Origin of the sequence: Gordonia sp. ALPHA1B1, from assembly GCF_005502615.1 — a bacterium.
GTDB classification, from domain to species: domain Bacteria; phylum Actinomycetota; class Actinomycetes; order Mycobacteriales; family Mycobacteriaceae; genus Gordonia; species Gordonia hongkongensis.
Genome location: NZ_SCOC01000003.1, coordinates 172,701 through 230,371, shown reverse-complemented (window position 1 = coordinate 230,371; position 57,671 = coordinate 172,701). Strand labels below are relative to the sequence as shown.

53 protein-coding genes, 1 pseudogene and 1 riboswitch (2 of these 55 cut by a window edge) are annotated in these 57,671 nt (G+C 68.1%); of the genes and pseudogenes, 16 read left to right on the top strand and 38 right to left on the bottom strand.

Annotated elements, in window-relative coordinates; all coding sequences use genetic code 11:
- Nucleotides 1-924: the 3' portion of a lycopene cyclase family protein gene (locus tag FFS52_RS03405; RefSeq protein WP_137808825.1), read on the top strand. Its footprint begins 204 nt before the window's first position; 924 of the gene's 1,128 nt are visible here — the last part of the coding sequence; the start codon falls outside the window, past its left edge; it ends in the stop codon at nt 922-924.
- An 18-nt stretch (nt 925-942) separates the two neighbouring features.
- Here the strand turns inward: FFS52_RS03405 and FFS52_RS03400 are convergent, their stop codons facing one another.
- From FFS52_RS03400 to FFS52_RS03355, 10 genes are all read right to left on the bottom strand, one after another.
- Nucleotides 943-1,935: an SGNH hydrolase domain-containing protein gene (locus FFS52_RS03400; RefSeq protein WP_137808824.1), complete on the bottom strand. Its 993-nt coding sequence runs from the start codon at nt 1,933-1,935 to the stop codon at nt 943-945.
- A gap of 23 nt (nt 1,936-1,958) precedes the next feature.
- Nucleotides 1,959-3,128, bottom strand: coding sequence for an acyltransferase (locus FFS52_RS03395; protein WP_283205430.1), 1,170 nt, complete (start codon nt 3,126-3,128; stop codon nt 1,959-1,961).
- A 171-nt stretch (nt 3,129-3,299) separates the two neighbouring features.
- On the bottom strand, nt 3,300-3,698 hold the full coding sequence (locus FFS52_RS03390; RefSeq protein WP_137808822.1) for a DUF1992 domain-containing protein: 399 nt from the start codon (nt 3,696-3,698) through the stop codon (nt 3,300-3,302).
- 101 nt (nt 3,699-3,799) lie between these two features.
- Nucleotides 3,800-4,204, bottom strand: a complete 405-nt coding sequence (locus FFS52_RS03385) for a metal-sulfur cluster assembly factor (RefSeq protein ID WP_137808821.1) — start codon at nt 4,202-4,204, stop codon at nt 3,800-3,802.
- Nucleotides 4,201-4,668, bottom strand: coding sequence for a Fe-S cluster assembly sulfur transfer protein SufU (sufU, locus tag FFS52_RS03380; protein WP_137808820.1), 468 nt, complete (start codon nt 4,666-4,668; stop codon nt 4,201-4,203). Before sufU ends, FFS52_RS03385 begins: the two co-directional genes overlap by 4 nt.
- A 3-nt stretch (nt 4,669-4,671) precedes the next feature.
- Entirely contained in the window at nt 4,672-5,949 is a 1,278-nt protein-coding gene (locus FFS52_RS03375) for a cysteine desulfurase (RefSeq protein WP_137808819.1), read from the bottom strand.
- Between the two features lie 45 nt (nt 5,950-5,994).
- Complete coding sequence (gene sufC, locus FFS52_RS03370; RefSeq protein WP_058250381.1) at nt 5,995-6,768, bottom strand: Fe-S cluster assembly ATPase SufC; 774 nt, start codon at nt 6,766-6,768, stop codon at nt 5,995-5,997.
- 57 nt (nt 6,769-6,825) lie between these two features.
- Nucleotides 6,826-8,013 carry a Fe-S cluster assembly protein SufD gene (sufD, locus tag FFS52_RS03365; protein WP_137808818.1) on the bottom strand — a complete coding sequence of 396 codons (1,188 nt, stop codon included), beginning with the start codon at nt 8,011-8,013 and terminating at the stop codon, nt 6,826-6,828.
- Complete coding sequence (sufB, locus tag FFS52_RS03360; protein WP_058250379.1) at nt 8,013-9,461, bottom strand: Fe-S cluster assembly protein SufB; 1,449 nt, start codon at nt 9,459-9,461, stop codon at nt 8,013-8,015. The genes sufD and sufB overlap by 1 nt, the downstream gene beginning before the upstream one ends.
- Entirely contained in the window at nt 9,458-10,300 is an 843-nt protein-coding gene (locus tag FFS52_RS03355) for a metalloregulator ArsR/SmtB family transcription factor (protein WP_137808817.1), read from the bottom strand. The genes sufB and FFS52_RS03355 overlap by 4 nt, the downstream gene beginning before the upstream one ends.
- 133 nt (nt 10,301-10,433) lie before the next feature.
- Here FFS52_RS03355 and mptB point away from each other — a divergent pair, with 133 nt between their 5' ends.
- From mptB to FFS52_RS03335, 4 genes are all read left to right on the top strand, one after another.
- Complete coding sequence (gene mptB, locus FFS52_RS03350) at nt 10,434-12,254, top strand: polyprenol phosphomannose-dependent alpha 1,6 mannosyltransferase MptB (RefSeq protein ID WP_137808836.1); 1,821 nt, start codon at nt 10,434-10,436, stop codon at nt 12,252-12,254.
- Between the two features lie 66 nt (nt 12,255-12,320).
- Entirely contained in the window at nt 12,321-13,343 is a 1,023-nt protein-coding gene (locus FFS52_RS03345; protein ID WP_068971578.1) for an ABC transporter ATP-binding protein, read from the top strand.
- A 65-nt stretch (nt 13,344-13,408) separates the two neighbouring features.
- On the top strand, nt 13,409-14,170 hold the full coding sequence (locus FFS52_RS03340; RefSeq protein ID WP_137811340.1) for an ABC transporter permease: 762 nt from the start codon (nt 13,409-13,411) through the stop codon (nt 14,168-14,170).
- On the top strand, nt 14,167-15,216 hold the full coding sequence (locus FFS52_RS03335; RefSeq protein ID WP_137808816.1) for a COX15/CtaA family protein: 1,050 nt from the start codon (nt 14,167-14,169) through the stop codon (nt 15,214-15,216). The genes FFS52_RS03340 and FFS52_RS03335 overlap by 4 nt, the downstream gene beginning before the upstream one ends.
- Before the next feature lie 13 nt (nt 15,217-15,229).
- On the opposite strand, the gene FFS52_RS03330 is transcribed toward FFS52_RS03335, so the two are convergent.
- Nucleotides 15,230-15,616, bottom strand: a complete 387-nt coding sequence (locus tag FFS52_RS03330) for a hypothetical protein (protein WP_137808815.1) — start codon at nt 15,614-15,616, stop codon at nt 15,230-15,232.
- Between the two features lie 32 nt (nt 15,617-15,648).
- On the opposite strand from FFS52_RS03330, the gene FFS52_RS03325 reads away from it, so the two are divergent.
- Nucleotides 15,649-16,623 carry a quinone oxidoreductase gene (locus FFS52_RS03325; RefSeq protein WP_137808814.1) on the top strand — a complete coding sequence of 325 codons (975 nt, stop codon included), beginning with the start codon at nt 15,649-15,651 and terminating at the stop codon, nt 16,621-16,623.
- Between the two features lie 7 nt (nt 16,624-16,630).
- Here FFS52_RS03325 and FFS52_RS03320 read toward each other — a convergent pair whose 3' ends face one another.
- Nucleotides 16,631-17,626: a heme o synthase gene (locus tag FFS52_RS03320; RefSeq protein ID WP_065632157.1), complete on the bottom strand. Its 996-nt coding sequence runs from the start codon at nt 17,624-17,626 to the stop codon at nt 16,631-16,633.
- A gap of 371 nt (nt 17,627-17,997) precedes the next feature.
- On the opposite strand from FFS52_RS03320, the gene tkt reads away from it, so the two are divergent.
- The 5 genes from tkt to pgl are packed head-to-tail and all read left to right on the top strand — an operon-like array spanning nt 17,998 to nt 24,501.
- Complete coding sequence (tkt, locus tag FFS52_RS03315) at nt 17,998-20,076, top strand: transketolase (protein WP_137808835.1); 2,079 nt, start codon at nt 17,998-18,000, stop codon at nt 20,074-20,076.
- A 27-nt stretch (nt 20,077-20,103) separates the two neighbouring features.
- Complete coding sequence (gene tal, locus FFS52_RS03310) at nt 20,104-21,225, top strand: transaldolase (RefSeq protein WP_137808813.1); 1,122 nt, start codon at nt 20,104-20,106, stop codon at nt 21,223-21,225.
- 6 nt (nt 21,226-21,231) lie between these two features.
- The gene (zwf, locus tag FFS52_RS03305) at nt 21,232-22,785 is read left to right on the top strand and encodes a glucose-6-phosphate dehydrogenase (RefSeq protein WP_065632155.1); all 1,554 of its coding nucleotides are present in this window, start codon (nt 21,232-21,234) and stop codon (nt 22,783-22,785) included.
- A 49-nt stretch (nt 22,786-22,834) separates the two neighbouring features.
- Nucleotides 22,835-23,767 carry a glucose-6-phosphate dehydrogenase assembly protein OpcA gene (locus tag FFS52_RS03300; protein WP_137808812.1) on the top strand — a complete coding sequence of 311 codons (933 nt, stop codon included), beginning with the start codon at nt 22,835-22,837 and terminating at the stop codon, nt 23,765-23,767.
- Nucleotides 23,764-24,501 carry a 6-phosphogluconolactonase gene (gene pgl, locus FFS52_RS03295; RefSeq protein ID WP_137808811.1) on the top strand — a complete coding sequence of 246 codons (738 nt, stop codon included), beginning with the start codon at nt 23,764-23,766 and terminating at the stop codon, nt 24,499-24,501. The genes FFS52_RS03300 and pgl overlap by 4 nt, the downstream gene beginning before the upstream one ends.
- 7 nt (nt 24,502-24,508) lie before the next feature.
- Here the strand turns inward: pgl and ppc are convergent, their stop codons facing one another.
- The 18 genes and pseudogenes from ppc to FFS52_RS03205 form a co-directional block, all read right to left on the bottom strand.
- Complete coding sequence (ppc, locus tag FFS52_RS03290) at nt 24,509-27,340, bottom strand: phosphoenolpyruvate carboxylase (RefSeq protein ID WP_137808810.1); 2,832 nt, start codon at nt 27,338-27,340, stop codon at nt 24,509-24,511.
- A gap of 55 nt (nt 27,341-27,395) precedes the next feature.
- Complete coding sequence (secG, locus tag FFS52_RS03285) at nt 27,396-27,632, bottom strand: preprotein translocase subunit SecG (RefSeq protein WP_010841002.1); 237 nt, start codon at nt 27,630-27,632, stop codon at nt 27,396-27,398.
- A 106-nt stretch (nt 27,633-27,738) separates the two neighbouring features.
- The gene (tpiA, locus tag FFS52_RS03280; protein WP_065632152.1) at nt 27,739-28,527 is read right to left on the bottom strand and encodes a triose-phosphate isomerase; all 789 of its coding nucleotides are present in this window, start codon (nt 28,525-28,527) and stop codon (nt 27,739-27,741) included.
- 3 nt (nt 28,528-28,530) lie between these two features.
- Nucleotides 28,531-29,742 carry a phosphoglycerate kinase gene (locus FFS52_RS03275; RefSeq protein WP_058250366.1) on the bottom strand — a complete coding sequence of 404 codons (1,212 nt, stop codon included), beginning with the start codon at nt 29,740-29,742 and terminating at the stop codon, nt 28,531-28,533.
- 33 nt (nt 29,743-29,775) lie between these two features.
- Nucleotides 29,776-30,795, bottom strand: coding sequence for a type I glyceraldehyde-3-phosphate dehydrogenase (gene gap / locus FFS52_RS03270; protein WP_058250365.1), 1,020 nt, complete (start codon nt 30,793-30,795; stop codon nt 29,776-29,778).
- Between the two features lie 159 nt (nt 30,796-30,954).
- Nucleotides 30,955-31,932, bottom strand: coding sequence for a DNA-binding protein WhiA (gene whiA / locus FFS52_RS03265; RefSeq protein ID WP_174316851.1), 978 nt, complete (start codon nt 31,930-31,932; stop codon nt 30,955-30,957).
- Between the two features lie 73 nt (nt 31,933-32,005).
- Nucleotides 32,006-33,034, bottom strand: coding sequence for a uridine diphosphate-N-acetylglucosamine-binding protein YvcK (yvcK, locus tag FFS52_RS03260; protein WP_058250364.1), 1,029 nt, complete (start codon nt 33,032-33,034; stop codon nt 32,006-32,008).
- Nucleotides 33,031-33,963: an RNase adapter RapZ gene (rapZ, locus tag FFS52_RS03255; protein WP_065632222.1), complete on the bottom strand. Its 933-nt coding sequence runs from the start codon at nt 33,961-33,963 to the stop codon at nt 33,031-33,033. The genes yvcK and rapZ overlap by 4 nt, the downstream gene beginning before the upstream one ends.
- Complete coding sequence (uvrC, locus tag FFS52_RS03250; protein ID WP_065632150.1) at nt 33,956-36,013, bottom strand: excinuclease ABC subunit UvrC; 2,058 nt, start codon at nt 36,011-36,013, stop codon at nt 33,956-33,958. The genes rapZ and uvrC overlap by 8 nt, the downstream gene beginning before the upstream one ends.
- A 10-nt stretch (nt 36,014-36,023) precedes the next feature.
- Complete coding sequence (locus FFS52_RS03245) at nt 36,024-36,512, bottom strand: PH domain-containing protein (RefSeq protein WP_068971584.1); 489 nt, start codon at nt 36,510-36,512, stop codon at nt 36,024-36,026.
- On the bottom strand, nt 36,509-37,021 hold the full coding sequence (gene ribH, locus FFS52_RS03240) for a 6,7-dimethyl-8-ribityllumazine synthase (protein ID WP_058250361.1): 513 nt from the start codon (nt 37,019-37,021) through the stop codon (nt 36,509-36,511). Before ribH ends, FFS52_RS03245 begins: the two co-directional genes overlap by 4 nt.
- Nucleotides 37,018-38,346 (bottom strand): bifunctional 3,4-dihydroxy-2-butanone-4-phosphate synthase/GTP cyclohydrolase II, encoded by a 1,329-nt coding sequence (locus FFS52_RS03235; protein WP_137808809.1) that lies wholly within the window; start codon nt 38,344-38,346, stop codon nt 37,018-37,020. The genes ribH and FFS52_RS03235 overlap by 4 nt, the downstream gene beginning before the upstream one ends.
- 20 nt (nt 38,347-38,366) lie before the next feature.
- Nucleotides 38,367-39,005, bottom strand: coding sequence for a riboflavin synthase (locus FFS52_RS03230; protein WP_058250564.1), 639 nt, complete (start codon nt 39,003-39,005; stop codon nt 38,367-38,369).
- A 44-nt stretch (nt 39,006-39,049) separates the two neighbouring features.
- Nucleotides 39,050-39,206: riboswitch (FMN riboswitch) on the bottom strand.
- 82 nt (nt 39,207-39,288) lie between these two features.
- Nucleotides 39,289-40,314: a bifunctional diaminohydroxyphosphoribosylaminopyrimidine deaminase/5-amino-6-(5-phosphoribosylamino)uracil reductase RibD gene (gene ribD / locus FFS52_RS03225; protein ID WP_137808808.1), complete on the bottom strand. Its 1,026-nt coding sequence runs from the start codon at nt 40,312-40,314 to the stop codon at nt 39,289-39,291.
- 4 nt (nt 40,315-40,318) lie between these two features.
- The gene (gene rpe / locus FFS52_RS03220; RefSeq protein ID WP_058250359.1) at nt 40,319-41,023 is read right to left on the bottom strand and encodes a ribulose-phosphate 3-epimerase; all 705 of its coding nucleotides are present in this window, start codon (nt 41,021-41,023) and stop codon (nt 40,319-40,321) included.
- Between the two features lie 808 nt (nt 41,024-41,831).
- Nucleotides 41,832-44,357, bottom strand: a complete 2,526-nt coding sequence (locus FFS52_RS03215) for a hypothetical protein (protein ID WP_065632146.1) — start codon at nt 44,355-44,357, stop codon at nt 41,832-41,834.
- Nucleotides 44,357-44,665 carry a hypothetical protein gene (locus tag FFS52_RS03210; RefSeq protein WP_065632145.1) on the bottom strand — a complete coding sequence of 103 codons (309 nt, stop codon included), beginning with the start codon at nt 44,663-44,665 and terminating at the stop codon, nt 44,357-44,359. Before FFS52_RS03210 ends, FFS52_RS03215 begins: the two co-directional genes overlap by 1 nt.
- 98 nt (nt 44,666-44,763) lie before the next feature.
- Nucleotides 44,764-46,018, bottom strand: a pseudogene (locus tag FFS52_RS03205) (DUF222 domain-containing protein); the annotation flags it as partial.
- 190 nt (nt 46,019-46,208) lie between these two features.
- On the opposite strand from FFS52_RS03205, the gene FFS52_RS03200 reads away from it, so the two are divergent.
- A complete protein-coding gene (locus FFS52_RS03200) occupies nt 46,209-46,544 on the top strand; it encodes a metalloregulator ArsR/SmtB family transcription factor (protein WP_137808807.1) in 336 nt (111 codons plus the stop codon).
- Nucleotides 46,541-47,017, top strand: a complete 477-nt coding sequence (locus FFS52_RS03195) for an SRPBCC domain-containing protein (RefSeq protein WP_065632143.1) — start codon at nt 46,541-46,543, stop codon at nt 47,015-47,017. Before FFS52_RS03200 ends, FFS52_RS03195 begins: the two co-directional genes overlap by 4 nt.
- A gap of 7 nt (nt 47,018-47,024) precedes the next feature.
- On the opposite strand, the gene FFS52_RS03190 is transcribed toward FFS52_RS03195, so the two are convergent.
- The 8 genes from FFS52_RS03190 to mihF form a co-directional block, all read right to left on the bottom strand.
- Entirely contained in the window at nt 47,025-48,398 is a 1,374-nt protein-coding gene (locus tag FFS52_RS03190) for a transcription antitermination factor NusB (RefSeq protein WP_065632142.1), read from the bottom strand.
- Complete coding sequence (fmt, locus tag FFS52_RS03185; RefSeq protein WP_137808806.1) at nt 48,395-49,354, bottom strand: methionyl-tRNA formyltransferase; 960 nt, start codon at nt 49,352-49,354, stop codon at nt 48,395-48,397. Before fmt ends, FFS52_RS03190 begins: the two co-directional genes overlap by 4 nt.
- Entirely contained in the window at nt 49,355-51,319 is a 1,965-nt protein-coding gene (locus tag FFS52_RS03180; RefSeq protein ID WP_137808805.1) for a primosomal protein N', read from the bottom strand.
- A 64-nt stretch (nt 51,320-51,383) separates the two neighbouring features.
- The gene (gene metK / locus FFS52_RS03175) at nt 51,384-52,595 is read right to left on the bottom strand and encodes a methionine adenosyltransferase (RefSeq protein ID WP_212743652.1); all 1,212 of its coding nucleotides are present in this window, start codon (nt 52,593-52,595) and stop codon (nt 51,384-51,386) included.
- A gap of 83 nt (nt 52,596-52,678) precedes the next feature.
- Nucleotides 52,679-53,950 carry a bifunctional phosphopantothenoylcysteine decarboxylase/phosphopantothenate--cysteine ligase CoaBC gene (gene coaBC, locus FFS52_RS03170; RefSeq protein WP_137808834.1) on the bottom strand — a complete coding sequence of 424 codons (1,272 nt, stop codon included), beginning with the start codon at nt 53,948-53,950 and terminating at the stop codon, nt 52,679-52,681.
- Nucleotides 53,951-53,962: 12 nt separating this feature from the next.
- Complete coding sequence (gene rpoZ / locus FFS52_RS03165) at nt 53,963-54,262, bottom strand: DNA-directed RNA polymerase subunit omega (protein ID WP_004021987.1); 300 nt, start codon at nt 54,260-54,262, stop codon at nt 53,963-53,965.
- Nucleotides 54,263-54,303: 41 nt separating this feature from the next.
- On the bottom strand, nt 54,304-54,933 hold the full coding sequence (gmk, locus tag FFS52_RS03160) for a guanylate kinase (RefSeq protein ID WP_137808803.1): 630 nt from the start codon (nt 54,931-54,933) through the stop codon (nt 54,304-54,306).
- Between the two features lie 40 nt (nt 54,934-54,973).
- Nucleotides 54,974-55,288 carry an integration host factor, actinobacterial type gene (mihF, locus tag FFS52_RS03155; RefSeq protein WP_004021989.1) on the bottom strand — a complete coding sequence of 105 codons (315 nt, stop codon included), beginning with the start codon at nt 55,286-55,288 and terminating at the stop codon, nt 54,974-54,976.
- A 614-nt stretch (nt 55,289-55,902) separates the two neighbouring features.
- Here mihF and FFS52_RS23600 point away from each other — a divergent pair.
- The 3 genes from FFS52_RS23600 to FFS52_RS03145 form a co-directional block, all read left to right on the top strand.
- Entirely contained in the window at nt 55,903-56,067 is a 165-nt protein-coding gene (locus tag FFS52_RS23600) for a hypothetical protein (RefSeq protein ID WP_171011534.1), read from the top strand.
- Nucleotides 56,068-56,131: 64 nt separating this feature from the next.
- The gene (locus tag FFS52_RS03150; RefSeq protein ID WP_137808802.1) at nt 56,132-57,121 is read left to right on the top strand and encodes a hypothetical protein; all 990 of its coding nucleotides are present in this window, start codon (nt 56,132-56,134) and stop codon (nt 57,119-57,121) included.
- Nucleotides 57,118-57,671, top strand: partial view of a hypothetical protein gene (locus FFS52_RS03145; RefSeq protein WP_137808801.1) — the 5' portion only. Its footprint extends 22 nt past the window's final position; 554 of the gene's 576 nt are visible here — the first part of the coding sequence; its start codon is at nt 57,118-57,120; the stop codon falls past the right edge of the window. Before FFS52_RS03150 ends, FFS52_RS03145 begins: the two co-directional genes overlap by 4 nt.

The window sequence follows — 57,671 nt, the reverse complement described above, 5'->3', positions numbered from 1 at the left end:
GCGGGCCGCGAACTCGAGGAGGTGGCCCGCGGCTACACCGTCTTCGACACCCCCGGCCTGCAACGGTCACTGACCCTCGACGGGGTTCCGACCCGTTCCGCCCGGGTGGTCGAGATCGACGGCGCGCGTGTGCATCTCGATGACGGTTCGGTCCTGACCGGCGATGCCGTGGTCGACTGTCGCGGTGCGCTCCCCCACGACGCACCTCGACAGACCGCGTACGGGATCGTCGTCGACGCAGAGGTGGCCGCACCCTTGCTGGACGGGCACGAGGCACTGCTCATGGACTGGCGGGGTGGCGCGACAGACCGCCGGGCGCTGCCGTCCTTTCTGTATGTCGTGCCGCTCGGCGGGGGCGAGTACCTCCTCGAGGAGACCTGTCTCGCCGGGCATCCCGCCCTCGGTCTCGACGAACTCGAACGCCGCCTGGCCGCGCGGCTCGGTGGGATGCCGTCGGGGATCCGGCGGGTCGAGCACGTCGACTTCCCGCTGACCGGCTCGTCACCACACCCCTGGCGCGATCCCGTTTTCCGGTTCGGCGCCGCGGGCGGTTTCAAGAACCCGACGACCGGCTACAGCGTCGCGACATCGTTGATGTGCACCGACGCCGTGGTGGCCGCTCTCGCCGCGGGTCGAGAACCCGCCGCGGATCTGTGGCCGCCGTCCACCCGTGCGGTACACAACCTGCGTCTCCGTGGGCTCAGCGCTCTGCTGGGGCTCAGTCCGTCGCAGACGGTCGCCTTCTTCGAGGCGTTCTTCACGATGCCCCTTGCCGCACAACGCAGTTACCTGAGCAGACGGGACGATCTCACCGGCACTATGAGCGCGATGACCAGGGTCATCGCTGCGGTCGACATGCGTACTCGCGTCGTGGTGGCGCGCGGCGCGATGTCCACCCCGGCGTGGGCCGGCGACGCCGGTTGATCGGCACCTGCGGTCCGGTCAGGGCTGCGCACTCAGCGCCGGCGCCATGACCTCCTCGACAGGCCCGGACAGATACCGGGCGTCTTGGCCGGTGAGGTGGAACTTGCCCGAGTACACCAGTTGCTCGGCGATCACCGCCGGGCAGGTCCCCGCACAGAACCACGGGTCGACATCGACAAAGGTCTGACCGGTGAGCTCCGCGGCGCCCGACCAGCCCGACTGGTCCGGGAGCGCCGCGGCCGCCGGCTCCGCGCACCGGGTGAGTTCGGTGGGATCGGCTGCCACGCACTCCGACGGGCTCTCCGCCGGTCGCGGAATCCCGCCGAGCAGAAAGGTTCTGGTGCCCGCGGGCAGTTGATCGATCGTCGTCACCAGACCGTGCCGCCACACCTTCGCCGTGGTATCCCGTCCGGGTCCCTGATTGCCGCCGTCGTGGTGGCCGGCCAGCACGACGATCTCCGCGTTCTCCCGGGCGATGGTCGCCATCCGCCAGTCCTGCCAATCATCGCACTCGGTGTAGGACCGGTTGAGCTGCCACTGGTAGTACGTCAAAGCCGCTGGACCGCAGTTGCTCTTGGTCAAGGCGAGTACCCGCCACCCGTTGCGTTTGCCGATGAGGTCGAACGCCGAGTGCCACATCGATGCCGCGGAGTCGCCAATCAGTGCCATGGTCCGGTCGCTCGTCGTGTCACCGCGGGTGCACGGTCCGAGGTCGTCGAGCCGGCTGACCTCCAGCGGCGGCTCGCATCCCTCGACCGACCACTGGTCGGAGTAGTCGCCCCCGGCGGCGAGCAACTCGTCGTTGGTGATGGCCGATGGCAGGTCCTGCAGGGCGGTGGCCGCCTGGACGGCGGCGAGGACGTCGGTGGTGGACACCGCCGCCGCGACGGGCTCCGATGCCGAACTCGTCGCGGTACCCGACCCGTCGGGCATCGCCTGGCATCCGGCCACCAACACGGCAGCACACAACGACACGGCCGCAACGACCTTGCCGGTGACTTTCCTCGTCATCCGACGATCCTTTCGCGAAACTCTCAGAACAACTGCTGGACAAGGGGAACAGGGAGAGCCCATCGATAGCGCTCGAAGGCCGCGACCGCGAACACCAGGGCGACGCCGACCGGAACGATGGCCAGGCTCCACCACGGCCGCGCGGCGAGGGTGCGTGACCGACGGATCGGATTCTCGAATGCGTGATACATGATCGCCGCGCACACCACGGTCACGCCGATGAGGAGCAGCTGCGTCGGCAGCGAGAAGTCGGCACCGATGCGGGCGGCGGTGATGGTGAACAGCGGCCAGTGCACGAGGTAGAGCGAGTAGGAGATGTCGCCGAGGTAGACGAGCACGCGAGTGCCCAGTACCGACATCGGAACGGTTGGCTGCGTGCACATTCCGGCGATCAGAACGGCCGCCGTGCCGAGCACCGGAATCGCGGCCACCGAACCCGGGAATCCGCTCGTGTCGTCGAGGGCGACCACCGACCACGCGATGGCCGCGAACCCCGCCCAGGCGACCCCGGCGGTCACGACCTTCCGCGCTGACACCGCGGTGGCCAACCATGGCCGCGCGACGGCGAGCAGACAGCCGACCGCGAGTTCCCAGGCGCGAGTGAGGGGCGAGTAGAAGGCCTCGACTCCGTCGAGCGGGGTCAGCAGGATCGAGTACAGGAAACTGGCCGCGGCCAGGACGGCCAGGAGCCCGAACAGCAGCGGTCGCAAGGAGACTCGTCTCGTGCGGGCCGCGGCGCCGATCGCCAGGATCACCAGCAGCGGCCAGACCAGGTAGAACTGTTCCTCGACGGCCAGCGACCAATAGTGTTGCAGCGGCGAGGGATCACCGCCGAGCCGGGCGTAGTCCGACCCGGTCTCGATGAAGTGGAAGTTCGCGAGGAACAGCGACGCGGCCGTGGCATCCGGCAGCACCCGGGCGCCCCGGACGAAGTTGGTGAACTCGAAGGTCGCGATGACGGTCAGGACGATCATCAGGGTCGCGGCGGGCACGATGCGCCGGGCGCGCGCGGCGTAGAAGCCGAGGAACCAGACGCCCCGCGACGCGGCGGGCCGCCGCAGGAGCATCTCGGTGATGACGTACCCCGAGATCACGAAGAAGACATCGACCCCGATGAAACCGCCTGGGAAACCCGGCATTCCGACATGGTCGAGAATGACCACCAGAACCGCGACCGCCCGCAGGCCCTGCACGACCGTGCTCCGGGGTCGCCGAGAGGCAGCGGGTTGTTCATCGCGCGCGGCACCGACTGCAACTGCCACCGGCCCCTGCTTTCGCTCCCCTGCGAGCTGCCTCTGCAACTCCCTCCCAGCCGGAAAGCTAACACGCAGGTTAGGCTAACCTCAAATCTTGGTGAGGCGAGCTCAGTTCCGGCTTCGCAGGGCCCGCCAGCGTCGGATCATGTCGTCGACATCGACGGTGTGCGCCACGACGCTGTGCGGCAACGCCATCTGGCGGGCGGCGAGATGTGCCTCTCGCACACGGCGATTGAACTCGATGAGGATGTCGCGGACCGCGTCCTCGTCGGCGATGTGGCGCAGCGACTCCGGGAAATCCTGTGCCTCCCGGCGCAACAGCAGCGGCGCCGGGAGCAACGCCGACGAGTCGAGGTTCTCCTCGCGGATCTTGCGTTTGACCCACCAGTCGGGATCGTCGCTGTCGGTCAGGTCCAATGGCTTCCCCGCGCCCGGCAGGTTGTCGAATTCGCCGCGTTCGGTGGCCTCTCGGATCATCCGCTCGACCCGCGACTCGAAACGCCTCATGCGATCAACTCCCCGCACGGAAGTGCCCTGTCGACGAACAAGCGCCGGACCCGGTCGTCGATCATGACCGGGGCCGGCGCAGTGGTGTGTCCGATCGTCGGTCAGACGGTGAAGCCGAGGGCGCGGAGCTGCTCGCGACCGTCGTCGGTGATCTTGTCCGGACCCCACGGCGGCAGCCAGACCCAGTTGATCTCCATGTCGGTGCACAGACCGCTGGAGACCAGCGCACCGCGCGACTGATCCTCGATCACGTCGGTCAGCGGACAGGCCGCCGAGGTGAGGGTCATGTCGATCTTCGCGACCGCGTCGTCGGTCACCTCGATGCCGTAGACCAAGCCGAGGTCGACGACGTTGATCCCCAGTTCGGGGTCGACCACGTCGCGCATCGCCTCCTCGACGTCCTCGATGGCCGGCAGCGACGTCGCGGGCGCGGCGGGTGTCCCCGTCACACCGGTGTCGGTGGCCTCGGTCGTCGGTGTGTCCGTGGTGGCTGTGTCGTCACTCATGCTGTCTCCGCTCGTGTCTCGTGGCTGTCCATCGTCTGCGCGAGCGCGTCCTTGAAGGCCATCCAGCCCAGGAGCGCGCATTTGACGCGTGCCGGGTATTTGCTCACCCCGGCGAAGGCGATCCCGTCGCCGATGACGTCCTCGTCGCCGGCGTCCTTGCCGCGGGAGGTCATCATCGCGTTGAACGACTCGACTATGGCCAAGGCTTCCCCGACCGGCCGGCCGACGATGAGGTCGTGCAACACCGACGTCGACGCCTGCGAGATCGAGCATCCCTGCCCGTCGTAGGACACGTCGTCGATGCTCGAACCGTCGTCGGAGACCGCCACGCGCAGGGTGACCTCGTCACCACAGGTCGGGTTGACGTGGTGGACCTCGGCACCGAACGGTTCACGGAGTCCGCGCCCGTGCGGGTGTTTGTAGTGGTCCAGGATCACTTCCTGGTACATCTGTTCCATCCGCATGGCTCAGACCGTCCCGAAGAACTTCTGCGCCGTGACGATCGCGGCGGCGAGCGCATCGACCTCGGCGAACGTGTTGTACGCGGCGAACGACGCACGCGCGGTGGCGGCGACGCCGAAGCGCCGGTGCAGCGGCCACGTGCAGTGGTGACCCACCCGGATGGCCACGCCCTCGTCGTCGAGGATCTGACCGAGATCGTGGGCGTGGATGCCGTCGACGAGGAAGGCCACGGCGCCGCCGCGGTTCTCTGGGGTCGAGGGCCCGATGATCCGCAGGCCCTCGATGTCGCCGAGATGCTCCAGCGCCCGCGCGGTCAGCGCATGCTCATGCGCGGCGACGGCGTCCATGCCGAGGTCGGTCAGGTAGCGCACCGCGGCACCGAGTCCGACGACCTGCGAGGTCATCGGCACGCCCGCCTCGAACCGTTGCGGCGGCGGGGCGTAGGTCGACCCCTCCATGGTCACGGTCTCGATCATCGAGCCGCCGGTGATGAACGGCGGCAACGCATTCAGCAGATCGGACTTGCCGTACAGCGCTCCGACGCCACTGGGCCCGAACATCTTGTGCCCGGAGAAGGCGGCGAAGTCGACGTCGAGTGCACGGAAGTCGACCGGCATGTGCGGCACCGACTGGCAGGCGTCGAGCACGACGAGTGCGCCGACCGCGCGTGCGCGCGAGACCAGCTCGGCCACATCGGCGACCGCCCCGGTCACATTCGATTGATGGGTGAACGAGACGACCTTCACCGACTCGTCGAGGGTCAGCGAATCCAGGTCGATCCGGCCCTCGTCGGTGACCCCGAACCAGCGGAGCGTCGCGCCCGTGCGGCCGCAGAGCTCCTGCCACGGAACGAGATTGGCGTGATGCTCCAGCTCGGTGATGACGACGGTGTCGCCGGGCCCGAGCGCCGAACCCCCGAGGACGTCCGCGGACCGCGGGTCGCCGAGGGTGTAGGTCACGAGGTTGAGTGCCTCGGTCGCGTTCTTGGTGAACACGAGCTCGTCGGCGGACGCCCCCACGAACGCCGCGATGACCTCCCGGGCGTCCTCATACGCATCGGTCGCCTCTTCGGCGAGCTGATGCGCGCCGCGATGCACCGCCGCGTTGTGGTGCGTGAGGAAGTACCGTTCGGCGTCGAGCACCTGGACCGGACGCTGCGAGGTCGCCCCGGAATCCAGGTAAACCAGCGGCTTTCCGTCGCGCACGGTGCGCGAGAGGATCGGGAAGTCGGCGCGCAGCGAATCGACGTCCAGGGCGGTGGAGACCTCTGTCGAGAGTGTCACCTGGTACACCTCCTGTGCTGGTCGGCTCGGATCGGTCGGGCGGTCTCAGCCGGCCTTGGCAGCCGAGGTGAAACGCTCGTAACCCTTCTCCTCGAGCTCGTCGGCGAGTTCGGGACCGGCGGATTCGACGACGCGGCCGTTGACGAACACGTGCACGAACTCCGGCTTGATGTAGCGGAGGATGCGCGTGTAGTGCGTGATCAGCAGGATCCCGCCGTTGTCGCGCTCCTTATAGCGATTCACGCCCTCGCTGACCACCCGCAGGGCGTCGACGTCGAGACCGGAGTCGGTCTCGTCGAGGATCGCGATCCGCGGCTTGAGCAGATCGAGCTGGAGGATCTCGTGACGCTTCTTCTCACCGCCGGAGAAACCCTCGTTGACACTGCGCTCGGAGAACGACGGATCGATGTCGAGCGAGGTCATCGCCTCCTTGGTCTCCTTGACCCAGTGGCGCAGCTTCGGCGCCTCACCACGCACGGCGGTGGCGGCGGTCCGCAGGAAGTTCGACATCGAGACGCCGGGCACCTCGACGGGGTACTGCATGGCGAGGAACAGTCCGGCGCGGGCCCGCTCGTCGACGCTCATCTCCAGGACGTCCTCACCGTCGAGGGTGATCGACCCCGAGGTCACCTCGTACTTGGGGTGACCGGCGATGGCGTAGGACAGCGTCGACTTGCCGGAACCGTTGGGGCCCATGATCGCGTGCGTCTCCCCCGACTTCACGGTCAGGTCGACACCCTTGAGGATGTGGATGGGCTCGGCGTCGGCGTCGGTCTGCGCGACATCGACGTGCAGGTCACGGATTTCCAGTGTGGTCATAGTCTCAGGATTTCTTTCTCCGGGCTGGGAAGTTCGGATGGCGAGGGTGATCGGCGGTCAAGCGCCGGCGAGTTCGAGTTCCTGCTCGACCGCGGCCGAGAGACGCTCGCGCAGCTCGGGCACACCGATCTTGGCGATCACCTCGCCGAAGAAGCCGCGGATGACGAGGCGTCGGGCCTGGTCCTCGGGGATGCCGCGGGCCTGCAGGTAGAACAGTTGCTCGTCGTCGAAACGACCGGTGGCGCTGGCATGTCCGGCACCGACGATCTCGCCGGTCTCGATCTCGAGGTTCGGCACCGAGTCGGCACGCGCGTTGTCGGTGAGCACCAGGTTGCGGTTGAGCTCGAAGGTGTCGGTGCCCTCGGCCTCGGCTCGGATCAGCACGTCGCCGACCCACACGGTGTGGGCCTCACGGCTGCGATCGCCGGAGACGTCGCCCTGCAGCGCGCCCTTGTAGACGACGTTCGAGCGGCAGTGCGGCTGGCTGTGGTCGACGAGGAGTCGCTGCTCGAGATGCTGGCCGGCGTCGGCGAAGTACAGACCCCACATCTCGACGTCGCCACCGGGCGCGTCGTAGTGGACGATCGGCGACAGCCGAACCAGGTTGCCGCCGAAGCTGATCGCGAAGTGGCGGACCACGGAGTCACGGCCGGCACGCACGTGATGCGTCGCGACGTGGACGGCGTCGTCCTCCCAGTCGTGGATGTTCACGACGGTCAGTGCGGCACTGTCGCCGACGACGAATTCGACGTTCTCCGCGAACGTGCCGCTGCCCTTCTGATCGAGGACGACGACGGCGCGCGCGAACGCCTCGAGCCGGATCTGGGTGTGGCCGAAGGCGGTCTCGCCCTCGCCGGGACCGGTGACCGTGACGGTGACCGGCTCGGCGAGCTCGACCTCGCGGCCGACGGTCACCACGGTCGCCTGCGTGAACGACGAATACGCCTGCGCGGCAACACGGTCGAACGGCACGCCGCCCTCACCGAGCCGCTTGTCGTCGCGACCGACGATCTCGACGGTCACACCCTCGACGGCCCCGGCAACCTCTACGCCGGCCTCGCCGGTCCGCTGCGCGGACCCGTCGTGCAACCCGCGGAGGCGACGGAACGGGGTGAACCGCCACGCCTCCTCGCGGGGACTCGGCACCTCGAAGGCGTCGACGTCGAACGAGGTGAACATCTCGCCCTTGTTGACGACGGGCGCCGCCGAGCCGGGAGTGGTCACGGGCAATGTGGGATCGGCCATCAGCCGACAGCTCCTTCCATCTGGAGCTCGATCAGGCGGTTGAGCTCGAGCGCGTATTCCATCGGGAGTTCCTTGGCGATCGGCTCGACGAAGCCGCGGACCACCATGGCCATCGCCTCGTCCTCGGTCAGACCGCGACTCATCAGGTAGAAGAGCTGATCGTCGCTGACCTTCGAGACGGTCGCCTCGTGGCCCATCGTCACGTCGTCCTCGCGGATGTCGACGTACGGGTAGGTGTCGCTGCGCGAGATGGTGTCCACCAGCAGCGCATCGCATTTCACCGTCGACCGGCTGCCGTGCGCGCCGTTGTTGATCTTGATCAGACCGCGGTACGACGCCCGGCCACCGCCACGGGCCACCGACTTGGAGACGATGTTGCTCGAGGTGTTCGGCGCGAGGTGGACCATCTTGGAACCGGTGTCCTGGTGCTGGCCCTCACCCGCGAACGCGACCGAGAGGACCTCGCCCTTGGCGTGCTCGCCGGTCAGCCAGACCGCCGGGTACTTCATGGTGACCTTGGAACCGATGTTGCCGTCGATCCACTCCATGGTCGCACCGGCCTCGGCCTTCGCGCGCTTGGTCACCAGGTTGTAGACGTTGTTCGACCAGTTCTGGATGGTCGTGTAGCGGCAGCGGCCGCCCTTCTTCACGATGATCTCGACGACCGCGGAGTGCAGCGAGTCCGTCTTGTAGATCGGCGCGGTACAGCCCTCGACGTAGTGCACATAGGCACCCTCGTCGACGATGATCAGCGTGCGCTCGAACTGGCCCATGTTCTCGGTGTTGATCCGGAAGTAGGCCTGCAGCGGGATGTCCACGTGGACACCCGGCGGCACGTAGATGAAGGACCCACCCGACCACACCGCGGTGTTGAGCGCGGAGAACTTGTTGTCGCCCGCCGGGATGACGGTCCCGAAGTACTGCTGGAAGATCTCCGGGTGCTCCTTGAGCGCGGTGTCGGTGTCGAGGAAGATCACGCCCTGCTTCTCGAGGTCCTCACGGATCGAGTGGTAGACGACCTCGGACTCGTACTGCGCCGCGACACCGGAGACGAGACGCTGCTTCTCCGCCTCGGGGATGCCGAGCTTGTCGTAGGTGTTCTTGATGTCCTCGGGCAGGTCGTCCCACGTGGCGGCCTGCTTCTCGCTGGAGCGCACGAAGTACTTGATGTTGTCGAAGTCGATGCCCTCGAGCCCCGCACCCCAGCCGGGCATGGGCTTCTTGTCGAAGATCTTGAGGGCCTTGAGGCGCTGCTCGAGCATCCACTCGGGCTCGCTTTTCTTCGCCGAGATGTCGGCGACGACCGCCGGGGACAGTCCGCGCTTGGCGCTCGCGCCCGCGACGTCGGAATCGGCCCAGCCGTAGCCGTACTTGCCGAGGGCGGCGATCGTCTCCTCCTGGGTGAGGGGCGCCGCTGGGGTCGGGGTGGCCGGATCGGTGACAGTCATCGCGTGGCCTTTCGGGTTGTCGTGGCGGTCGGTGTCTGGTTGGGGGTGGCGCGGGGCGATACGGGCTGCGTATCGGGCTCCGCGACGGCCCCGGGTCGGTCTTCGGTGGTCCCACCCGGCGGTGGGTGGATCGGCACATGGGTGGTGCAGGCGCAGTCACCGTTGGCGATGGTCGCCAGTCGCTGCACGTGCGTGCCGAGGAGTTCGGTGAAGACCGCGGTCTCCGCCTCACACAGCTCCGGGAACTCGGTGGCGACGTGCGCCACCGGGCAATGGTGCTGGCAGATCTGCATGCCGGTCCCGACCTGACGCGTGTTGGTCGAGTACCCCGCGCTGGTGAGCGCGTCGGCGATCTCGTCGACCGTGTCGGCGACGGTCACCGGGCCGGTGCTGGGACGGACGCCGGCCACGATGCGCTCGACGCGCTCGCGGGCGAACTCGGCGACCGCGTCGGTGCCGCCGAGATCACGCAGCTTACGCATCGCCGCACCGGCCAGGTCGTCGTAGGCGTGGCGCATCTTGCCGCGTCCGGATGCGGTGAGCTGGAAGTACTTGGCGGGTCGGCCCCGGCCGCGTTGGCCGAACCCCGGCGAGGCGACCTCGATGTCCCCGGCGCCGGTCAGGGCGTCGAGATGGCGACGCACGCCGGCCGCCGAGATGCCGAGGCGCTCGCCGATGTCGCCGGCGGTGAGCGGGCCGTCTTCGACGAGCAGGGTGACCACGGCCTCCCGGGTCTGACCGTCATGGTGCGCGTCGACACCGCCGGTCACTCCGGCACCCGTACCAGCGGAGGGCACGGCGCCGGCACTGCCAGAAGGCAGCACAACATCGTTCCGCATGGTTTTCACAACACGAGTGTGACGTAATTACTTCCCTGCTGCCAGCAAGGGTGCCCTTATCGCAGGGGGTCGTGAGGCCACCACGTCCGGCGATTACAGTCGTCGTGTGCCCGAAACCACAGCTCCGCGCCGCGTGCCGGACTACTTCGGACTCGTGTGGACCCGCTTGGTCGCCCTGCTCGACTATCTCGGACTGCGCAAACAGCGCCCTGCGGCTGCCGGCGCCGAACCCGGCGACTACGGCAAGACCGTGGCCCGCCTACACGACGACGAGCGCGAGGTCGGCCCGCTCAACGCCGAGGAGACCCGCCGGCTCCGCCGGATCAAGCTCTTCGGCGCCACCGGCTCGGTACTGATCCTCATCGGCGCCCTCGGGACCGGTGCAGTACCCGTACTGCAGAACCCCGTTGCCGGGATGCGCGTCCTGTCGTTGCCGTCACGCATGTTCGGCACCGCCCTCGCGCTGTCCATCGGCGGCGCGATCACCCTGGTCGTCGCGTGGTTGTTGCTCGGCCGGTTCGCGGTCGGCCGGTTCAGCGTCGAGGTCCGCCACGGCCGGAGCCCGGACCGCCGCATGAGCCGCCGCCAGGCCGACCGGACCCTCATGCTGTGGATCGCCCCGATCATCGTGGCGCCGCCGCTGCTGAGCAAGGACATCTACTCGTATCTCGCGCAGAGCGCCATCGCCTTCCGGGGCATGGATCCGTACTCGGTCAGTCCGGTCCGCGGACTCGGCGTGGACCACATCCTGACCAGGTCGGTGCCCAACCTCTGGCGTGACACCCCCGCGCCCTACGGCCCCTTCTTCCTCTGGATCGGCGAGGGCATCACCAAGGTCACCGGCGACAACATCACCGCCGCGATCTTCCTGCACCGTGTCGTCGCACTGATCGGCGTCGCGCTCATCGTCTGGGCACTCCCCCGCCTGGCCCGCCGCTGCGGGGTCTCGTCGGTGGCCGCACTCTGGCTGGGCGCGATGAACCCGCTGGTCATCCTGCATCTCGTCGGGGGCATCCACAACGAGGCCCTCATGCTCGGCCTGATGCTGGTCGGTCTCGAGTTGAGTTTCCGCGCCATCTACGGCGACGAACGACTCCGCCGACCCGGGACCCTCGTCCCCACCCGAGCGGGCTGGTTGCTCATCGGCGGCGGTGCGGTACTCGCGGCGTCGGCGATGATCAAGGTCACCTCGATGCTCGCCCTGGGCTTCGTCGGCATCGCCCTGGCCATGCGGTGGGGCGCCACCCTGCCCGTGCTCCGCCACACGCCGATTCGGGAATGGTGGGGTCGCTCCCGGTGGTCGGTGTACATGCTGAGCGCGTCGGCGGCCTTCTACGTGGTGGTCCTGGGCATCGTGATGATGGGGATCTCCCTCGGCACCGGGCTCGGCTTCGGCTGGACGGGCACGTTGTCGACGGGCGAGATCGTCCGCTCGTGGATGTCGATGCCGACCCTGTTGTCGGTGACCACCGGCCGGATCGGCGTCACCCTCGGCCTCGGTGAGCACACGCAGGCGATCCTCGAGGTGGCCCGGCCCATCGGCCAGCTCGTCGCCGCCCTGTTCATCGTCCGGTGGATGCTCGCCACCCTCGGCGGCCGACTCCACCCACTCGGCGCACTCGGTGTGTCGATGGCCACAGTCGTGCTGTTCTTCCCGTTCGTCCAGGCCTGGTACCTCCTGTGGGCCGTGATCCCGCTGGCCGCGTGGGCCACCGGCGCCTGGTTCCGGATCTCCACCATCGCGGCGTCGGCGATCATCGCCATCGTGGTGATGCCCACGAGTTCCAACACGAGCGGAGTGGTTCTGGCACAAGGACTTCTGGCCGGCGTGATCATGGTCGCGGTTCTCACCGCCCTGTTCTTCGAGGACCGCGCGCCCCGTCGGCGGCGCCGCCGCGGGCCCGTGTCGGACGACGACGAGGCCACGGCCGGGTCGGCGTCGGCACGACGATGAGCGCATGCGCCGTGTGCCCGGTCACCGCTTTTCGTCCCTGGGCTCCGAGCGCCTAGTCTGACCAGTGTGCGCAGCACGACCTCTCGGCAGATCAACGACGACGATCGGGTGAACGATCGTCGGCTCCGCGATCCCGGGTCAGCCGCCTCCGCCGGCACCCCGGCCGCCACTGCGGCGGCCGTCGAGGTCCGTGGTCTGGTCAAGCGCTTCGGGGATCGCACCGCGGTCGATCGGCTCGATCTCACCCTCGAACGCGGCGAGATCCTCGCCCTGCTCGGTCCCAACGGCGCGGGCAAGACCACGACTGTCGAGATCTGCGAGGGCTTCACCGCACCCGACGCCGGCAGCGTCCGCGTCCTGGGTCTCGATCCCATCGCCGACAACGACGCGCTCCGGCGCCGCATCGGCGTCATGCTGCAAGGCGGTGGCGCCTACCCGGGAGCCCGGGCCGAGGAGATGCTGCGCCTGGTGGCCGCGTATTCGGCCGATCCCATCGATCCCGAGTTCCTGCTCGACGCACTCGGCCTGACCGACGTGCGTCGAACGTCCTACCGACGTCTGTCCGGTGGCCAGCAGCAGCGCCTCGCCCTCGCCTGCGCGGTCGTCAGCCGCCCCGAACTGGTCTTCCTCGACGAACCGACCGCCGGACTCGATGCCCACGCCCGCCTCGTCGTGTGGGAACTCATCGACCGGCTCCGGGCCGACGGAGCATCCGTCCTGCTCACGACGCATCTGATGGACGAGGCCGAGGAACTCGCCGACCACGTCGCGATCATCGATCACGGCCACGTCGTCGCCGACGGGACACCCGCCGACCTCACCAGCACCGGCGCCGAGAACGAACTGCGCTTCACCGCACCACGTGGACTCGACCTGTCGATGCTGGTGCTGGCCCTGCCCGAGGACTACCACTGCACGGAGGCCACCCCCGGCTCGTATCTGGTCATCGGTCCGATGACGCCGCAGGTGCTGGCCACGGTGACCGCCTGGTGCGCCAAGATCAACGTCCTCGCGACCGATCTGCGCGTGGAGACCCGCAGCCTCGAAGACGTCTTCCTCGATCTCACCGGACGGACCCTTCGACCGTGACCTCATCCGCACCCACCGGGCTCCCCCGCCCCGCCGACCGTGCTGCCGGAACATTCCCCGACGGTCTGTTCCGCCCCGCTCCCCGGGCGGCGTCGCTGCCGGCGATGATCGCCGCGCAGAGCGGCCTCGAACTCAAGCTCCTGCTGCGCAACGGCGAGCAGTTGCTCCTCACGATGTTCATCCCGATCACGCTGCTCGTCGGTCTGTGCCTGCTGCCGATCGACACCGGGTTCGGCGACGGCCCCGCCGAGCGGGCGGCGCTGTTCGTCCCGGCGATCCTGACCGTCGCGGTGATGTCGACGGCGTTCACCGGACAGGCGATCGCCGTCGGGTTCGACCGTCGCTACGGCGCGCTGAAACGCCTCGGCGCGACGCCGATACCGCGCTGGGGCATCATCGCCGGCAAGTCGATCGCGGTCCTCGTGGTGGTCGCGCTGCAGTCGGTGATCCTCGGTGGGATCGGCGCCGCGTTCGGCTGGCGACCGAGCCCCGTCGGTCTGCTCATCGGTGCGGTGGTCCTCGCGGTCGGCACCGCGTGCTTCGCGGCTCTCGGGCTGCTGCTCGGCGGCACCTTGAAGGCCGAGGTCGTGCTGGCACTGGCGAACCTGCTGTGGTTCGCGTTCATCGGCCTCGGCAGTCTGGTCGTCGTCGACTCCAACATCCCCGACGCCGTGCACTGGATCGCGCGGTGCATCCCGTCGGGGGCATTGAGCGAGGCGCTCGAGATGGCCTCGGAGGGTTCGTTCGACGCCTTCGGGGTGGGCGTCTTGCTGGTGTGGGCCGCGGTGGCCGGCACCTTGGCGGTGAGGTGGTTCCGATTCCGATGACATCCGATACTTCGAACGCCCCGGCGACGGCCCGGTCGGGCGATCATGCCGCGGCCGCCGGCGACGGGCGCCGGCCGCTGTCCGGTCCGTGGCGGTTCGTCCCCGGCTTCGGCCGGCCGACCGCACGATTCGTGCATCGCTGGGCCATCGCCCTGCTCGTCTCGAACGTGGGCATCGTGGCCACCGGCGGCGCCGTGCGCGTGACCGCCTCGGGCCTCGGTTGCCCGACCTGGCCGCGGTGCACCGACGAGTCGTTCGTGCCGCACGGCGAACTGGGCATGCACGGCGCGATCGAGTTCGGCAACCGTCTGCTCACCTTCGTGCTGATCGTCATCGCCATCGCGACCTGGGTCGCCGTCCTGCGGTCGGCCGGAGCGGCGCGCCGGGACAAGTGGCTGGTCACCCTCATCGCGCTCGGTATCCCGTTCCAGGGGGTGATCGGCGGGATCACGGTCCTGACCCAGCTCAACCCGTGGGTCGTCGCGCTGCATTTCCTGCTGTCCATGGCGTTGGTCTCCGCATCCACCGTGCTCGTCTACCGGATGCGTCCGTATCCGACGCCCACCGCGCCCGATGCCGACGCCCCCTCGACCGCCACGCGCCGGCTCGGCATCTACCTCGCCTGGCTGGTCTATCTCGTCACCTGGGGCACGATCTACCTCGGCACGGTCGTGACCGGTTCCGGCCCGCATGCCGGCGATGTGGACGCCCCGCGGAACGGTCTCGACCCCGGCAACGCGACCCAACTGCACGCCGACGCCGTCTTCACCCTCGTCGGGCTCGCGATCGCGGCCCTCGTCTACGCGCGGGTGTTCGCTCGGCCGCAACAGCGCTCGGCAGTGGTGTTCATGCTGCTCCTGCTGCTTCAAGGCCTGATCGGGTTCGTGCAGTTCGCCACGGATCTGCCCATCGCCCTGGTCATCGCGCACATGTTCGGCAGTGCGGTCCTGCTCATCGGCGCCACCTGGCAGCTCCTGATCGCGCGGAACCCGGTCGCCAAGGAATCGGCCACGAAAAAGGCAGACCCGCTGCGCGAGCCTGCCTGATCGAGCTCCGGCCTCAGAGGATGGCGCGGTTGCGCGCACGGGGGAAGCGCTTCTGCCGCGCGACCCAACCCGCCATCTTGCGGTAGTGCGACGTCGACACCGTGGTCTCCGAGGTCAGGTCACGGTCCCACTCGGCGATCTCGAGACCGTCGACGGCGTCGACCACGGCCTGCGCGGTCGCGAGATCGGGCACGACCCGGTCCCCGAGGATGCCGTTGGCGTCGCCGACGAGCGTGATCCGCACACCGGCGTCCCCGATCGCCTGGAGAACGACCTTCGCGCTGCCACCTTCGCGCTGGACGAACTTGCGTACCGAGGCAACGACCTCGGTGGGTGCCTCGACCTTCTGCTGCGTGCCCGACTTCTCGCCGTCGGTGGTGTTCGTCATGGGGGTCAGCATACCGGGGCGATCCCGGCGTGTAGAACGGTGTCGTGCGAGCTATCCAGGTGACCCGCCACGGCGGACCCGACGTCCTGACCTTCGGCAGTGTCGACGATCCCATCCCGGCCGCCGACGAGGTGATCGTCCGGACCGCAGCGGTGGGCGTGAACTTCATCGACACCTATCTGCGCCGGGGCCTGTACCCCTCCACACCGCCCTACATCCCCGGTACCGAGGGCGCGGGCGTCGTCGTCGCGACCGGCTCGGATGTGACGTCGCTGCAGGAAGGTCAGCGGGTCGCCTGGTGTGCGGCCCCGGGTTCGTACGCCGAGCTTGTTGCGGTTCCGGCCTCGAAGGCGGTCCCGGTACCCGACGCGGTCGACGACGCGGTGGCCGGTTCGTCGTTGCTCCGCGGTCTCACCGCGCACTATCTCCTCGACGGGAGTGCTCATCCCCGGGCCGGCGATCCGATCCTCGTGCACGCCGGTGGCGGCGGTGTCGGTCTGATCCTCACCCAGCTCGCCAAGCGCCGCGGACTGACGGTCATCACGACGGTCTCGTCCGATGAGAAGGAGGAACTCTCGCGCGCCGCGGGGGCGGATCACGTCCTGCGCTACGGGGAGGACCTGAGTTCCCGCGTCCGTGACCTCACCGACGGACGCGGCGTGCCGGTGGTCTACGACGGCGTCGGCGCCGACACGTTCGAGCAGTCGCTGGCGTCGACCGCGGTCCGGGGGATCATCGTGCTCTTCGGGGCGGCGAGCGGGCCGGTTCCGCCGTTCGACCTCCAACGTCTGAACGCGGCGGGGTCGCTGTCGGTGACGCGGCCGACACTGGCGCACTTCACCGACACCGCCGAGGAACTGAACCGCCGGGCCGGCGAGTACTTCGAGGCGATCGTCGACGGCAGTGTCGAGGTGCGCGTCGGCCAGCGTTACCGATTGGCCGATGCGGCTGCCGCACACGCCGACCTGGAAGCACGTGTCACCACGGGTTCGACGGTGCTGTTGCCGGCCGGGACGTGAGCCGCGCTCAGAAGTAGGACGAGATGGTCTGCAGGCCGACGACCGCGTCGATCGCGAGGCCGCAGAACACGATGGCGAGATACTCGTTGGACTGCAGGAACACCTTCAGCGGTGCCACCTCGGCACCGCGCTTGGTGTCGCGGTACAGCTTGGTCACACGCTCCAGGAACCAGCCGCCGGCGGTCAGCGCGATCACGGTGTAGATCCAGCTCGTCGCCGGGATCAGCAGCAGTGAGGTCACCACGGTGAGGACCGTGTAGATCAGCATCTGGCGGGTGACGCGTTCTTCGGTCGCGATCACCGGGAGCATCGGCACACCGGCCGCCTTGTAGTCCTCCTTGTAGCGCATCGCCAGCGCCCAGGTGTGCGGCGGCGTCCAGAAGAAGATGACCGCGAAGAGGACGATCGGCTGCCAGCTCAGCGAACCGGTGACCGCGGCCCACCCCACCAGGGTCGGCATACAACCCGCGGCGCCGCCCCAGACCACGTTCTGCCAGGTCCGACGCTTGAGGATCAGCGTGTAGACGCCGACGTAGAAGAGGATCGTCGCAGAGACGAGCAGCGCCGAGAGGAGGTTGGCGGCGAAGTACAGGACCGCGAAGGACGCCGCCCACAACGCGAGACCGAAGATGAGCGCGCTCCGCGGCGCGACCGCGCGGCGGGCCAGCGGACGCCGGGCCGTGCGCTTCATCTTCTTGTCGATGTCGGCGTCGGCCACCATGTTGAGGGTGTTGGCGCTGCCTGCGCCGAGCCAGCCACCGATGAGGGTGAAGGCGATGACCGCGATGTCGACGTGGCCGCGGTCGGCCTGCAGCATCACCGGGATCGTGGCGACGAGAAGCAACTCGATGACACGCGGCTTGGTCAGCGCGATGTAGGCGAGCACCGTCGCACGCACACGCCCGGCCCACGATTGATCGGCCGGTGCGACCGTTTCGGTCGATACCTGCGGATTCGATGCGGTGTCGGTCGAGTGAGATGCGGCGGAACTGTTCCCGCTCACACGCTCCCCTATCCTCACGAACACTCCTCGTCCGCCCGCACAGACGCCCGCGGGCTACTACGGAGCATGGTAGACGTTTGCCTCTGCGAACCGTGAATCGAGGCATGGCACCGCCATGCGCGAGCTCTCGACCGGCGATGACGCCAGAACTCGCCGGTAACCATCGGTCGGCGCGCAACGCGCGGCCGGCGCCGATTACTCTGGAGGCGTACGCGCCGACGATCGTCGGTGGCCGACACCGGTCAGCGCCGATACCGATCAACGCCTACACCGATCACGCTGGTACCGGTCGCCCTGGTACCCATCGCCCCTTCTACGACCTCCGACCGAGTACGAATCGCACCGAGCAGGCACAGGAGACCTTCAGCATCGTGGCCGACACAGACGAGATCCGCGCTTTGACCACCCCCCGCCACCCGGACGACTGGACCGACCTCGACACCCGCGCCGTCGACACGGCCCGGATCCTGGCGGCCGACGCAGTGCAGAAGTGCGGAAGCGGACATCCCGGTACCGCGATGAGCCTCGCTCCGCTCGCCTACACCTTGTTCCAGCGAGTCATGCGTCACGACCCGACCGACACCGACTGGGCCGGGCGCGACCGCTTCGTCCTCTCGTGCGGACACTCGAGCCTGACGCTCTACATCCAGCTCTACCTCGGCGGGTTCGGTCTCGAGCTGTCCGACATCGAGGCGCTGCGGACCTGGGACTCCCTCACGCCGGGCCACCCCGAGTTCCGCCACACCCGCGGCGTCGAGATCACCACCGGCCCGCTGGGTCAGGGTCTGGCCTCGTCGGTCGGCATGGCAATGGCCGCCCGACGCGAACGCGGCCTGTTCGACCCCGATGCGGCGCCCGGACAGAGCCCGTTCGACCACTACATCTATGTCGTCGCCTCCGACGGCGACATCGAAGAGGGCGTGACGTCGGAGGCCAGCTCGCTAGCAGGCACCCAGCAGCTCGGCAACCTGATCGTGTTCTACGACCAGAACCAGATCTCGATCGAGGACGACACCGACATCGCGCTGTCGGAGGATGTCGCGAAGCGCTACGAGGCCTACGGCTGGCACGTGCAGACCGTGGAGGGCGGCGAGGACGTCGTCGCCATCGAGGCGGCGATCGAGGCGGCCCAGCAGGTCATCGACCGGCCGTCGATCATCTGCCTGCGCACCATCATCGGCTACCCCGCCCCCAACATGATGAACACCGGCATGGCCCACGGCGCGGCGCTCGGCGAGGACGAGGTCGCGGCGACGAAGAAGGTCCTCGGTTTCGACCCGGAGAAGAACTTCGAGGTCACCGACGAGGTGATCGGCCACACCCGCAAGCTCATCGACCGCGGTGCCGAGGAGCGCACGGCGTGGACGTCGTCGTTCGATGCCTGGGCGGAGAAGAACCCCGACGCCAAGAAGCTGTTCGACCGGCTCACCGCTCACGAACTGCCCGAGGGCTGGACCGACGTGCTGCCCAGCTGGAACGTCGGCGACAAAGATGTCGCGACCCGCAGCGCATCGGGCAAGGTGCTCGGCGCGCTCGCGCCCGTGCTGCCCGAGCTGTGGGGCGGTTCGGCCGACCTGGCCGGCTCCAACAACACCACCATGGACGGCGAGCCGTCGTTCGGACCGACCTCGATCAGCACCAAGAAGTGGTCGGCCAACCCCTACGGCCGCACCCTGCACTTCGGTGTCCGTGAGCACGCCATGGGATCGATCCTGTCGGGCATCGCGCTGCACGGGCCGACCCGCGCCTACGGCGGTACGTTCCTGCAGTTCGCCGACTACATGCGTCCCGCGGTCCGCCTCGCGGCGCTGATGGAGATTGATCCGATCTACGTCTGGACCCACGACTCGATCGGTCTGGGTGAGGACGGCCCGACCCATCAGCCGATCGAGCACCTGGCCGCGCTGCGCGCGATCCCGAATCTCGACGTCGTCCGGCCGGCCGACGCTAACGAGACCGCGTACGCCTGGCAGCACCTGCTCACCCGCCGGAACCATCCGGTCGGCCTGGCGCTCACCCGCCAGAACATCCCGATCCTGGAGGGCACCTCGGCGCAGGGCGTCGCCAACGGCGGATACGTCCTGAGCGACTCCGAGGGTGACCCTCACGTCGTGCTCATCGGCACCGGCTCCGAGGTGTACCTGGCCGTCGACGCACAGAAAGCACTGGCGGAGAAGGGAATCAAGGCCCGCGTCGTCTCGATGCCCTGTGTCGAGTGGTTCGACGAGCAACCGCAGGGGTACCGCGACCACGTGCTGCCGCCGTCGGTTCCGCGCGTCGCCGTCGAAGCCGGCATCGCCATGCCGTGGTACCGCATCGTCGGCGCCGGTGGCGAGATCGTCTCGATCGAGCACTTCGGGGCCTCCGCCGACTACAAGGTGCTGTTCACCAAGTTCGGCATCACCGCCGAGGCCGTGACCGCGGCCGCCGAGCGCGCCGTCGCCGGCTGAGCGACCACAACCCACAAGGAGAGAATCGTGACCCAGAACGAGAAGCTCGCCGAACTGTCCGCCGCCGGAGTGTCGGTGTGGCTGGACGACCTGTCCCGGGACCTGATCAGCTCAGGGGACCTCGCCGAACTCATCAGCACCAAGTCGGTCGTCGGGGTGACCACCAACCCGTCGATCTTCCAGGCCGCGCTGTCGTCGGGCCATGCCTACGACGACCAGGTCAACGAGCTGGCCGCACGGGGCGCCGACGTCGACGCCACCATCCGGACGGTCACCACCGACGACGTGCGCAACGCCTGTGACGTGCTCGCCTCGACCTTCGAGTCGACCGACGGCGTCGACGGACGCGTGTCGATCGAGGTCGATCCGCGCCTCGCCCATGACACCGACGCCACGGTGGCACAGGCCGTGGAGCTGTGGAAGATCGTCGACCGGCCGAACCTGCTCATCAAGATCCCGGCCACCGAGGCCGGGCTCCCCGCGATCAGCAAGGTCATCGCCGAGGGCATCAGCGTGAACGTGACGCTGATCTTCTCGGTCGAGCGCTACGAGAACGTCATCGCCGCCTACCTCGACGGCCTCGACGCCGCCGCCCAGGCCGGCCACGACCTCTCCCGGATCCACTCCGTCGCCTCGTTCTTCGTGTCGCGGGTGGACACCGAGATCGACAAGCGACTCGACGCCATCGGCACCCCGGAGGCTACCGAGCTCAAGGGCAAGGCCGCACTGGCCAATGCACGTCTCGCCTACTCGGCCTACCAGCAGGTCTTCGAGGTCGAGTCCCGGTTCCCCGAGCTGCTGGCCAAGGGCGCCCGCCCGCAGCGCGCACTCTGGGCGTCGACGGGCGTCAAGAACCCCGACTACCCGGACACCCTGTATGTGAGCGAGCTGGTCGCGCCCAACACGGTCAACACGATGCCGGGCAAGACGATGGACGCCTTCGCCGACCACGGCTGGGTGAACACCGAGTCCATCATCGGTCTCGCCGCCGAGTCGCAGGAGATCTTCGACAAGCTCGTCGCGGTGGGCGTCGACCTGACCGACGTCTTCCTGGTCCTGGAGAACGAGGGCGTCAGCAAGTTCGAGGACGCATGGAACGACCTGCTCAGCGCGACCGCCGAGCAACTGTCCGCGGCGAACAAGGGCTGACCCCAGGTGGCGGGAGGCGAGGAGTCAACCGGGACCGGTTCGTGGACCAATCCGCTCCGTGACCCGCAGGACAAACGGCTGCCGCGCATCGCGGGACCGTGCAGCCTGGTCATCTTCGGGGTCACCGGCGACCTCGCCCGCAAGAAGTTGATGCCGGCGGTCTACGACCTCGCCAACCGCGGCCTCCTGCCACCGTCGTTCGCCCTCGTCGGCTTCGCGCGGCGCGACTGGACCGACGAGGACTTCGGCGCCATCGTCCACGACGCCGTCCGTGAACACGCACGGACCGGATTCCGCGAAGAGGTGTGGGAACGCCTCGCCGAGGGATTCCGGTTCGTGCAGGGCGCATTCGACGACGACGCCGCCTTCGACAGGCTGCGCGACACGCTCAAGTCGCTCGATGTCGAACGCGGGACCGACGGCAATCACGCGTTCTACCTGTCGATTCCGCCGGGGGCCTTCCCGACGGTCTGCGAGCAGCTCGAGCGCAGCGGTCTCGCCACGCCGACGGGCGACAGCTGGCGACGGGTGGTGATCGAGAAGCCGTTCGGTCACGATCTCGAGTCCGCACGCGAACTCAACGCGATCGTCAACAACGTCTTCCCCGAGTCGTCGGTGTTCCGCATCGACCACTATCTGGGCAAGGAGACCGTCCAGAACATCCTGGCCCTGCGGTTCGCCAATCAGTTGTTCGATCCGCTGTGGAGTTCGCATTACGTCGACCACGTCCAGATCACCATGGCCGAGGACATCGGACTCGGCGGCCGGGCGGGCTACTACGACGGGATCGGCGCGGCACGCGACGTCATCCAGAACCACCTGCTGCAGCTCATGGCCCTGGTCGCGATGGAAGAGCCGATCTCCTTCGAGCCCAAGCAGTTACAGGCCGAGAAGATCAAGGTCCTCGCCGCGACGCGCAACGTCCTGCCGATCGACGAGAACACTGCCCGTGGTCAGTACGGACCGGGTTGGCAGGGCAGCGAGAAGGTGCCGGGCCTCAAGGAGGAGGAGGGTTTCGCGAAGGACTCGAAAACCGAGACCTTCGCCGCCATCGCCCTCGAGGTCGACTCCCGTCGCTGGGCAGGGGTCCCGTTCTATCTGCGCACCGGAAAGCGCCTGGGCCGTCGCGTCACCGAGATCGCACTCGTCTTCAAGCGCGCTCCGCACCTGCCGTTCGACCAGACCATGACCGAGGAACTGAGCCAGAACGCGCTCGTGATCCGGGTCCAGCCGGACGAGGGCATCACCCTCCGATTCGGGTCGAAGGTCCCCGGGTCGAGCATGGAGGTCCGGGACGTCAACATGGACTTCAGCTACGGCACCGCCTTCACCGAGGCCTCGCCGGAGGCGTACGAGCGTCTCATCCTCGACGTCCTGCTGGGTGAACCCTCGCTGTTCCCCGTCAACGAGGAAGTCGAATTGTCCTGGCGCATCCTCGATCCGGTGCTCGACCACTGGGCCGAGTCGGGGTCGCCCGACACCTACGAGTCCGGGACGTGGGGGCCGCGCTCGGCCGAGGAGATGATGGCCCGCACCGGTCGCGCGTGGCGCCGGCCGTGACGAGACGTCCGCACGCCCGCACCGACCGATCCGTTCAGGAGGCCTCCCGATGATCGTCGAACTGCCCGACACGTCGACCGGAAAGGTCGCCAAGAAGATCATCGAGGTGCGCGCCGCGGGCGGCGCGCTGAGTCTGGGTCGCGTGCTCACCCTGGTCGTGTGCGTCGAACTGGGTGAGCCGATGGAAGGGGCCATCGAGGCGGCGGTCGGCGCGAGCCGCGAGCACCCCAGCCGCGTCATCGTCGTGTATCGCGGTGTGCGCGAGAGCGACTCACGGCTCGATGCGCAGATCCGCGTGGGCGGCGATGCCGGCGCCTCCGAGGTGGTCGTGCTGTCGCTGCAGGGCGAACTCGCCGATCATCCGGACAGCGTGGTGACCCCCTTCCTCCTCCCCGACACCCCGGTCGTCACGTGGTGGCCGGGCAAGGGACCACGACGCCCCGCCGACGATCCGCTCGGCAAACTCGGGCACCGGCGCATCGTCGACGCGAGCAAGGCGGGCGACTCGCTCGCGGTGCTGGCGCAGCGCCTCGAGACCTACTCCCCCGGCGACACCGACCTCGCCTGGACCCACATCACCCACTGGCGGGCGATCCTCGCGTCCGCGGTCGACCGACCGCCGCACACCCCGATCACCGAGGTCGTGGTCACCGGATCGCAGAACTCGCCCTCGGTGGACCTGATCGCCGGTTGGCTGCGGTCCACCCTGAACGTCCCGACGCGACGCCGCCGCGGCAGTTTCGAGATCCGACTCCACCGCGACGAGGGACCGACCATCCTCGCCGTCGACGAGGAGAACAACGCCGTGCTGACGATGCCCGGCAAACCCGATGGACGCGTCGCCATGGGCCGGCGTGAACTTCCCGCGTGTATCGCGGAGGAGCTACGACGACTCGACACCGACGAGGTGTACATCGAAGCACTCAAGGGTGTGCCCGAGGTCGAATTCACAGATGACACCGAAGGAGTTGCCGCCCGATGACCACCGAGACCCTCGTCTTCGGCTCCAAGCAGGAACTCGTCGAGACCGCCGCGACCCGGTTCGTGGACCTCGTGACCCGGGCCCAAGCCGAACGCGGCGTCGCGAGTGTGGTGCTGACCGGCGGCAGCAACGGGATCGGCCTCCTGTCGGCGCTCGCCGCCGACAGCGGCACCATCGACTGGTCCAAGGTCGACATCTACTGGGGCGACGACCGTTTCGTCCCCGCCGACGATCCGGAACGCAATTCGGGTCAGGCGCGCGAGGCGCTGCTCGACACCGTGCCCGTCGACCCGTCGCGGGTGTTCCCGATGGCACCGTCGGACGGACCGCTCGGCGACGACATCGAGGCCGCCGCCGCGGATTACGCCGCGATTCTCGCCGGCCGGTCGAGCGACGGCGTGGCGCCGGAGTTCGATCTCCATCTGCTCGGCATGGGCGGTGAGGGACACATCAACTCGTTGTTCCCGCACACTGCGGCCACCGCGGAGACCACGAAGTCGGTGGTCGCCGTCGAGGATTCGCCGAAGCCGCCGCCGCGCCGGATCACCCTGACCCTGCCCGTCGTCAACCGTTCCCGGCAGGTGTGGTTCCTGGTCGCCGGCGCCGACAAGGCCGAGGCCGTCAGTGCCGCACACGGTGGCGCGGACCCGGCCGACTGGCCCGCCGCCGGGGCGCGCGGCACCGAGGAGACCATCTGGTTCCTCGACGACGCGGCCGCCGCCGACATCCGGTGACCGTCCGCTAGCCCGAGTTCCGCAGCGCGGTGGCGAGGCCGTTCATCGTGAGCTGGATCCCGCGCCGCACGATCGGGGTGTCCTCCCCCGCACGGAAGCGCCGCAGCAACTCGACCTGCAGCAGGTTGAGCGGCTCGAGATACGGGAAGCGGTTGTAGACCGACCGCTTCAGCGCGGCGTTGTCGTGGAGCAGGTCGTCGGTGCCGGTGATCTTCGCGCACATCGCGATCGTCCGCTCGTGTTCGTCGACGATCATGCCGAACACCCGCTCGCGCAGCTCCTCATCGGGCACCAGCTGTGCGTACCGGTGGGCCAGGCCCATGTCCGACTTCGCCAGTACCTGAGCCATGTTCGACATCACGGTGCGGAAGAACGGCCACTTGGCGTAGTACCGCCGCAACGTCTCCAACCGCTCCGGATCGTCCCCGACCCATTCCTCGAACGCCGAGCCCGTGCCGTACCAGCCGGGCAGCATCACGCGCGACTGCGTCCACGAGAGCACCCACGGGATCGCCCGCAGATCGGAGATCTTCTCGGTCTGCTTGCGCGACGCCGGCCGGCTGCCGATGTTGAGGGCACCGATCTCCGACAGGGGCGTCGAGGTGGTGAAGTACTCGACGAATCCCGGGGTCTCGTGGACCAGCCGGCTGTACGCGGCTCGCGCCTTCGCCGCGATGTCGTCCATGATTTCGTAGGCCGAATCGGATTCGTCGCCGAGGCCTTCGGTGTCCAGGAGCGAGGACTCGATGGTCGCGGCGAGCAGCGTCTCCAGGTTGCGCCGCGCCGTGACCGGTTCGGCGTACTTCGCGGCGATGATCTCGCCCTGCTCGGTGATGCGCAGCGAGCCCTGAACCGCACCGGGCGGCTGGGCCAGGATGGCGTCGTAACTGGGACCGCCGCCGCGCCCGACGGTCCCGCCGCGCCCATGGAACAGACGCAACCTGATGCCCGACCGCGACGCCACGTCGACCAGATCGAGCTCGGCGCGGTAGAGCGCCCAGTTCGCGGCCATGTAGCCGCCGTCCTTGTTCGAGTCCGAGTAGCCGAGCATGATCTCCTGAATCCCGTTCTGGGACTCGACCATCGCCCGATAGAACGGGACGTCGAGAACGGCGAGGAGGGTCGCTGCGCCCTGCTGGAGATCCTCGATCGTCTCGAACAGCGGAACCACGCGGACGCTACACCGCGGAGAACCGTCATTCGCGTCGTAGAGGCCTGCCTCCTTGAGCAGGATCAGCGCCTCGAGCATGTCACTGACCGACGTGCACATGCTGATCACATAGTTGGGCACGGCCGCGGGACCGAAGGTCGCGACCGCCCTGGCGGCGGCCCGGACGATTCCGAGTTCCTTGGTGGCCAGCTCGCTCAGCTCGGCGTCGGGACTGGTCAACGGTCGACGCGCACGCAGTTCCGCGGAGAGGATCTCGACGCGCTCGGACTCGTCGAGCGACGCATAGTCCGGATGCACACCCGCCCACGCGAGCAGCTCGGCGACCACTTCCTCGTGCATGTCGGAGTTCTGCCGCATGTCCAGTCCGGACAGGTGGAACCCGAAGGTGCGCACGGCTTCTCGCAGGGCGAGCAACCGGTCGTCGGCGATCGTGTCGTCGTTGTTCGCGCGCAGCGCGCCGTCGATCACATCGAGGTCGGCGAGGAGTTCGGCGGCGTCGCCGTACGGCTGTTTCCCGTCGATGAGGAAGAGGTCGCTCGAGGTGAGGAAGTCGTCGTCGAACATCTCCCGGGCGGTCGCCACCAGACGGGACCGGATGGCGCGCAGGGCGAGCCGGAAGGGTTCGTCGGCCCCCGGGTCGTCGGCGTCGGCCCCGGCGAGGTCGAACAGGGTGTCGCTGGCGTCGATGAGCCGGGCCGACATGCTGAGTTCCTGTGCGAGACTCTCGAGTTCGGCCAGGTGATGTCCGACTGCGGTCTGCGCGGCGAGCGTGGTGGCCAGGGTCACCACCTCGGAGTTCACGAACGGATTGCCGTCGCGGTCGCCGCCGATCCACGACCCCATCCGGATCATCGGTTCGTCGGCGAGTCCGGCGTCGGGGTACGTCGAGCGCAGCGCGGCGCGCACCGAGGTGTTGATGGCGGGCACGACCTCGAAGAACGAGGCGTCGTAATAGCGGAGCCCGGAACGGATCTCGTCCTGGATGGTGAGACGTTCGAGCCGGATGAGGGCGGTCTGCCAGAGCGTCAGGATCTGCCGCCGGATCGACTCGGTGACCGCCGCGTCCTCGTCCGGCATCAGCTCGGTCCGGCCGCGGAACCGCATCAGCTCGGTGATGCGGTTCTGGGCCTCGAAGACGGTGCGGCGACGGGTCTCGGTGGGGTGAGCGGTGATGACCGGCACCACGGCGGCATCGGCCAGCGCCCGGCCGACCTCGTCGTCGCCGAGTCCCGCCTCGGCGAGCTTGCGGTAGGTGGCGGCGAGGCTGCTGTCCTGGGGCGGGTCACCGGCCCGGACGTGGATGGCGCGGCGCCGCTCACGGTGGATGTCCTCGGCCAGGTTCGCCAGCAGCGCGAAGTGGCTGAACGCGCGGATGACCGGGACCGCGGTGGAGATGTCCAGATCGACGAACATGTCGGCGAGTTCGGTGCGGTCGATCTCGTTGCGGCGCACCCGGAATGCGGCCACGCGGGCGGCTTCGACGAGGTCGAAGACGTCGCTGCCGGAGTGCTCGCGGACGACGTCACCCAGGATCCCGCCGAGAAGGCGGATGTCCTCCCGTAGGGGTTCGGTGAGTGCTCGGCCCTCGTCGTCGACGACGATGTGGTCGACGATGGAGATCGATGGGCGCCAGTCCGGGACTCCCCGCGCGGGAACGGTTTCACTCATGCCGTCAAGTATCCCGGCAACCTACGGGCGCGGCATCCCGAGGCGCGAACGGTGACTAGCCGGACAGTTTGATGTCGACGCCCACGCCGACGATGAAGATCACCCAGATGAGCCCGACGAAGATCGTCAACCGGTCCAGGTTGCGTTCGACGACGCTCGAGCCCGAGAGGCTGGACTGGACACCGCCGCCGAACAGCGACGACAGACCGCCACCCTTGCCGCGGTGCAGCAGGATGAGCACGATCAGCAACACGCTGGTCACGATCAATCCGATGTCGAGTGCACCTTGCACAGTCACGAGTCGCAACGCCCTTCCGTAAAGCCCCTACATACAGCTGTGGCAGGTCAACCCCCGAAAAGAGGCCAACCTGCCACAGTGTACGCGTGGGTGCGACCCGTCAGGGCAAGGGGCCACCCGCGGCGATCGCCGACAGCGTCGCGAACTCGTCGGACTTCAGCGATGCGCCGCCGACCAAGGCGCCGTCGACGTCGGGACGTCCGACGATGTCGCCGACGTTCTTGGCGTTGACCGATCCGCCGTAGAGGATCCGCACCGATGCCGCGGTCTCGGCGTCGGCGATCTCGACCAGCGCCTCACGGATCGCCTTGCACACCTCCTGGGCATCGTCCGCACTCGCCACCCGGCCGGTGCCGATCGCCCAGACCGGCTCGTACGCGATGACGGTCTGAGCGATCTCGGCCGCGGACAGACCGGCGAGCGATCCCTTGAGCTGCGCCACGTTGTAGGCCACGTGGTCGCCGGCCTCGCGGACGTCGAGCCCCTCACCGATGCACACGATCGGGGTGAGTTCGTGCTTGAGCGCGGCCTTGGTCTTGGCCAGCACGACCTCATCGGTCTCGTTGTGCAGGGTGCGCCGCTCGGAGTGCCCGACCACCACGAAGGTGCAGCCGAGCTTCGCGAGGAACGCACCGCTGATCTCGCCGGTGTAGGCGCCCGAGTCGTGCGCCGAAAGGTCTTGCGCACCGTAGGTGAGCAGGAGCTTGTCGCCGTCGACGACCGTCTGCACGCTGCGGATGTCGGTGAACGGCGGGATGACCGTCACGTCGACCTTGTCGAAGTACTTCGCCGGGAGGGCGAAGGCGATCTTCTGAACCAGCGCGATGGCCTCGAGATGGTTCAGATTCATCTTCCAGTTGCCCGCGATGAGCGGTTTACGAGTCGCCATGGATCAGCTCTCCAGAACCTTCAGTCCGGGGAGTTCCTTGCCCTCGAGGTACTCCAGCGATGCGCCACCTCCGGTGGAGATGTGCGAGAAATCGGAGTCGGGCAGACCCAGAGTGCGGACCGCGGCCGCCGAGTCGCCGCCACCGACCACGGTGAACGCACCGTTGCCCGTCGCACCGGCGATCGCCTCGGCGACACCGCGGGTGCCCGCCGAGAACTTCTCGAACTCGAACACACCCGACGGGCCGTTCCAGAAGATGGTCTTGGCGCCGGAGAGGACCGCGGCAAACCGCTTCACCGATTCCGGCCCGATGTCCAGACCCATCCAGCCGTCGGGAATGGCGTCCGAGGCCACCGTGTCCGATTCGGCGTCGGCGGCGAACTTGTCGGCCACCACGACGTCGACCGGCAGGTGGATGACGTCACCGAACCGCTCGAGCAGGCTCTTGCAGACGTCGATCTGATCTTCCTGCAGCAGCGAGGACCCCACCGAATGCCCTTGTGCGGCAAGGAACGTGAACGCCATACCGCCGCCGATGACCAGCGTGTCGACCTTGGGGGCCAACGCCTCGATGACACCGAGCTTGTCCGACACCTTCGATCCGCCGAGGACGACGGCGTAGGGTCGCGTCACCTCTTCGGTGAGCTTGGACAGCACGTCGACCTCGGCCGCCACCAGCTCGCCCGCGTAGTGCGGGAGCAGCTTGGCGACGTCGTAGACCGAGGCCTGCTTGCGATGCACCACTCCGAAGCCGTCGGAGACGAACGCGCCGTCGTCGCCGACGAGCTCGACCAGCGCCTTGGCGAGCGCCTCGCGCTCGGCGTCGTCCTTGGCGGTCTCCCGCGGATCGAAGCGGATGTTCTCCAGCAGCAGGACGTCGCCGTCGGTGAGTCCTTCCGCGCGGGCCAGCGCGTCGGTGCCGACAACGTCACCGGCGAGCTGCACGTTGCGGCCGAGTTCCTCACCGAGGCGGGCGGCCACCGGTGCCAGCGAGAACTTCGGATCCGGCTCGCCCTTCGGACGACCCAGGTGCGCGGTGATGATCACCTTGGCACCGGCGTCGATGAGCGCGTTGAGCGTCGGCAGGGACGCGAGGATGCGACCCGGATCGGTGATCGTCGACCCGTCGAGCGGGACGTTGAAATCCGACCGGACCAGCACACCCCTGCCCGAAACACCTTCGTCCAGAAGGTCTTTCAGAGTGGGAACACCCATGAGGCGTTGACTCCTAAGGTCGTTGGGGGTGGGTCAGAGCGACTTGCCGACGAGACCGATGAGGTCGACGAGGCGGTTGGAGTAGCCCCACTCGTTGTCGTACCAGGACACGACCTTGGCCTGGTCGTCGATCACCTTGGTCAGGCCGGCGTCGAACAGCGAGCTGTGCGGGTCGGTGACGATGTCGGACGAGACGATCGGTGCGTCGTAGTACTTCAGGATGCCCTTGAGCGGACCGTCGGCAGCGGCCTTGAGCGCGGCGTTGATCTGCTCGGCGGTGGCGGTCTTCGACAGCTGGGCGGTGAGGTCGGTGACCGAACCGGTGGGGATCGGGACACGCAGCGCGTAGCCGTCGAGCTTGCCCTTCAGCTCCGGGAGCACCAGGCCGATGGCCTTGGCGGCACCGGTCGAGGTCGGCACGATGTTGATGGCGGCGGCGCGCGCGCGACGCAGGTCCTTGTGCGGGCCGTCCTGCAGGTTCTGGTCCTGGGTGTAGGCGTGGATCGTGGTCATGAGGCCCTTGACGATGCCGAACTCGTCGTTGAGGACCTTGGCCAGCGGGCCGAGGCAGTTGGTGGTGCACGAGGCGTTCGAGATGATGTTCTGGCTGCCGTCGTACTTGTCGTCGTTGACGCCCATCACGATGGTGATGTCCTCGTCCGAGGCGGGGGCGGAGATGATGACCTTCTTGGCGCCGGCATCGAGGTGTCCCTGAGCCTTGGCGCGGGCGGTGAAGATGCCGGTCGACTCGACGACCACGTCGACGCCCAGGTCGCCCCACGGGATGGCGGCCGGACCTTCCTTGACCTCGAGGGCCTTGATCTTCTGCTCACCGACGACGATGGTGTCGTCGCCCTCGAGGGTGACGTCGTCGGACAGGCGACCGAGGATGGAGTCGAACTTCAGCAGGTGCGCGAGGGTCGCGTTGTCGGTCAGGTCGTTGACCGCGACGATCTCGATGTCGGTGGTGCCCAAAGCTTTTTGCGCTTCGACGGCACGGAAGAAGTTGCGGCCGATCCGGCCGAATCCGTTGACGCCTACCCGAACAGTCACAGTTGTGCTCCTTAGCGGTATTCATGGTCGGGCCTGGTGGTCAAGCCCGGTCTGGCCGCGCGTGAGCGGTCAGCGAAGCACACCTGAGTGGTCACGCCTCCGCCCACGTCGCCACCAGCCTAGTAGGCGACCCTCTGCTCGGCACACCGCAGGTCCGTGTCAGGCCTCGTCGAGCAGCTCGGAGGTCACCGCGGATTCGGTGTCGGGGATGCCGTCTTGGCGGGCCTTCTTGTCGGCCATCGACAGCAGGCGGCGGATGCGCCCGGCGACGGCGTCCTTGGTCATCGGCGGGTCGGCGAGCTGACCGAGCTCCTCCAGCGACGCCTGCCGGTGGGTGATCCGGAGCTGACCGGCCGCGATCAGATGGTCGGGCACCTCGTCGCCGAGGATGTCCAGCGCGCGTTCCACGCGGGCCGCGGCGGCGACCGCCGCACGCGCCGATCGACGCAGATTGGCGTCGTCGAAGTTGGCCAGGCGGTTGGCGGTGGCGCGCACCTCGCGCCGCATCCGGCGTTCCTCCCACACGAGCCTCGTGTCGTGGGCCCCCATCCGGGTCAGCAACGCCCCGATGGCCTCGCCGTCGCGGATGACGACGCGGTCGGCTCCGCGGACCTCGCGGGCCTTGGCCGTGACACCGAGGCGTCGGGCCGCGCCGACGAGGGCGAGCGCCGCCTCCGGCCCGGGACAGCTGACCTCCAGGGCCGACGACCGGCCTGGTTCGGTGAGCGAGCCGTGCGCGAGAAATGCTCCGCGCCAGGCGGCCTCGGCGTCGGCGACACTACCGCCGACGACCTGGGCGGGCAGGCCGCGCACCGGGCGGCCGCGCAGGTCGAGCAGCCCGGTCTGTCGTGCCAGGCCTTCGCCGTCCTTGGTGATCCGCACGATGTAGCGCGCCGACTTCCGCAGCCCGCCACCGCGCAGGACGTGGACATCCGAGGCGTAGCCGTAGAGGTCGTGGATCTCGCGGCGCAACCGGCGCGCCACGTTGCCCATGTCCACCTCGGCCTCGACCACCACGCGACCCGCGACGATGTGCAGGCCGCCGGCGAAACGCAGCAGCGCGGACACCTCGGCTCTCCGGCAACTCACCTGAGTCACCGACAGGCGACTGAGTTCGTCCTTCACCGCCGCCGTCATCGCCACCGGTACCTGTCCTCCTGTCAACAGACCACACGTCCCTCGAGTGAAAATCGCGGAGACATCGCCCGAATCAGGCGTCCGCTCGGTCAGAGTAACGGGTCAGTTCACCTTCGCACAGTTCGTTCACCACGGCGGCGACTTTCGCCGGGTCATGGACCTGCCGGCCCGGCACCGCGACGTCTCCGACATTCAGCTCCGCGCCGAACAATCCGGCCGCACGCACGAGGTGATCGCGCTCCCGTCCCGCGGGCACCGACGACGCGTCCACGAGGACGTGGTCGACGCGGAAGGTGTTCGCATGGGCGTGCAGCACATGGAGGTGACGCTCGACCGAGAACCCCGGGGTCTCCCCCGGCTCGGGGGCCAGATTGACCACGAGCACCTTGCGAGCGCTGCTGCGCTGCAAGGCCTTCAACTGTTCGGGCACGAGCACGTGCGGGATCACGCTCGAGAACCAGGAGCCCGGCCCCAGCATCAGCAGGTCGGCCGATTCTATTGCGGTCAGCGCCGATTCGCAGGCCGGCGGGTCGCCGGGCAACAGCCGGACGCGGCGCACCTTGCCGGGCGTGGTGGCCACCGCGACCTGTCCCCGGATCTCGCGACTGATGCGTGGATCGGCCTCGAGTCCCGACACGTCGGCCTCAATGTCGAGGGGCACGGTCGACATCGGCAGCACGTGCCCCGTGATGCCGAAGATCTCCCGCAACTCGGCGAGGGCCCCCACGGTGTCGCCGAGCACCTCGGTGAGTCCGGCGAGGAGCAGATTGCCGATCGGATGCCCGGCGAGCGCCCCACGGCCGCCGAAGCGGTGCTGGAGCACCTCGGCCCACAGTTCGTGCCGGCGGCGGGCCGCCGGGCCGTCGGCGGCCTGTGCGTCCGGCAAGCCGTCGGGCGTACTCATCAAGGCGGCGAGCGCCATTCGCAGGTCGCCGGGCGGGATGAGTCCGAGTTCGGCGCGCAACCGTCCCGACGACCCCCCGTCGTCGGCGACGGTGACCACCGCGGTGATGTCGGCGCTCAGATAGCGCATCGCGGTCAGCGTCGCGTACAGGCCGTGACCGCCGCCGAGCGCGACGATCCGGGGCTCCCGGGAACTCATTCGCGCCCCAGATCACGATGCATGACCCGGACGTCATAGGACGCGTGGCCGGCGTCGTCGACGGCGCGGCGCAACCGAGCCGACAGTTCCTCGGCGATGGCGACACTGCGGTGCTTGCCGCCGGTGCAGCCGACGCTGATGGTCATGTAGCGCTTGCCTTCCCGCAGGTAACCGCGGCCGACGATCGAGACCAGGCCGGTGTAGAGGTCGAGGAATCCGTCGGCGTCCGGCTGGCCGAGGACATAGTCGCGGACCGGCGCCTCCCGGCCGTTGTGATCGCGCAGCTCGTCGATCCAGTGCGGATTGGGCAGGAAGCGGACGTCGGCGACGAGATCGGAATCGATGGGCAGACCGTACTTGAAGCCGAACGACTGCACCGCGATCGACAGCCGCGGTTCGGTGTCGCCCGGCGCGACGCCCTCGACGATCGCGCGCAGTTTGGCCGCGGTCAGCGCCGACGTCTCCACCACCAGATCGGCCACGTTCTTGATCGGGGCGAGGATCGCCCGTTCGCGGGCGATCCCCTCGACGAGGGTTTCCTTGCCCTGCAACGGATGTCGGCGACGAACCTGCTCGAAACGGCGAACCAGCACCTGGTCGCTGGCGTCGAGGTAGAGGAGCCGGGTCCGGATCCCGGACTCTTCGAGACGGTCCCGCAGCTGTTCGAGCTGATGGGCCAGGTTGGCGTCGGACGCGCGCAAGACCATGGCGAGCCGGGTGATCGCCGGATCGTCTTCGCGGACCATCCCGACCATCGTCGAGATCAGCGAGGGAGGCACGTTGTCGGCGACGTACCAGCCGTCGTCCTCGAGCACGTTCGCCGCGGTGGAGCGTCCCGCGCCGGACATCCCCGTCACGAACAGGACGGTGAAGTCGGTGTCGTTCGCCTCGGCGATCGCCGCGCTCTGCACTTCGGTGTGGTCACTCATCGGCACCTCGTCCCGCGTCACCGGTCGCCACCGTCATCTCCTTCTCGGCCCGCTCCGGGATCGGGGCCGGGTTCGGGGTCTGGTCGGGCGCCGCCACCTCGCCGGAGAGCGCGGTCTGGACCGCACGCGCCGTGGTGAGGCCGATCCCGGGCACCTGGGATATCTCATCCAACGATGCCTCGCGCAGGCGCGCAACCGAACCGAAGTGGGTCACCAGCGCGGTGCGGCGGGTTCGGCCGAGGCCGGGGACCCCGTCGAGCACCGACTCGGTCATGCGCTTGCTGCGCTTGCTGCGGTGGAACGTGATGGCGAACCGATGGGCCTCGTCGCGCACCCGTTGCAGCAGGAACAGTGCCTGGCTGTTGCGCGGCAGGATCATCGGGTCGTCGTCGCCGGGCACCCACACCTCCTCGAGGCGTTTGGCGAGCCCGATCACCGAGACGTCGGTGATGCCGAGTTCGTCGAGGACCGCCGCGGCGGCGTGCACCTGGGGCGCACCGCCGTCGACGACGAAGAGGTTCGGCGGGTAGGCGAACTTCCGCGGTTGCGCCGTGGTGTCGGCCGCCGCGCTGATCTCGCCGGACACCGGTGGCGGCGCATCGCGGTCGGTGCGGTGGCGCAGGAACCGGCGTCGAGTGACCTCGGCGATGGACGCGACGTCGTCGGATCGGCCCTCGCCGGCGGCGTGCCGGATCGAGTAGTGCCGATAGTCGGACTTACGCGGCAGACCGTCTTCGAAGACCACGAGGGAGGCGACCACATCGGTGCCCTGCACGTGCGAGATGTCGACGCACTCGATGCGCAGCGGCGCCTGATCGAGCAGTAGCGACTCCTGCAGTTCGGTGAGCGCCGCCGATCGGGTCGTGAGATCGCCCGCGCGTCGGAGTTTGTGCTGCGCAAGGGCTTCGCCGGCGTTGCGGGCGACGGTCTCGAACAGCGCCTTCTTGTCGCCGCGCTGGGGCACCCGCAACCGCACCCGGCTGCCGCGGAGACCGGACAGCCACTCCTCGAGCTCCTCGGCGTCGGACGGCAACTCCGGCACCAGCACCTCACGGGGTATCGACTCCCCGTGTGCCCGATCGGTCCCGACGTCGACGGTGGCGTCGAAATCGACCTGGGCGCCGTAGAACTGGGTGATGAACTCCCCCACCACATCGCCGTCGGTGCCGTTGTCGCTGCGCTCGACCACCCATCCGCGCTGGCCGCGCACCCGTCCGTCGCGGACGTGGAACACCTGGACCGACACTTCGAGCTGATCGCCGGCGAGCGCGATCACGTCGGCGGTGGTGCCGTCGCCGAGCACGACCGCCTGCTTCTCCATGGCGCGTCGCATCGCACCGATGTCGTCACGCAACCGCGCGGCACGCTCGAAGTCGAGCTCCTCGGCCGCGACGTTCATGTCCCGTTCCATCTTGCGGATCATCAGGTCGGTGCGGCCCGCGAGGAAATCGCAGAAGTCCTCGACGATCTCCCGGTGTTCCTCGGCATCCACCCGCCCGACGCAGGGGGCGGAGCACTTGTCGATGTAGCCGAGCAGACACGGGCGGTCGATCTGCCGATGCCGTTTGAACACACCGGCCGAGCAGGTCCGGGCCGGGAAGACCCGGGTCAGCAGGTCGACCGTCTCGCGGATCGCCCACGCATGCGCGTACGGACCGAAGTAGCGCACGCCGCGCCGGCGCGGACCCCGGTACACGAACAGGCGCGGGTACTCCTCGTTCAGGGTGACCGCGAGCATCGGGTAGCTCTTGTCGTCGCGGTAGCGGACGTTGAAGCGCGGGTCGAATTCCTTGATCCAGTTGTATTCGAGCTGCAGCGCCTCGACCTCGGTGCCGACCACCGTCCACTCGACGGAGGCGGCCGTCGTCACCATCTGACGGGTGCGGGGGTGCAGCGAGGCGATGTCGGCGAAGTACGACGTCAGCCTCGACCGGAGGTTCTTGGCCTTACCCACGTAGATGACACGACGATGCTCGTCGCGGAACTTGTACACCCCGGGATCGGTCGGGATGGACCCCGGGGCGGGTCGGTAGGTAGTCGGGTCGGCCACGTGTTCCAGGCTAGTGTCCGGGCCGGACAGTCCCGCGGTAGCGCTCCTCGAGCTCGCGGAATCGACCCATCGCGTCGATGGCGCGCTGACCGTCACCGGCCTGAACCGCCAGGACAGTGATGTGTTCGTCGGCCGGGAAGAGCAGCCACGCCCCGAAACCCTGCTCCGGGTAGGTGAGACCGAGAACACGGTCCCATTCGAAGAGCCGCGCCGACACCAGGTTGCGCACCTCGACGCCGGCGGCTCCGACGCGCAGTCGCGGGCGGGTGAACAGCAGGATGGCCGCCGAGATGAGCACGCCGATGAGGATGATCGCGATCTGGTCGGAACCGCCGAGATTGCGGACTCCGACGTCGTCGATCGTGAGCAGTAGACCGAACGTGATGTGGATGGCCATCACCACGACCGCGGCGGCGATGGCCCACCGCGGTAGGTTGCGGGGCCGGTAGACCAGGTCCCAGCCGGCGGAGTCGGTCGGCGGGGTGTCCGCGGGACTCACGCCGATGCTCCTCCGACCGCCACCGGGAGGGTTTCGCCACGCGCGAGCGCGCGCAGGGTCAGCGCCGACGCCAGCGCGGCGACCGTCGCCTGTGCGCCCTTGTCCTCCGTCGAGCCCGGGAGTCCGGCCCGTGCGATCGCCTGGTCCTCGGTGAGCACGGTCAGGACTCCGTTGCCGACCGGGGTCGACTCGTCGAGCGACACCCGTGTCAGGCCGGCGGTCACCGCGTCACACACATACTCGAAATGCGGTGTCTCACCCTTGATCACGACGCCCAGCGCCACGACGGCGTCGTGCGTGCGCGCCAGTGCCTGCACGATGACGGGCAGCTCGATGGCGCCGGCCACCTGCACGATGGTCGGGTCGACGACGCCGTTGTCCCGCGCGGCCCGGATGGCGCCGTCGAGGAGCGCGCCGCAGACGACCTCGTGCCACTGCGACGAGACGATCGCCAGGCGCAGCGAGCCGGCGTCGGCCAGTTCGAGGGTCGGCTCTCCGTGGCCGCTCATGCAGGTGCTCCTTCGGACGCGCCGTCGGTGGGCTGGACGTGATCGTCGAGCCCGATCAGATCGTGGCCCATCCGGTCGCGCTTGGTACGCAGGTACCGCAGGTTCTCGGCGTTGGCGCGCACCGGCATCGGGACCCGGTCGACGATGTGCAGACCGTATCCGTCGAGCCCCACACGCTTGGCGGGGTTGTTGGTCAGCAGACGCATCGACCGTACGCCGAGGTCGACGAGGATCTGGGCACCGAGTCCGTAGTCCCGCGAATCGGCGGGCAGGCCCAGTTCCAGGTTGGCGTCGACGGTGTCGGACCCCGCGTCCTGCAGCTGGTAGGCCTGCAGTTTGTGCAACAGCCCGATCCCGCGACCCTCGTGCCCGCGCATGTACAGGATGATCCCGCGGCCCTCGTCGGCCACCATCTCCATCGCGGCGTCCAACTGCGGGCCGCAGTCGCAGCGCAGCGACCCGAAGACGTCGCCCGTCAGGCACTCCGAGTGCACCCGGACCAGGACGTCGTGACCCTCGCCGTCCTCGCCGGTGACGTCTCCCTTGACGAGCGCGACGTGTTCGACGTCGTCGTAGACGCTGGAGTAGCCGACGGCACGGAAGTCGCCGTGCCGGGTGGGGATCCGGGCGTCGGCGACGCGGACCACGTGCTTCTCGTGACGGCGTCGCCACGCGATGAGGTCGGCGATCGAGATCAGTGCGAGATCGTGCTCGTCGGCGAACACACGCAACTCGTCGGTCTGCGCCATCGAGCCGACGTCCTTCTGGCTGACGATCTCGCAGATCACGCCGGCCGGGGCGAGGCCGGCCAGGCGGGCGAGGTCGACCGCGGCCTCGGTGTGCCCGGGACGACGCAGCACGCCGCCCTCCTTGGCTCGCAGCGGGACGACGTGGCCGGGCCGGGTGAAGTCGGCGGCCGCGGCGTCGGGGTCGGCCAGCAGACGCATGGTGGTGGCGCGGTCGGCGGCGCTGATACCGGTACCGATGCCCTCCCGGGCATCGACGGTCACGGTGTAGGCGGTGCCGTGCTTGTCCTGGTTCATCGAGTACATCGGCGGCAGGCCGAGCCGGTCGCAGGCGTCGCCGTCGAGCGGGACACACAGGTAGCCGGAGGTGTAGCGCACCATGAACGCCACCAGTTCGGGGGTCGCCTTCTCCGCCGCGAAGATCAGGTCACCCTCGTTCTCACGATCCTCGTCGTCGACCACGACGACCGCCTTGCCGGCGGCGATGTCGGCGATGGCGCGCTCGATCGTGTCGAAGGCGACGGCGCCGCCACCCTCGGTTGCCGTCGCGTCGTTCCCCTCGCGCGGTGACTCGCTCATCAGAACCTCACTCGTTGTCCTCATTTCGCCCCCGCTACATCAGGAGTACCAGTCGTGTCCGAACCCAGGTGAAGGCGCTCGACGTATTTGGCGATGACGTCGACTTCGAGGTTGACCACGGTGCCGGGTCGGGCGGCGCCGAGGTTGGTCTCGTTGAGGGTCGTCGGGATCAGGGAGATCTCGAACCAGGAGTCGTCGCCGGACCCGCCGACCGCGGACACGGTGAGGGACACCCCGTCCACGGTGATGGAACCCTTCTCGACGAGATACCGGGTGAGCGCCGCGGGCACGGCGATCCGTACGACCGTCCAGTTCTCCGACGGGTTGACCGCGGCGATCGTGCCGGTGCCGTCGACGTGCCCCTGCACGATGTGGCCGCCGAAGCGGCCGTTCGCGGGCATAGCGCGTTCGAGGTTGACGGTGCTTCCGGCGGCGAGGTCGGACAGCGAACTCCGGCGCAGGGTCTCGCCCATCACGTCGACGGTGAACTCACCGGGACGGAGGTCGACGACCGTCAGACACACACCGTTGACGGCGATGGAGTCGCCGTGACCGGCGTCGGCGGTGACCACGGGCCCGCGGACGGTGAATCGGGCGGCGTCGGAGAGATCCTCGCGGTCGGCGATGACGCCGAGTTCTTCCACGATTCCGGTGAACACGCACTCCTCCTGCTCGCTCGGAGCAGACAGGGCGGCCTCGTGTCGCCTGTTCTCTCGCATCCGGACTATGACCGTCGGCTTCGGATTCGCACCGAATCTGCTGTCCCTGCCTGGTGGCAGGCGCTCGCGGGCTGGACGATGCGGATCCACCGCACCCTCATCACCGCCGGTGGGGATTTCCACCCCGCCCCGAGAACTGGTGACATCGACGCTAGCACGGTCGGCGATGTCAGTCGCATTGCGATTCCGGTGAGCGAAATGCGTCTCGGGCATGTCGTCTCGCTCAGCTGTCGCGCGGGGTGGTCGACGGCCGCGACAGTGTGACGAGGACGTCCTCTCCGAGTCGGGTCACCGATCTCGTGCTGAACCGATGGCCGTCGTCGAGGGTGGTCACGCCCGGGATCTCGACCGAACTGCGACCGGCACCCAGCACCAGCGGGGCGACGTAGGCGTGCACCTCGTCGACGAGGCCCGCCGCGAAGAACGCGCCGAGGATGTGTGGCCCGCCTTCGACCAGCACCCACAGCGCGTCGGGCAGCGCGGCGAGGACGTCGGCGGGGTCGTGGGAGTCGATGCGGACCAGCGGTCCGCCGGCCGGATCCCGGAGCCGGGCGTCGGCCGGGATGTCGCGGTGGCCGAGGACCACGCGCGCGGGCTGGTGCGGGTGCAGTGCGCCGTCGGCGGTGCGCGCGGTGAGCGTGGGGTTGTCGGCCAGCGCGGTGCCGGTACCGATCACGATGGCGTCGATCCGGGCGCGCTGTGTGTGCGCGTGGTCGCGAGCCTGCGGGCCGGTGATCCACTGGCTGGTGCCGTCGGGCGCTGCGATCCGGCCGTCGACACCAGACGCGATCTTCGCGGTGACGTGCGGACGGCCCAGATCCTGCCGGGTGAGCCACGGACGGAGTGGTCCGTTCTCGACGTCTTCTGCGGCAACTCCCCCGGTGACGCGCACCCCGGCGGCCTGTAGCGTCTCGGCACCACCGGCGGCGACCGGGTTCGGGTCACTCACCGCGTACTGGACTTCGGCGATCCCGGCCTCGATGAGTGCCTGCGCGCACGGGCCGGTCCGGCCGATGTGGTTGCACGGTTCGAGGGTGACGATCGCGGTGCCGCCTCGCGCGGCCTCGCCTGCGGCTCGGAGCGCCATGACTTCGGCGTGCGGCCCGCCGGGTGGTTGGGTCGCCCCGACGCCGGCGACGGTGCCGTCGGCCGCGAGGATGACCGCGCCGACGGGCGGGTTGGGCGAACTGATCCCCATCGCCTCCCGGGACGCGCTGATGGCGCGTCCCATGGCGACGGCGATGTCCATCGGCTCAGGCCTGGGTCTGTGCCCGCGCGGCGGCGGCCGACTCGCGGAGTGCGGCGACGGCCTGTCCGGGATCGTCCGCGCCGTAGACGGCCGAACCGGCGACGAAGCAGTCGATGCCGGCCTCGGCGGCCTCCTCGATGGTGTCGGCGTTGATGCCGCCGTCGATCTCGACGAGGAGCCGCAGGTCTTCGGCGTCGATGAACTTCCGGATGGCGCGGGCCTTGTCGAGGACCTCGGGGATGAACTTCTGACCGCCGAAGCCCGGCTCGACGCTCATGATCAGCAAGGTGTCGAAGTCGCGCAGGATCTCGAGGTAGGGCTCGAGCGCGGTACCGGGCTTGATCGACAGGCCCGCCTTGGCCCCGGCGGCGCGGATGTCACGGGCGACACCGATCGGGTTCTCGGTGGCCTCGGCGTGGAAGGTGACGTTGTGCGCTCCGGCCTCGGCGTACGGCGGCGCCCACCGCTCCGGGTTCTCGATCATCAGGTGGCAGTCGAGCGGGATGTCGGTGGCCTTCAACAGGCTCTCGACAATCGGGAGTCCGAGGGTCAGGTTCGGCACGAAGTGCGCGTCCATCACGTCGACGTGCAGCCAGTCGGCGCGGGTCTCCCCCGGCTGCGCCACCGCAGCGGCCTCGGCCGCGAGATTCGCGAAGTCCGCGGACAGGATGGACGGGGCGATCATGGGCGCGGTACCGGCGGTGCACATGGTCGACAAGTGTAGGACGCGGGTTCCGCTACGGACGAAAGCGTGCCGGCGTCTCAGACGCCGTTCGCCGGCCAGCCGGGGGACGGGGGCTCAGGCGGGCGCGGGGTTGGGCCGGTTCCCCTAACCGCGTCTTCAGGCAGCACACCTTCGGGGACCGGGTGCGTTCGACAGATCTCCAGTTCCGCAGAGTTGTCGCGCCCGACGGCTGCGAATTCGAAGTGGTCGGCTCGCCACCCCCCGAATACGTCCAGTCGTGCCTCACGAGCGGCGCCACGTTGCCGAGCGGGCGGCGCCTGTCCCGACCGAGTGAAGGTGATCACGGATGGGACTGCACTTTTTGGGTAAGTGGTCCAGGCTCCCGCCCCGCCTGAGTTGTCACTAGAGGCGTAACCGTACTCGCACAGAACGATCTCGTCTTGCGGACCCAGTCGCTCCCGCCTGGACGCGACGAATACGGACGTCCCCACGAGACCGCCCTCAGCGCTTTCGCTCGGGATCGCGCGAACTCGTTGCTCAATCCCCGGTGCCGATGCGTTCACGAACCCCGGATACGCCCACTTCGTGGACTGCCCCTCTCGCGCAAGGTAGAACGACTCCACGTACGCGCGCACGAAGGTTCCTTCAGCAGAGAGTGGATCGAACTCGTCGTTCCCCACCCAGCGGAAGGTGACATCGAATCCGGGTGGCCGAACAGCGCTATGCGCGGGCGTGGTCACGCCCACATCCGGACTGTCGCTCGAACCGCAAGACGAGATTGCGAGGGCCATCATCACGGCCATGCCAACTGCAGCGGGTGGCGCGGATCGCCTCACCAGCCCGCGCCGTCCGCGAAGTTTTTATCGTTCATCCTTGCCAGTTGGTTGTTGTAGTCGGTGAAGAAATAGCTGCCGCGGGCTCCGACAAGCTCCTGAACAACCGATTTGAGAGCGATTCCGTCCCAGCCTGGCGGTAGGCCGTCCTTTGCAACTGAGTCCAGAAAATCCTGATCATAGGCTTGAGATCCATAGATGGACCGGAACGAATCCGTCTCGAGAAACTCCGGATGACTGGATATGTAGCCCTCGAGCATCTCTCGGTACACCAGGTCCAGGTCTGTGTTCTTGTACAAGCTAGCGCGCAAAGAAGCGAATTCAGTCGCTGAACCAACATCCTCAGGATTCGGCGGTAAGCCGGTGACATCGAGCTTGAGCGAGGGAGCCGCTATGTCAATCGCACCCTTGATAGCCGGGCTCAACCCGGGAATACCTGTTGCGAGCGACTTCACGGAATCGAACGCGGCGCCGTGCAGGGCGTAGTCGCGCGCCGCGTCATAACGCCGGTCGGCAGTATCTTCGTCTAGCATCGCGTTCATACCGGCGGTCATTCCACCGTGTAGTCGAGCCACCTTTTCCCCGAGATCAGTGCGCTCTGGGTCGCTACCGAACACCTGTTCAAGCACATTGGCTTGCCAGAGCGCGCTTGTGTTCATCACGCGCCCGGCTTCCGGGTCCGAGGTGAGGATTTGGAACAACGACTTGAACTGATTCGCCTCGCCGAGGGCGGTTACACCGCGAGTGTCGAACAGCGTCGGGTCCACCTCGGCCAGTTCGGCCAGAAACGGACTGACTGCTCGCGCAAGCGTTCTCGTCAGTTCGGGGTTGACCTCACCCAATGAAGCGGACCCGCCGTTCATGTCTTCGAAGTCACTCTTGTTCTCGGCGATGATCCTTGCCAGCTCGCTCGCGATCTGACCGGATCTGACGCCGTCGGCCATGCGCTCGGCAGACACACCATCTGGGGTGCTGGCGACCTCGGGCATCCAATTGAACAACCGGTTGATCCCGTCGTGTTCACGTCCTGCCTTGTCTGCCCAGTCGAACTGGAATAGCTCTTTCATTGCCAGCGATGGGTCGTAGGGCTTCTCGCCCCCATCAAGACTGTGAACTGCCGGCATCGACGAGTGCGAGCCGCCTGTGGCCCCCACCACCGCATCGTGGACGGCAATGTGGTCGGACCCAGCGACTCCCAGCATTCTGTCGAGCAGCCTCTCGACGGACGGGTGCGAGATGGTTTCGTTCCGGTCGGTGATGTAACGCTCGTTTACGTCCCCGCCGGCAATCTCGCTCGCACGAGCAATGATCGCCCTGTCGACGTCGCTCCCGAGCTGGACAGATTGCGACCCGTACGAGGCGAGACCCGAGTCCTCTGACCGGTGCTCCAGGACATCCATGAGGTCGTTGAAGTCGTCAACAGAGCCGAGCCGGGTGACCTCGATCATCCGGCTACCGTCTACGCCAGACGGATCGTTGGAGATGCTCGCCTTCGACGCTGCCGGACCACTCAGAAGGTCCCGTATCGGCGCTGGGAGTTGGTTCAATCCTCCTGCCACGAGTGGCGTATTTGTCCCCAAGACCTCGGCGATCGAATTCGAATCGGTCTGTCTGGTCCGCAAGTTCGGGTTCCCCAGCAGATAGACGCCGTCGCCGAGACCTCGTTTCAGGTTCTCTCGCTCTGCGCCGATGTATCTGTCGCCGAACGACTTCAGCGCATCAAGAGACAGCGGCTGCCCCTCGGGTCCGCCACCCCAACTCGGTGTGTAGATCGCTTTCAGGTAATCGAACTGCTCCTTCGAAATCTCCGCGAAGTCCCCGCGGGCCAACGCGGCCCGCTGTTCCGCGGTCAGGCTGGTCGCACGGAAGAACCGATCTTTCTGCTCCTTCGTGGCACTACCACTCATGATGGCCTGGACATCGATGCTCGCCTGGCCGGGCGAGTAGCTCGACGCGAGTGGCGCATTACCTTCGGCATCGCCAAAGGCTGCCGCGAGAACTCTCGCCCCGTTGCGATCGTCCTCGCCCATCTGATCGGCCAGGGAATGCAACGAGAGGGTCGCCGTCTTCGCCTCCTCCGCTCGGGCGGCCTGAGCGTCGAGAATCGAGCGCTCGGTCGCACTTCCCGCCTCCACGCCCTTGAGCTCGGCCGCATAGTCTCGGGTGTCTCGTACCGTCCAGTCGTCGGCAACGCTGAACTCGTCCCGTTCCAGCCCGAGCGCTCGAACCAGTGCGGTGGTGCGATTCGGACTGATCGCAGACGACGTATCCCGGAGCGCAGTGGCGGCGCGGGTGATGTCGGCCCCGAGTTTGTTGATCTCGGTTCGATCGGAGTCGGTGCGCGTCTCACAACCCCGCTGGGAGTCCCCCACCCACCCTTTGGAGTCACCCGCTTTCATCGGCGCTTCGGCCATCCTCTGGGTGAGATCCCTCAGGTCATCCACGGCCGCGTCGAGCGCAGTCGCGACCGCATCCAGAGACATCAGGTCCCAGCCGTTGACGACGGAACGCGACGGACGCGACATCAGAACTCGCTGATGGCACGGAAGCCGCTGGCCAGGGACTCCTCGGTATCAGCGACGTCACCGGCGGCCTGGTAGCAGGTCTGCGACACCTGGTCCATCCTCGCCGCCGCGCGGCCCAGCAGTGAACGGACGGTGTCGTCTTTGCCGGCGCACGCACCACCGATGGCCGACGCCGGCATCGCCCCCGACGCATCGTCGAAGGCGGACCTCCCACTCCACAGGGCTCGCGCCTCCGAGGAGCATCGAGCAAGCGCATCGCCCACGCCGGTGATGACACCCAGCTCCTCGACACCGAACCGCTCAGCCATACAAACCCCCGAGTTTGCACCGACAACGACGTGGCGGACCGCCACGACGAACAACCTAGTACAGCATCACCGGACTGTGCGTTCGCCATCCACAATGACGCCGCTGCGAGTATCTGGATCAGGCTGGTTTCGACGCCGCTGCGTCCTGGCGGTTGATGCCCGATCGCGGGTGGAGCGACACTGCGGTGTCGTCGCGCGGTCGGGGTGATCACGTCGATGACGCGGACGCCGTCGACCATCTTCACGTCGTAGAACCAACCGGGGGCCTCCTTGGCGCGGTTGTGCAGGACGCAGGTTCCATCAGCGTTGACCGCGCTCGTCGGGCCGTGGCGCCGATGGGGTGTGGCGTGGTCGACCTCGACGATCGGTGCACCGCAGTAGGGAGTCCGGCACCGTTGGTCACGCATCCGGATGAACTGGGCGAGGGTGGTTGGGAAAGCTCGTGCCCGTGACTCCATCGCCACCAACGCGCCGTCGGACGGTCTCGCGTACAACTTCCGCATCGTCGAGGCGGTGTCCCCCTCGGGCGACACCGAATCGGCCACCAGTAGCCGCGCGACCGTCGCCGGGATCGGTCCGTATCCGTGGACGTCGGCGGCCGAATCGTCTACGCCGAACAAGGACCGTTCGGACAGAACGACATTGAGCGCGATCGGTGTCGGCTCTGCGACAGCGCGTCCGGTGACACGTTCGACCAGGGTGTCGGTCATGACCTGTGCATGATTTCGGTCGTCCTGTCCGACCACTGAGTCGGCGTGCTTCTTCAACGCGGCGTACACCGCGATCCCGTCCGCCATCGGCAGCAGCACCGACAGTTGCGTCATCAGATCCGGCGCGGGTCGCACACTGACGCGGCGGTCCTCCTCGGCTTTTGATTTACGTGCCACCACCGCTTCGGGCTCCAACTCGTAGGCGTGGCGCTTGGCCGATGCCTCGATCTCGCGGTCGGACACCCCCACCAGCGCTGCGGGATCGGCGCAGATCCGGCGGTCGATCTCCTCACGCGCTTCACGTGTCAGATAAGCGGTTTCGCGTACCAGGATCGTGGCCCGCCACTCGGTGAGCACACCGGAAGTCAGTGCCGCCATCGTATGGGGCATCTCGTGCGCCAGGGCGCGGGCGAATCCGAGGCACCGGCTTCCCTTTCGGGGCGAGACCTTGCGCGCAAGACCGATCTCGGCGGCGAGTCCGCGACCGCGCCGGCGCTCCGGTACGTTCCGTGCGGCTTCGTCGGCTGCGCGCAGCGCGTAGATTCGCGGTCTGACGCACCTGGGCCGCCGTGCATGCCGACTTGATCTCTTCTAGAAGAGTGAGCCGATCCACCGACTCCGCCTCCTCGAGACCCACGGGCATTGCCGACAGCCCACCCACGATGGACCGTAGATGCTCGGTAGCCAAGAGGCCAGTTGCGTCCGAATAGTCCTCGTACATACATTCGATGGTATCTGAAAAGCAGCACATTGCGATGCACTTTCCACAAGGCCGATGCCAGATTTTCGCTTAGCCATTGAGTTAAGCGATGGGACCTGCAACACTTAGCCACATGGCATATAGTTCGGGCGCACTCGACGAGATCTTCGGCGCTCTGTCGGATCCGACGCGCCGCGCCGTCGTCGAACGCCTGGGGCGTGGGCCGGCCAGCGTCGGCGAGCTCGCCGACCCCTTCCCCATCACCCTGCCGTCGTTCATGAAGCATCTCCGCGTGCTCGAGGACAGCGGGCTCGTCTTGACCAAGAAGGTCGGACGCACGCGGATGTGCACCCTCGACAGGCGCCGTATGCGCCGTCTGTCGACGTGGCTCGAACATCAGCGCACCGTGTGGACCGAACGCACCGACCGTCTCGAACAATTCGTCACCGACACCGAGGAGACACCATGATCGACCCCGAGCTCGACCTGACCCTGCACCGGGTGATCGGTGCTCCGCGACAACGCATCTGGGAGGCGTGGACCCAGCCGGAGAACTTCGCCAAGTGGTGGACACCGGCTCCGACCGTCACCCGCGTCGACCGCCTCGAACCCGAACCGGGCGGTGGGCTCGTGACCCGGATGAGCGACGACGGAACCACTTTCGTCCCGCACATGGATGCCGTCTTCCTCGTCGTCGATCTCCACGAGCGCCTGGTGTTCACGAATGCCGTCGACAGTTCGTGGCGCCCTGCCGAACCGGCTCCGGTCCCCATGACCGCCGAGATCACGCTGGCCGAGCACGCAGACGGAACCGAGTACAGCGTCGTCGTGCGCCATCGGAGTCCGTCCGATCGTGACCGCCATGAGGAACTCGGGTTCTACGACGGCTGGCGTTCGGTCACCGCTGCGCTCGCCACCCTCGTGGAAAGCAGAACGTCCTGACCCGGAACTAGTCCCGCGTCAACGCCGCCAGGAACATGGCGTCGGTGCCGTGGACATGCGGCCAGAGTTGAACGTGGGGTCCGTCGCCCAACAGGTCCGGGCCGAGCTTGCCCACCGTCACCAACGGGCGGGCGTCGAGTTGGCGCACACCGTCCGTCGACGCCAGGACGTCGGCCACCACCGCCGTCGTCTCGGCCGGGTGCGGCGAACATGTCGAATAGACCACGATGCCACCGGGTTTCACGAGACGCAGCGCTTCGGCGAGGAGCTCCTTCTGCAGGACGACGAGTTCGTCGACGTCGGCAGTGGTCCGGCGCCAGCGGGATTCGGGTCGTCGGCGAAGCGAGCCCAGCCCCGAGCACGGAGCGTCGAGCAGGATGCGGTCGTAACCGGCGTCGAGCCCACTGGACCGGGCGTCGGCGACATGGATGGTGACCGGGAGGTCGGACACGACCTTGCAGATCAGGCCGGCGCGATGCTCGGACACCTCGACCGCATCGAGTCGGGCACCGTCGATCTCGGCGAGCGAACCGATCAATGCGGCCTTCCCGCCGGGGCCGGCGCACATGTCGAGCCACCGCCCACCGTCGTCGGCGACCTCGGCCACGGTCACCGCACGGGCGATCAGCTGACTGCCCTCGTCCTGGACACCCGCGTACCCCTCACGGATCGCGGCGACGTCGCCGGGATCGCCGCCCGGGAGGTACACGCAGTACGGGGAGTAGTCGCCGACCTCCCCCTCGCTGGTGAGGGCGAGTTCCTCGGCGGTCATGAACCCCGGACGAGCGACGAGATGTACCGGCGGTCGCTCGTCGTCGGCGGCGAGTGCCGCCTGCAGCTGTCCCGCCGAACCACCGAGAGCGTCGCGGAACACCTCCGCGATCCAGCGCGGATGTGCGTACTGGAAGGCGAGATAGCCGACGAGATCGTCCGCGGGCGACGGTGCGAGCTCTTCCACCCACATGCCCTCGTCCTTCTGGGAGACCTTGCGCAGCACCGCGTTCACGAAACCGGACGGCCCCATCCCGTTTTCGGCGCGCACCAGGTCAACCGACGTGGAGACCGCCGCATGTGCGCCGACCCTCGTCCGCAACAGCTGATAGGTGCCGAGTCGCAGGACGTCGAGCACCGTGCCGTCGATGTCGGCGACCGGCCGTTTCGCGGCGGAGGAGATCACCGCGTCGAGCAGACCCTGGGCCCGCGCGGCCCCGTAGGCCAGCTCGGTGGCGAAGGCGGCGTCTCGTCCCTCGATCTTTTTTTCGCGCAGCATCTTCGGCAGGACGAGGTTGGCATACGCGTCGCGTTCGCGCACCGCGCGGAGGGTGTCGCGGGCGGCCACGCGCGCGGGATCGAGGTCCTTCTGCCGGAACTTGCCGCTCATCCCAGGACCGTCCCGTCGGTCAGGCGCGCGCCACGAGCCCAGTCGGCGGCGGGCATGGGCTTCTTCCCCGGCGGCTGTACGGTGCCGAGTCTCACCGGCTGCGAACCGGTTCCGACGAACACCGCCTTCTTCGTGACGGCGAGTGCACCGGGCGCCAGGCCGCCGTCCCGCGCCGCATCGGGCAGACCGGGATCGTCGGCCGACGCGACCGACACCGGCCCGACCTTGATCCGCGCGTCGTCGAGGCTGGTCCACGGTCCGGGTGCTGGTGTGTACGCGCGAACCAGGCGATCGATGATGTGTGCCGGCAGTTCCCAGCGGATCCGCGCGTCCTCGACCTCGACCTTGGACGCGTGGCTCACCAACGTGGTGGGCTGCGGTTCGGGGGCGAGTTCACCGGCCTCGAGGCCGTCGAGCGTGGACAGCAACAGTCCCGACCCGGCATCGGCGAGACGCCCGAGTAGATCACCGCTGGTGTCGGTGGGTCGGATGGTCTCGGTGAGCACCCCGAAGACCGGACCGGTGTCGAGACCCTTCTCGAGCCGGAACGTGCTGGCCCCGGTCACCTCGTCGCCGGCGGCGATGGCGGCCTGGACCGGAGCGGCACCGCGCCAGGCGGGCAGCACCGAGAAGTGCAGATTGATCCAACCGTGGCGCGGCAGGTCCAGCAGTCCGGGCGGTACGAGCCCGCCGTAGGCCACGACGGCACCGCAGTCGGGAGCCCAGCGCCGGAGCACGTCGTCGACCTCCGGCTCCGACAGCCGGCGCGGGGTGATCACCTCAAGCGCATGCTTGTCGGCGAGTTGTCCGACGGGTGACCGCATCACCTTGCGGCCGCGGCCGGACACGGCGTCGGGCCGGGTGATGACCCCGACCACCTCATGTGAGGGCGAGTCGATGAGGGCCTGCAACGACGGCACGGCGACCTCGGGGGTCCCGGCGAAAACGATGCGCATTCATCCGATCGTAGGCGGGTCGATCTGCACCCGGATCGGCCCGGTCTGTCGATGTGTGTTGCGGCGCACCTGGCCCGCGACGAGCGCCTCGGCGAGGAGCCGTCCGTGCTTGCGCGGCAACCGCACCAGGATGCGATCCATCTCGTCGTCCGCGGCGGCCTCCCACTCGGCACTGCCGGCCGGTGGGCGGACGCCGGGCGGCAACGGCACCGGGCCGAGAACATCGGCGTCGGAGGGTAACTCGAGGTGCTCGACGAAGTCGGTGATCACACCGGTCGGCCCGTCGACCGAGGCCATCGTCACCGCCGGGGGGAATCCGAGTTCCACGCGCTGTTGCAACTGGATCGAGGCGAAACCCACCGGGTCCCAACGGATCAGGGCTTGCACGGGTGCGAGCGCCGAGTCGGCGACGATGACCACTCGCCCACCGTCACCGTGCGGGGTCACCATCGCGGCGAGCGCCATCCACCGCCGGACCGCGTGCTCTTCGGCACGCAGGTCGGCCCGGTCGAGCTGGGCCCAGGTGTCGACGACGATCGCGGCGCCGTATCCGCCCGGGGCCACCGGTTCCGCGCCGGGCGTCGCGACGACGAGCCGTGCGCCGGGTTCGATCTCGTCGAGGATCGTGTTGCCGCCGCTGGTCAGCACCGGCACGCCGGCGAAGGCACGTCCCAGCTCCTCGGCGGTCCGGCGTGCACCGGTCACCGTCGCGCGCACCGAGGTGTTGCCGCACTCCGGGCAACGGAAGGACCGTTCGGGCCGTCCGCACCAGCGGCAGCTCAGTCGTTGGTCGGCATCGAGCTGCAACGGTCCGTGACAGGCCCGGCACCGCGCGTGTTCGCGGCAGCGGGTGCATGCGAGCGACGGCACGTAACCCCGGCGCGGGACGCTGAAGATCACCGGACGATCGGCGGCGAACGCCGACCGCGCCGCGTCGAACGCGACTTCGGGGATGCGCGCCGACCGGGCCATGGGGTCGCGTGCGATCTGCCGGTCGTCGTCGGAGATGGCCTGGACACGGGGGCTGCGGGTGCGGACCGTCGTGCGGTCGGCGACGAGGTCGTGCGCCCAGCCCGAGACCACCAGCGCCTGAGCCTCGGCGGTCCGGGCGAACCCGCCGAGCAGCAGGCCGCACCGCTCGTGGTGCGACCGCAGCACCGCCACCTCGCGGGGATGCGGGTAGGGCGCCCGCGGGTCTGCCATGCTGTCGTCGCCGTCATCCCACACGACGACCAGGCCGAGGTCCTTGACCGGCGCGAACACCGCGCTTCGGGTACCGATCACCAGCTGCGCGGCACCGCGGCGCACGGCCAGCCATCGGCGGTAGCGCGCGGTGGGTCCGAGTCCGGCGGACAGCGCGACCCCACGGTCGCCGATCAACGGCTCACACTCGGCCCACACCCGATCGAGATCACGCTGATCGGGGACGACGAGGATGCACCCGCGTCCCGCTGCGAGGGTCGCCGCGGCGAGTTCGGCGAGACGGCGCGGCCAGTCCTCCCCCGGTAGGGCCTGCCAGACGGCCCGCGGATGACTGTCGGCCAGGTTCTCCACGTAGGAGTCGGCCAGGGCATACCGATGCCAGTCGGCGAGTTCGGGCGATTCGACGACAGCGGCCGGGTCGGGCGTCGTCTCCTTCTCGGTGCGCGCATGCCGCGGCGGTATGGCCAGGCGCACGACGTCGCCCATCGTGCCCGCGTACCGATCGGCCACCGCGCGGCACAGCGTCGCCAGCTGCGGGGTCAGTACCGGCTCGGCGGACACGACCCGGTCGAGCCAGCCCAGCTTGCCGGGATGATCGCTCTTCTCGATGCGCTCGAGGAGGTAGCCGTCGACGAGCCGACCCGAGAATCGCACGCGGACACGAACACCGGGCTGCGCGTCCTCGTCCTGGTCGACGTCGATCAGGTAATCGAAGGGACGGTCGAGGTGAGCGAGCCCCAGAACAGGAAGAACACGGGCCACCGGCAGATCGGCGGCCGGGACCCGTGCTCCTTTGGGTGTCAGTGAGAGTACTTCCGCAGAGGGTCTACAGACCCGCGGCGGCCCGCAGCTTCTCCGCGCGGTCGGTCCGCTCCCACGGCAGGTCGACGTCGGTGCGACCGAAGTGGCCGTACGCGGCGGTCGGTGCGTAGATCGGGCGCAGCAGGTCGAGGTCGCGGATGATCGCGAGCGGACGCAGGTCGAAGTTCTCGGTGATGACCCGCTCGATGACAGTCGGATCGACGTTCTCGCTGCCGAACGTCTCGACGAACAGGCCGACCGGTGCGGCCTTGCCGATCGCGTAGGCGACCTGGACCTCGATGCGGTTCGCCAGTCCCGCGGCCACGGCGTTCTTGGCCACCCAGCGCATCGCGTAGGCCGCGCTGCGGTCGACCTTCGACGGGTCCTTGCCGGAGAACGCGCCGCCGCCGTGACGGGCCATGCCGCCGTAGGTGTCGACGATGATCTTGCGGCCGGTCAGGCCGGCGTCACCCATCGGGCCGCCGAGGACGAACTTGCCGGTCGGGTTGACCAGCAGACGGTAGTCGGTGGTGTCGAGGGTCGGCAGATCGATCTCGGCGAGCACCGCGTCGACGACCTGCTTCTTGATGTCCGGCGCGAGGAGATTGTCGAGGTCGATGTCGGCGGCATGCTGCGTCGACAGGACCACGGTGTCGAGGCGGACCGGGGTGTCGCCGTCGTATTCGATGGTGACCTGCGTCTTGCCGTCGGGGCGCAGGTACGGGAGCGTGCCGTTCTTGCGCACCTCGGTGAGGCGCCGCGACAGGCGGTGGGCCAGCGCGATGGGAACCGGCATGAGTTCCGGGGTCTCGTTTGTGGCGTAGCCGAACATGAGGCCCTGATCGCCGGCACCCTGGCTGTCGATCTCGTCCTCCGAGATGCCGCTGCGGCTCTCGTGCGAGTTGAAGACGCCACCCGCGATGTCCGGGGACTGCGCACCGATGGCGACGTTCACGCCGCACGATGCGCCGTCGAAGCCCTTCGTCGACGAGTCGTACCCGATCTCCAGGACCTTGTCGCGAACGATCTTGGGGATGTCGGCGTAGGCGGTGGTCGTGACCTCGCCGGCGACGTGCACCTGTCCGGTGGTCACGAGGGTCTCGACCGCGACACGCGCCTTCGGATCGTCGGTGAGGATGGCGTCGAGAATCGAGTCGCTGATCGCGTCACAGATCTTGTCGGGGTGTCCCTCGGTGACGGATTCGCTCGTGAACAGGCGTGACGAGGTGGTCATCAGATCCTCTCGAGATCTACGCGCGTCGATGGTCGCCGCGCCGCTGGCGGTGTCGGCCAGTCCGACTGGCCGGGGATGTTTCCAACCTAATCGGTCGGTCGAGCTCCTCGACCATCAGGCACCAGTTGCCGCACTTCGTCAAGTATCCGACTCGACATGAGTGTTTTCGACCCGAAGGGCAAGGCGGTCTCGTCGCCGTTGGCGGCGAGCAACCAGCCGGTGTTGTCCTCGGTCCCGAAGGCCTTGCCGTCGCCGACGGCGTTGACGACGAGGAGGTCGCAGCCCTTGCGGGCGAGCTTGGCGCGGCCGTGGTCGAGGACACCGCCGGTCTCGTCGCCGGTCTCGGCGGCGAACCCGACGATCACGGTGGCAGCGGGAATGCGGCCCTCGTCGCGTGCGGTGACGAGCCCGCGCAGGATGTCGGGATTGGTGGTGAGGTGGATCGGCGCCGGCCCCTCGTCGCCCTTCTTGATCTTCGACTCGGCGACCGCAACCGGTCGGAAGTCGGCGACCGCGGCGGCCATGATCACGACATCGGCGTCGGCGGCGCGCTTGGTCATCTCGTCGGCGAGTTGCTCGGCGGTCGAGATCCGCACGATGGTGACCCCGGCCGGGTCGCCCGGGTCGGCGGTGGACCCGGCGACGACGGTGACGCTCGCGCCGCGTTGGGCCGCGGCGCGGGCCAGCGCGAAGCCCTGCTTGCCGGAGCTGTGATTGCCGAGATACCGGACCGGGTCGAGCGGTTCCCGGGTGCCGCCGGCGCTGATGAGCACGCGGACGCCGGCAAGGTCGTTCGGGAGTGCGTCGGCGCGATCGAGCAACAGCTCGCCCACCAGGGCGATCTCCTGAGGATCCGGTAGACGACCGCGGCCCGAGTCGGTGCCGGTGAGACGGCCCGACGCGGGTGTCATCACGACCGAGCCGTGCGACCGCAGCGTTGCGATGTTGGCCTGCGTGGCGGGGTGCTCCCACATCTCGGTGTGCATCGCGGGCACGAACAGCACCGGGCACCGCACGGTCAGCAGCGACGCGGTCAGCAGGTCGTCGGCACGCCCCTGTGCGGCGCGGGCCATGAGGTCGGCGGTGGCCGGGGCGATGACCACGAGGTCCGCCCCCTGCCCGAGCCGGACGTGCGCGACCTCGTCGACGTCGTCGAACACGGTCGTGGAGACGGGGTTACCGCTCAGCGCCTCGAAGGTCGCCTTGCCGACGAACTCGAGCGCAGCCGGGGTCGGCACGACGCGGACGTCATGGCCGGACTCGGTGAAGTGTCGGATCACCGAGCAGACCTTGTAGGCCGCGATCCCGCCGCCGACGCCGATCAGGATGCGGCGCCGGGTTCCGGTGGGTTTGGTCATCACCGACGACGACTATTCGCCCTCGGTGTGCTCGAGCAGGTCGGAGTGGATCTCACGCATCGCGATCGACAGCGGCTTCTCCTGGAGGCCGGGCTCGACCAGCGGGCCGACATACTCGAGGATGCCGTCGCCGAGCTGGTTGTAGTAGTCGTTGATCTGGCGCGCACGCTTGGCTGCGTAGATGACGAGTGCGTACTTCGACGACGCGCGGTCGAGGAGATCATCGATCGGCGGATTGGTGATCCCCAGCGGCGTGTCGTAGGCCGGTGCGTCGGCGATCTCGGTGATGTCGAAATTGGTCGGGGTGCTCACACGAACTCCTGCGTCGAGGTCTGGGTGTCGGAAAGGGCCGGTCAGGTCGCGGATGCGGCCGGCTGTTCAGGTCCGACCAGCAAGGATACCAACTCATCGACGGCGCGGTCGACTTCGCTGTTCACGATGACGTGGTCGAACTCGTCCTGCGCGGCCATCTCGGTGCGCGCGGTGGCCAGTCGGCGCTCGATCGCCTCGGGCGTCTCGGTGGCCCGCCCGGTCAGGCGGGCTACGAGTTCGTCCCAGCTGGGCGGCGCGAGGAAGACGGTGATCGCCTCCGGGAGCCGGGCCACGACGTTGCGCGCACCGACCAGGTCGACCTCGACCAGAACCGGTTTGCCGGCTTCCAGAGCGGCGAGCACGGGGGCGATGGGGGTGCCCGAGCGCTGCAGCCCGCCGTGGATCTCGGCCCATTCCAGGAGTTCGTCGGCGGCGATCATCTTGTCGAAGTCGCCCGCGGACACGAAGTGGTAGTCGCGGCCGTCGACCTCGCCGGGCCGTGGGTCCCGGGTTGTCGCCGAGACGCTGAAGTAGACATCGGGTACCGCGGCGCAGACCCTCGCGACCACGGTGGACTTGCCGACGGCCGAGGGGCCGACCAAAACGATCAGTCGACCCCTCGTGCGTCCGGTTCCCTCGTGGTCCGGGCGGTGGTTCACCGCCGCGTCCACGGGTTCGTTCCGCTGCCGTATCCGGTTCGGTTGCTCACGCTCAGGAGCTGAACTTCTCGAGCAGAGCCTTGCGCTGACGGTCGCCGAGACCACGCAGGCGGCGGGTCGGGGCGATCTCGAGCTCGGTCATGATCTCCTGCGCCTTGACCTTGCCGACCTTGGGCAGGGCCTCGAGCAGGGCCGAGACCTTCATCTTGCCCAGGATCTCGTCGTTCTCGGCATCCTTGAGCACCTGCTGGAGATCGGTGCCACCGCGCTTGAGGCGCTCCTTGAGCTCCGCGCGGACGCGACGAGCGGCAGCTGCCTTCTCCAACGCAGCGGCGCGCTGCTCATCGGTCAACTGGGGAAGGGCCACGGGGTTCCTCCGTCTTTCGTTCTCGAGTGGGACTGCATCGTTCGCCCGGGGGCGTCCGAGGCTCTGTTGCCGTGCGACCGCGGCTGGATCGCCATCGCCGGCCTGTCAGCCGGGTCTGCACCCGGCCGACGCCATCAAAATGTTGGCGGCGAATGCGACCGTACCCACGTGAGCAGGCATTTGCGAGTGCGACCCCCCGTTTTCGGGGCGTTTTCTCATGTTGTAGGGCCTCGTGTGCGTTCACGGGAGCACAGCACCGATTCAGTGCCTCCCCCACCGCGCTGACTACGTGTTTCGTGACATTCTCGCAGGTCAGGGCAACATCGTGCGACAAGGTGGTCGATAGCAAAGCGAACGACCTCTCGCCCGGACGTCCCTCGACTGAGACGCGTGTGACACCAGTGATGTGGCCGGAAATTCTGGGATTGGGCCGAGGCACCGCGCGTGTCGCGGGCGGTGCCACGGCATCCCTGGGGACAGCTGCCCCCGTCGTCGGTGCACGCGGCTAGCATGATCTGACTTTCGGGGAAGTAGCTGCTCGGGGGCGGTTGATGAAGGTGGTTCCGGCGCGGGTGCGCGAACTGGGCGAGAAGATGCGTGCGGGAGGCTGAGCGGTGTCGGATGGATTCGCGTACACCGTCGAGAAGGTGCTGGCGTGGGACTTCGGCAGCGCGAAGACGGTCAGTGGCCGGTTGACGTCGAAGTCCGCCGACTTGAGGGGTACGGCCAGAGCAGCTGCAACGACCTTCGACGGCTCACTGGAGTACCTGGCGCAGTGACGGCGGACGGGACGCCCGGGAGTCGTCGAACGCGCACGCGGACGCTGCCGATCGCAGTGCCACCGTGATCGAGTCGCTGGCCGGGAAGTTCGATTCCCTCTTGGCGTCGATGGAGGGCGAGATCGCCAACGTGAGGTCGAAGAAGGCCGAGGCACTCGGCTCGGAGTTCGAACTCGCCGTCGCCGGTGACGGGGAGGTCTACTCGACGAAGTCGAACCTCGAATGGCTGAAGACCTGGAAGTTGGCCTACCAGGTCAAGATCGTGCAGAAGGAGTCACTGGAGAGCTACCTCACCAAGGAGATCCGCGGTTCTCTGCGGCGCATCGACGAGATCGACAAGGTCGGGTCCGAAGGGCTGCGACGGATCCTCGAGAAACTCCCCGACTCCATGAAAGCAGGAGCGGCGGGTCACCACTCCGATCCCCGGCTCGCCGAGATCCTCCGCGAGTATCAGGTCGACGCGTCCAAGGGCGGAGCGCGCCTGTGGCCGTCGGGCGACCTGCTCGACACGATCCGCAGGTTCGATCCCACGTGCAAGCCCACCCTCATGACGCCCGAGGAAGTCACCATGCTCGCCGAGATGGGAGCGGTTCCGGTGACGGGCTGGCGAGAGGTCTACGACTTCTTCCAGATCCAGTCGAAGGCGGATGCCGTTGCCACCGCACGGCACCCGAATCGTGACAGGCGGGAGAACTCACTGGCAGACGGCCACGGTGACGCGTTCCGCCACACATATTGGAACGCGCTCATGACCGACCGTTTCGGTCAGGAGTGGACCACGAGGTTCGCGACTGCTCATGAAGGCCTCGGCGGAAACCCAGCCAGCCGTGAGGCCATGGATCTCTACAACAACGAGGTGGGACGACGGATCGCGACCGAGAATCCGGACGCAGACCCGCAAAGGCTCGCCGAGCTGGTGGACAGAGCCATAACCGCAGGCCGCACGGTCGTCTTGGACGAGAACGGAGAGATCGAGTGGAGCGACAAGGTCGCGAAACGCGAGACAGGAATTGCGTTGAAGACAGACATCCCGTTGCCGGCGCCGACCACGTGACCGGGCAGATTACGCTTACTGCACAACGTATCCGCAGTGTGACACTCGTGGTCGTCATTGTGATGACCGCCTTGGGTGCGGCCGCGTGCCTTCCGATCCCGAGGCTCGGCGAGAAGCCCCAAGAGGAGTGCTCGCGCGAGTTCTTCCTGTGGAGTAACGATGCCCCATTGGGTTCGTCGGCCGACTTCTTCAGGGTGGCTGACGAGCTCGCAGCGACCGCCGGCACCACGACGAGTCTCGACGACATAGCCCGACGCGCGGGTTGGTCCTCATCCGAAGACTGGGACCGCCTCATCTACATCGGAATGTCCAGTGACAGCTCGGTGCTCAATGCCGCGGCCGGTACGACCAACATCTGCTACCGAGGGTTCAGTACGAGCGATCCCGACCGCGGCTCGGACGGCTACTACGTCTTCTTCAACGGACCGAATCCGGTACAAACGGCAGGTGCGGGATCTCAGCCTGTCATCGCGCCCGATGAGATCGCAGCGCTCGGTCGTGACGAAACCCTCTATTCGGATACGTCGATCAAACGGCCGGTGCTGCGGAG

Excerpts from the sequence above, each read along its gene's own strand:
- FFS52_RS03400 (WP_137808824.1), bottom strand. The coding sequence starts at position 1,935 with ATGACGAGGAAAGTCACCGGCAAGGTCGTTGCGGCCGTGTCGTTGTGT.
- FFS52_RS03390 (WP_137808822.1), bottom strand. The coding sequence starts at position 3,698 with ATGAGGCGTTTCGAGTCGCGGGTCGAGCGGATGATCCGAGAGGCCACC.
- FFS52_RS03385 (WP_137808821.1), bottom strand. The coding sequence starts at position 4,204 with ATGAGTGACGACACAGCCACCACGGACACACCGACGACCGAGGCCACC.
- sufU (WP_137808820.1), bottom strand. The coding sequence starts at position 4,668 with ATGCGGATGGAACAGATGTACCAGGAAGTGATCCTGGACCACTACAAA.
- sufC (WP_058250381.1), bottom strand. The coding sequence starts at position 6,768 with ATGACCACACTGGAAATCCGTGACCTGCACGTCGATGTCGCGCAGACC.
- sufD (WP_137808818.1), bottom strand. The coding sequence starts at position 8,013 with ATGGCCGATCCCACATTGCCCGTGACCACTCCCGGCTCGGCGGCGCCC.
- sufB (WP_058250379.1), bottom strand. The coding sequence starts at position 9,461 with ATGACTGTCACCGATCCGGCCACCCCGACCCCAGCGGCGCCCCTCACC.
- FFS52_RS03355 (WP_137808817.1), bottom strand. The coding sequence starts at position 10,300 with ATGCGGAACGATGTTGTGCTGCCTTCTGGCAGTGCCGGCGCCGTGCCC.
- FFS52_RS03335 (WP_137808816.1), top strand. The coding sequence starts at position 14,167 with ATGACATCCGATACTTCGAACGCCCCGGCGACGGCCCGGTCGGGCGAT.
- FFS52_RS03330 (WP_137808815.1), bottom strand. The coding sequence starts at position 15,616 with ATGCTGACCCCCATGACGAACACCACCGACGGCGAGAAGTCGGGCACG.
- FFS52_RS03300 (WP_137808812.1), top strand. The coding sequence starts at position 22,835 with ATGATCGTCGAACTGCCCGACACGTCGACCGGAAAGGTCGCCAAGAAG.
- pgl (WP_137808811.1), top strand. The coding sequence starts at position 23,764 with ATGACCACCGAGACCCTCGTCTTCGGCTCCAAGCAGGAACTCGTCGAG.
- ppc (WP_137808810.1), bottom strand. The coding sequence starts at position 27,340 with ATGAGTGAAACCGTTCCCGCGCGGGGAGTCCCGGACTGGCGCCCATCG.
- tpiA (WP_065632152.1), bottom strand. The coding sequence starts at position 28,527 with ATGGCGACTCGTAAACCGCTCATCGCGGGCAACTGGAAGATGAATCTG.
- FFS52_RS03275 (WP_058250366.1), bottom strand. The coding sequence starts at position 29,742 with ATGGGTGTTCCCACTCTGAAAGACCTTCTGGACGAAGGTGTTTCGGGC.
- whiA (WP_174316851.1), bottom strand. The coding sequence starts at position 31,932 with ATGACGGCGGCGGTGAAGGACGAACTCAGTCGCCTGTCGGTGACTCAG.
- yvcK (WP_058250364.1), bottom strand. The coding sequence starts at position 33,034 with ATGAGTTCCCGGGAGCCCCGGATCGTCGCGCTCGGCGGCGGTCACGGC.
- rapZ (WP_065632222.1), bottom strand. The coding sequence starts at position 33,963 with ATGAGTGACCACACCGAAGTGCAGAGCGCGGCGATCGCCGAGGCGAAC.
- ribH (WP_058250361.1), bottom strand. The coding sequence starts at position 37,021 with ATGAGCGGCCACGGAGAGCCGACCCTCGAACTGGCCGACGCCGGCTCG.
- FFS52_RS03235 (WP_137808809.1), bottom strand. The coding sequence starts at position 38,346 with ATGAGCGAGTCACCGCGCGAGGGGAACGACGCGACGGCAACCGAGGGT.
- ribD (WP_137808808.1), bottom strand. The coding sequence starts at position 40,314 with ATGGACATCGCCGTCGCCATGGGACGCGCCATCAGCGCGTCCCGGGAG.
- rpe (WP_058250359.1), bottom strand. The coding sequence starts at position 41,023 with ATGTGCACCGCCGGTACCGCGCCCATGATCGCCCCGTCCATCCTGTCC.
- FFS52_RS03215 (WP_065632146.1), bottom strand. The coding sequence starts at position 44,357 with ATGTCGCGTCCGTCGCGTTCCGTCGTCAACGGCTGGGACCTGATGTCT.
- FFS52_RS03210 (WP_065632145.1), bottom strand. The coding sequence starts at position 44,665 with ATGGCTGAGCGGTTCGGTGTCGAGGAGCTGGGTGTCATCACCGGCGTG.
- FFS52_RS03200 (WP_137808807.1), top strand. The coding sequence starts at position 46,209 with ATGGCATATAGTTCGGGCGCACTCGACGAGATCTTCGGCGCTCTGTCG.
- FFS52_RS03195 (WP_065632143.1), top strand. The coding sequence starts at position 46,541 with ATGATCGACCCCGAGCTCGACCTGACCCTGCACCGGGTGATCGGTGCT.
- FFS52_RS03190 (WP_065632142.1), bottom strand. The coding sequence starts at position 48,398 with ATGAGCGGCAAGTTCCGGCAGAAGGACCTCGATCCCGCGCGCGTGGCC.
- fmt (WP_137808806.1), bottom strand. The coding sequence starts at position 49,354 with ATGCGCATCGTTTTCGCCGGGACCCCCGAGGTCGCCGTGCCGTCGTTG.
- coaBC (WP_137808834.1), bottom strand. The coding sequence starts at position 53,950 with ATGACCAAACCCACCGGAACCCGGCGCCGCATCCTGATCGGCGTCGGC.